Origin of the sequence: Bartonella vinsonii subsp. vinsonii, assembly GCF_902825235.1 — a bacterium.
In the GTDB taxonomy this organism is placed as follows: Bacteria; Pseudomonadota; Alphaproteobacteria; order Rhizobiales; family Rhizobiaceae; genus Bartonella; species Bartonella vinsonii.
The window spans coordinates 1-54,898 of sequence record NZ_CADEAJ010000002.1; the positions used below are offsets into that span (position 1 = coordinate 1).

Here is a 54,898-nt window from a genome sequence, read left to right on the forward strand (position 1 = left end):
TTCTGTTTCTAGAGATGTTTCTCCTAGAAAATGGGTATCGAATGGTGTGTCTTCAGGAATGCGGGTTTCCATGTTTTTATCTCCTTGAATGATGCTGAAGATAAAATGCTTCTTGACAGGTTATGTTCCCAAAGAGACAAATCAGTGCGAATGATGTACTCAAAATGGAGGAGAAAATCTGAATAACAGAAAGGAATGATCAGTTTTTTGGGGGGATATCAGGGATTTTTATGATGGGACCCTTATGGTGCAAGCTCTTCTTGCAAAATTCAGCTTTAGAGAGCTGTTGATGGAGCATTTGCTTTTTTTGCGAGACGAATGTTCTGAAGGAAAGAAGTGAAGGGGGAATTGGGGGGCTATTTTATGAAATGATCTTAGTGCTTATTTTCGGAAATAATATATTTTTACTTCTTGGAGAAAATCTTATAAAGGTTACACTTAGTCAGTTACATCTGGGAATGAAAAGCAAAATTCTGTAGCCATTGTTTTGATTTTTTTTACAGAGTTTTGAAGTGGGTATTTAGAGCAATTGAAAGTTCATTAAAGGGTGAAAGGTGGGGGGTGCAGTGTATTCCTATATCGCGTTGAGCTTGTGGTTATAAATTATAAGATTTTTTGTTATCAACAAGATGACAAAATATAAATTTTATTAAAAAAGCAAATCTTTTATATAAATCATCTATATATTACCTGTTTATAAGTATAAAATAAAACTGTATTTATAAAATAGTAATATTAAGATAAATAAATTTTTTACAACTTGTAAAGTGTACTTTTCAAATGAGTCATAAATATACATTGCCATTTATTATACTTATCGTCTTTTTATCAACAGGCGGTCTGATTTCTACAGATATTTTTCTTCCTGCACTTGGTGAAATGCGCCAATACTACCAAGTGAGTGAATCTCAGATACAGAGTGCTGTAGCGATTTTTCTGTTTGCATTAGCTCTTGGACAGCTCATTTATGGTCCACTGAGTGACAATTTTGGACGTAAAAAAACACTACTATTTGGCTTGTTTTTATGGCTATTCACCACGATCAGTGTGATTTATACGGTTAATATTCACGCTTTTCTTGCTTTACGTTTTTTACAAGGTCTTGGAGCTTGTGCGGGGATTGTTTTAAGCCGTGCTATTATCAATGATTTGTTGGATAAAAAAGCAGCGGGAAAACTTTATTTAATTGTGTTCCCCTTTATTGGGATGTCACCAGCACTTGCGCCGTTAGTGGGAGGGCTCTTATTACAAGCTTTTAATTGGCAAGCTACTTTTATCTTTTTAAGCTTTTTTATATTCTTAACCATTTTGCTCTGCTGTTTTATTCTAACGGAAACGTTGCCTTCTCAAAAGCGGCATCGTTTTTCTTTTATAGGATTTATGAAGGGTAGTTTAGGCGTTCTCAGAAACAAACAATTTATTTTTTATGCGCTCCTTCCGTGCTTTTCTTATGCAACCTATTTTGCTTACATTGTAGAGTCGCCTTTTTTACTCACCACTTTGGGTTTGCCACTGAAATATATTGGATATAGCTATATTGGTGTTTCTCTCCCCTATATTATAGGTAATCTCACAGCACGGTGGCTTTTTAAGCGAGAATCTATGGAGAGAACGGTATGGCGTGGGTATATTATTTTTGTTATAGGGGGAGGGCTCTTTGCTCTGCAAATGTATGTAAGCCCATGGCCACTTGTGACGAGTTTTGCGGCTATCGCTGTTCTTACCTTTGCTAATGGTTTTTTATTGCCGTTAGGAACAGCATTGGCTATTTCTTCGCATCCTCAAGCAGCTGGGGCAGCTTCTGGTGTTATGGGCGCTTTACAATTAGGGAGTGCGGCGTTGAGTGCGGCGGTTATCGGAAAGATATCTGCACATAGTCCACGGGCTGTGGCAACTTTGTTGGCTCTCTGTTGTCTGCTAGGGTTTATAATTTATATTCGAAAAGCCCATCATTTTATGACTTCGGAAATGGACTGAGTAGAATAGCAAGAGGGGGCATCATGCGTAAATGTTTTGGTATTATTTTTCTTGAATGTAAGTAACCTTAGTTGAAAATTAATTCTTATTAAGCTGGTTGCATTGAAGGTATCTAAAATCTGCCGTAGCTTAACTTAATTTTGGTACAATTGATTATTCTTAGCAGTTTTACGGGGGGAAGTTTATGCATGATAGAGATCTATATTTTTAGGTTTTCATAGCTATCCTCAGTGGGGATATTGCTGCTACAATCTGTATTTTGAAATAAAGTGGGGTGGAAATAAATAATGAGCCTTCGTGTTGTCATTCTTTCTCCTGTGATGCCAATTTGGGATCATGGCGTTTTTTGTTCTTCATTTACAAAGCGATGTTTAGCAAAAGGATTCCAAATTACTTTACTCGATACCCTATCCCTTTTCCCCACTCATTCTAGTTTTGGTAATAACTCTGCCTTGGGCATTTTACCTTTTATGATAGAGAAACTTGAAATATATTTTAGGGAGCCTTCAATTCTTGTCGGTTTTTCTATGGCTGGAATGTTAGTACAGATATTGGCTGCGCGACTTCCAAATATTCGAGCTGTGTTAGCCGTGAATGCACCAGGCTATCCAGATATGCTTTTGCAACGGCGCGTTGGGTATATTCTCAATTTCTTGAAAAATAAAGATTTATCAGGAGCTCTAGAAGCACTGAATGCTTTTATGCATCCTCGTGGAGTGATGAAGAAAAGAGCCTTATGGGAAATTCCCGAAGCGCAAAAAAGCATGGCCATTGAGCGTATGACAAAAGGATTTGAGTTCTTGTTGGGAATGGATGCTCGAAATGAGATTATCAAGTACACCGGAAAGTTTTTAGCTTTGGTCGGTGAAAAATCGCAACTTGCAACCGTAGATAATCAAACACGAAGTCATTGTGTGAATCATGAATATAAAATTGTTTCTGATGCGGGGACGCGTTTATGGGATGATAATCCTGCTATGACAAATGCAATCCTTGATGAATGGATAGAGAGATTATGAAAAAGAAAGTTCTTGTATTACCTGGTGATGGGGTAGGGCCAGAAGTTTGTGATACAGCACTGATGGTTTTAGAGCAATTTCAGTTACCGATTGAATTATCCTATGGCGCTATTGGTTGGGAATGTTGGAAACAGGAAGGGGATCCTGTTCCTCAAGCGACTTGGCAAAAAATAACGGAAAGTGATGCTGTTTTGCTTGGTGCTGTGACTTGTTCAGGGAAAGAAGCTGCTTTAAAGAAGCTTGCACCACATTTAAGGGAGAGGCAACTTCCCTACGTTTCTCCTGTTGTTCAGCTTCGCCAAAAGTTAGGCTTGTTTGCGAATATACGACCTGTAAGATATATTGTTGGTTCAAAAAGACCTTTTCATTTTTGTGTTATCAGGGAAAATAGCGAAGGTCTCTATGCGGGGCTTGATTTTTGCGGTGTCTCTCCTGAAACAGCGACATGGTTAAAGCATCCCAATTTGACAAAATATGGTCTTGAAGAGGCCGCATGGACAGTGCGGTTGCAGACACGTTTTGGTTTAGAGCGGTTGTTTGAATATGCTTTTTCTTATGCACAGAGACACGGTTTTAAGCGGGTTACTTTTGTTGATAAGCCAAATGTCATGAGAGAAAGTGGTCAATTTGCTCAAGAAATTTTTGAGAAAGTTGCTCAAAATTATTCCGAAATTGAAGCAGATATTCACAATGTTGATGCGGTTGCTTTATGGATTGTCACAAAACCAGAGCAGTTTGGTGTGATTGTTGCTGAAAATATGTTTGGTGATATTCTCTCTGATCTTGGTGCTGGAGTCATGGGTGGATTGGGATTGGCACCAAGTGCAAATGTGGGAAGCAAGATTGCCTATTTTGAGCCTGTTCATGGCAGTGCACCACGTATTGCTGGGCAGAATAAAGCTAATCCTTCTGCCATGCTTTATACGACAGCCTTACTCTTGGAACATTTAGGTTTTCAGGATGCAGCACAACAACTGTCTGAGAGTGTTGATCAGGTTATTCGCGCTGGGAAAACTGTAACTTATGATTTGGGAGGTTTAGCCACCACGCGTCAAATGGCTGAAGCTGTTCTTCATTCTCTTGTAAATCCTATCTCTGTTTGTCGAGCGGCCATTATTACGGTTGGTGATGAACTTCTTTCAGGACAATATCTGAATACGAATTTGCAGGATTTGAGTCAAAGCTTGAACAAGAGAAATATTCAAGTGACACGTCATTTTGTTTGCGCCGATCAATTACAGCAAATAAGTGAGACGGTGATTGCGTGTCTTGGACAAGAAGATCTCATTATTATCAGTGGGGGATTAGGACCAACATCTGACGATAAAACGCGTGATGCGATTGCTCAAGCTGTGCAAAAGCCTTTGGTTCATCATGAAGCGGTTTGGCAAACGATAAAAGGTCAATTGCAACGATTAGGAATTGCGCCGGATAGCAATAATGCGCGTCAAGCATTATTTCCTGAGACGGCAAAAGTCCTTGATAACCCTACTGGGACAGCACCTGGTTTTACCCTCTCCTGTAGTGGGAGTTCTCTTGTGGTTTTGCCTGGTCCTCCCACGCAGGCTCTTTCACTTTTAGAACATTATTTAGAACACGGTGAGAAGAAGTATCCTGCTGTATCACGCGCTCAATATGCGTGGACTTTGATTGGAGTTGATGAAAGTACAATTGCGCATTGGGTTGATGGTCATTTCGCCAATGAACCATTTGAACGGCATTTTTTATGGAAAAGTCCTTATGTTCTTGTGCAACTGGTTGGTCATTCATCAGCGCCTTTGGCACAGCATTTAATCGAAGAATTTGAAAATCATTTTCGTCCATATTTGGTTGGTGCAGAAATTACCACTGCTCGCCAACAATTAGCGATGCATGCAGAAGTTCATTGGTCGGCAAATGATCCCATGCTTTTAAAATATTTTCACCCCATAGAAAAAAGCGCAAAGATGATTCCGCAGCTTGAGGTTGAGGTTAGTTTATCACCTTCTTTGGAGGTCTTAGAAAACCAAAAAGAAAGCCTTGGACATGCTACAATGACTGTACGAATTGACGGGTATGGTGATGATCATATTACTTTTCCCTATACGCGACCGCTGTTGGGGGTGGTTTTACCGGAATATGCAGCTTGGTCGGTTTTAAAAAGATATTTGAAAGTAGAAGATTAAAACTGATATTCTGTGGGGGTGTGAAAGCACTAACTCAATCTTTGCTTTTACTTAAAGTTAAGACAGTGTTGTTTTGATGTTTGAGATCGGTTGTATTGACTAACTTGTTTTCTTTGATCTTAGATAATAGCAAAATGGGGTTGAATAAATAGAAAATATTTTATTCTGAACAGTTTGGCAGAACAATACGGATATTATTATTCAGATTTTGTTTGGGATATTGTTGATGCTAGCAATTCTATCTTACTTTTTTGCAACAAATATTTATACAGTTTAGGCTAAAAATCACATGCCTATATGCGTATGGGGAGAATTATTATTGCATGATAAAATTGCAATGCTTCATGGCGTTTGTTTTTAGTTCAGGGAAAAAATCTCGACACATATTGTTTGAGAGATGAAAAATATCTTTTCAGAGGATAGCAAAATATTGTTCATTTTTCTGACAATAAATTGCCATAAAATAACAGTATTTTCCAAGACTGTTATGATCGAGCATAATGGGTAGGCATTGCTTCTTATGAGTGGTGGTCTCTCACTGTTACTCAAGTGCATAAAAAGAATTGTTTTGTGTGCGAGATACAAAGGAATATTCTTTCAGCGGTTTTGCTATGTTCTTCTTGGTTTCTTGATGGGCAATTTTCAGGCATGTTTGAAAATGCATCATTCATTGTTAAGTAAGAGCTTTTTTACTGAGTGAATTTTTAAAGTATTATTCTTAGTATTTGAGTGTTTGAATATAAAAAATTTTCAAAAGTTGCTCAGCACTCGTTTTGTATACTGTCTCTTATAATGTGCGGTGGTACTTGTGAATGAAAAAAGGAAGGATTTCTATGTATCAGATTGATTACAACAGTTATCGTTCTGTTAAGAGCTTTAATCGTCGTGTTCGTTTTCTTGTAATGCATTATACTTCACTGAATTTTAAAGAGTCGGTTATGGCTCTTACAGGGGAAAAGGTTAGTGCACACTATCTTGTTCCTGATCCTTCAGAGCAGACGTATCTTGAGGCAGGATTTAGGGATATGCGTATCTTTAATCTGGTGGATGAAAATGAGCGTGCATGGCATGCAGGTGTCAGTTCATGGGCTGGGCATAGTAATTTAAATGATACATCTATTGGAATTGAAATAGTTAATTTAGCAACTGGTCCTTCTGTTTCTTCAGACAAGACCTATGTTGAAACATCTTTAAAGGATGGGCGCGTTTTAAATCCAGTTCCTAAAGATGAAAATGAATTACAGGTTGGTTCATGGACTGAAAACAGGCATGTGAGCAGTACAGTTTTGCCTCTTGAGAACGATCATTTTTTTACTTGTCAGAATGAGGGGTTGATATTTCCTCCTTATAATCCAACGCAAATTGATGCAGTTAAGGAGCTTGCGTTGAATATTCTTCAACGATATCCAGATATTACGCCAACCGATGTTGTTGGACACAGTGATATTGCCATTGGAAGAAAAATTGATCCAGGGGCTGCTTTCCCGTGGAAAGAACTTTATACGGCAGGGATAGGGGCATGGTATGATGATGAACAAAAGCATCACTATCAGGAGCAGTTTTGTAAGAGTTTGCCATCCAAAGAAGATGTTTTGGCTCAGTTGAAATGTTATGGGTACGACATTTCTATCGCATGTAGCGAAATTGGATATAAAAATTTGATCCGAGCTTTTCAGCTTCATTTTCGTCAAGAGAATTATGATGGAATTCTGGATGTTGAAACTGCAGCAATTCTCTATGCTTTGGTAGATAAGTATTTCCCATCGGAATTATCCAGTTTATCTTAATTTTAAAGAGAGGGAGTTATTGCAATATAGGTTTTCTTAACGGAGTTTTTTGGCTTTCTGCCGATTAAGCTCTTGTGAAAGAGAGAAATTGTGATTGTTTCGGCAATAAAATGATCTTGCAAAAGAATGAATGAAACAAGAAAAAAGTGATGCGGTTTTGAGGGATGAGCTAAAAAAATCTGCTTTCTCAATTCTTTACGCATTACTTACCTGTAAAATTGGCTTTAAGAAATATTGTTTGGAATTTAAAAACAAATGATACAGTGGCAGTGTGAATGTATGCACACAAGATAGGCAAGGAGCGTATAAAATTAGAGTATTGTGCGCAGGAAAATGTGCTACTCAAGAGCTTGTGTAGAAGAAGAGATGCTTGAGAATGAATTTATATCCACAATATCTGATGCAAAAAAAGTACGAATTATGTGTATTGTGCTTGTAGTGTGCAAGTAAAGCTTAACAATAATTGAAATAAAAGAGTAAGTGAAGCATACATAGGACTTTAAATATAAGTGGAATGTTTTTAGTTTTTTTAATGTATATTGTTTTTGCTCTTGGGGGAATGTTTTCTGCTTATCCAAAATTACTGAAATTCTCCAGAACCTTGTGATGCATTTTAGGTTAGCCATTTTTGTTGAGAGCATTGCTGCAATTCATTGTCTAACACGTTTAAGAGATATCTCACTCATTTTTAATTGCTTTTGAGGATATCTAGACAATTTGATAACAAATTACCTTGGATAAAAATCTGTGTTCTTTGAATTGAATGTGCAAGATTTGTGAAGGTACTTATCAGTCTTTATCTGATTTATTTGCTTGGAATATTAAGCAGCTTTTTGCGAGGGTAGTAGTCAATAAATATTATGAGATGGTGTTTTGAGCATCACAGAGAGCTTCAAAAACAAAAAAACTGGCAACACACGTTGCCAGTTTTTAAAAGTATCATCTAAGAAGATTAGAATGAGCGCTGGAAGCGAATCATACCTTGTAAAGCACTTTTTCCTTTCAGGGCATGTGTATGTGCAACGTCATTTGCGCCCTTAAGAGTGCGATCATCATTCCAAGAAACATAAGTCAATTCAGGCGTAATTACAAAGCCCGGAACCAACGTGTAGGCAATATTTACAGAAGTTGCAAAAGTTTTTACAGCGCTATAAGAAACTTGAGCGTTCAAATCTGCTTTTGGAGTAAGCTTGTAAGTTGCACCAGCCCAAGCGGCCCATTTGCCTCCCCAATTTGCATAAATCGTTGTGTTCTGTCGTGATAGAACGTTGTTTTCATCCTTTGTATAGTAATCGATGCTGTTTTTATAGCCACCCATTACCCATAGGTTCAAACGATCGTTGACATTGAAATCCATGCGCACTTTCGCTGCCCATTTTTTGTAATAAGCATCGTAAGCTGCTACTGTTGAAAAACCACCCCATTTTTGCATAAACTTCATACCCAAAACGATATTGGGAGTGTATTTTTTTATTCTTTTACTTGGAAGACCATCTACAGGAACATCAACGATTTTATCATCTTTATCTATGTAATAATATGTATTATTGTCGGAGTTTACCTTATCAGTATAAGGATCATCAGCATTGCCTATTTCAGCTCCGATAATAGCAGAAAATCCGGTGTCACCACTAAAGGTGTAAGAAATAAAATTGGTGCGTGTTACACCTGCTGGTGCGATACTGTCATCGTTCAGAACGTTTCCATAACCACCAGTCCAACTGTTAAAGATTGTATCATCAAGACCTACACGAAAACCACCAAGTTCAATGTAAGCAGCTGCAAGTTTTGCACCAGCATTGTCTCTCCCATTGTTCCAGTTAGAGAAAATACGTGCATAGGAACGAAGTGTTCCCAATTCGGTTTCAGAAGCAGCTTGGAAAACAAGGGTCAATCGTGATGACGCACCGTAGGTTTTTCTTTTTGCAGCTAATTCAGCGTCTGTTGTTGCATCTACGTTATCACCACCCACAAAATCAGCGCGAACATTTCCTGACAAACGCATGCATGTCTCTGTTCCAGGGATATAGAAATATCCTTTACCATATGCATCGCAAACGCGAATATATTCTACAGGCTCTGGTTCTGCAATTGGTTTTGGAGCTGCTTGTGCTCCAGAAATTGCTAAACAAGCTGCTGTAGAGCTCAAAAAGAGGGATTTAATATTCATACTGGATCTCCAATGAAAGGTCGTTTATTCTTCGTTAGGAATATTATTTGCTTAACTTATTAGAGGCAAAAATACGCGATACTTGAATTCTAGCTATACTGATCTTTTTTCAATATACAAATATGAAATCACCTTTTTGAAGGATATTCATGTACTATTCAGGGAAATGTGGTAAAAAAAGCACAATTTTTGTTTTGTTAACTTTTTGTCCTCTTGGATCAATAAACAAGAAAAATCTTAGATATTTTTGAAAAAAATAGAAAATGTCTTGAACTTTCTGTTGATACCCTTTATGCACTCCGTTGGAGAGGTGGCCGAGTGGTCGAAGGCGCTCCCCTGCTAAGGGAGTAGGGCTCAAAAGGCTCTCGAGAGTTCGAATCTCTTCCTCTCCGCCATTTTCAATAAAATTAATAGTTATATAAAAGTTCGGGAATTTTGATTCCTTTAACTTATTTTTTTGTCTACCTCGAACCTTTTTGAAGCTTTTGTATTGCTTCTATTGCTAGCTGTGTTGTATTTGCTGTTTTGGTATAAAGTGATGCCATTTTATCTTCTGTCTAGCCCAAAAGCGCTTTCATTTGTGAAACTGTAGCACCAGAATTGTCCTGCACGAGTTGCTGCTAACTTTCTCAATCCATAGGCTGTTTTTTTATATCCACTGTATTACATGCATCACAAAATAAGTTTTCAAAACTTTCTTTAACGAGCTTATTTTTGCTTTTCCGCAAATAAATGTTTCATCTCCAATAGGACCAATTTTAAAGTTTTCTACGCAAATGAAATCTCAAGAGGGGTATCTGGTTTAGATCTTGTGGGATGTCTCTCTGTAACTTTAAAAGTGTAGTTTTTTCGTAACAAACTTTTGCTACCCATAAGCCTTGTGTGTCTTATGCATTGGTTTATGACTGCTACATATATGCCATAGAATTTTACAGTGTTTCTTGATTTGCTCTCACAAAATAAGCTGGATGGAGGTCCGTGTTGCTTCATTTATGCGTGATGTCAAAGCTATAATGACATCATCTGGTAAAGCCAACCAATATGTCTGAACTTTTTACTGCTATTTGAGATATTCTAATGCCTATTTTATGATAGAGCTCTATTTCATTGTATTCCAAAAATAAAGGAGTACAAACATGGATTTTGCATTAATCTTCCTTTAGGCTGATAAATGCAGCGTGTTCAGGTGCGTTTTTTCTGATGATTTTTAAAAACGGTATATCTCTCTCAAAGGCAAGTTTGCTTTAAATCTGTATGATTGTAATGCGAGAGGCTTAAAGATTTTATTTTTTTGAAAATGCAAATATGTTAGACATCTTGAGTGCTTAGACAAATACCTTCATAAAAGATCGTGATGTAAAAGAGCTGATAGCAGTGTGTTTGAAGGTCCTCTTCTCTAACCTTTATTTACGCACCCCGCACCTTTAAAACATATGGAAAATCAATAAGTTATTTTGGATAAAAAAGGGCATGGTGCCCAAAAGAGGCGGAGCGGGCTTTATTAGCAAGAATCAAATTATATAAATATGTGCAAGAGCGTATTGATGTCTGTAGTTTTTTATGTTCCAATAAAAAAATTAAGAATTAAAGAAAAAATCTCAAATCAAAAATTAAAGGTGGTCTAAAAGGTGGACGAGAGGGGGCGTTAAGTGAGAGCGATTCATCGGTTATCAGCATCATTCGTAAAGACTTCTCCTCAGGGTAAATATTGTGACGGGGCAGGGCTATGGTTAAATGTCCGAAAAGATAATACGCGCTCTTGGTTTTTTCGCTATACGCACCACAATAAGCGTCGTGAAATGGGACTTGGTCCTGTTACGAAACTTTCTTTAAAAGAAGCACGCGAGCTTGCTAGATATTATAGTGATATTCTTAAAGAAGGCAATGATCCTATTGTCTTTAGAGAACAGACTATTTTGAAACAGCAAAGCAATATTTTTCAAGAAATTGCGCAAGCGGCTTTTGAAAGCAAGAAAGCAGAGTTGAAAAATGAAGGCAAAAACGGCCGCTGGTTTTCTCCACTCGAGTTGCACGTTATTCCACACATAGGCAAATTATCTATAGAAAAATTAACAGCTAATATCATTCGCAATGTTCTCGCACCCCTTTGGCATGAAAAAGCAGATACAGCGCGAAAGGCACTTAACCGTATCAATATTTGTTTGAAATATGCCGCGGCTCTTGGTTTAGATGTTGATCTACAGGCTTGTATGAAGGCACGCGCGCTTTTAGGAAAACCACGTGCGACATCAACAAATATTCCTGCTATGCCATGGCAAGAAGTGCCGGCTTTTTATCAAAAGTTACAGGATGATATCCTCTCAAATTTAGCACTGAAGTTACTGATTTTGACGGGAGCACGGTCATATCCATTGCGCTATTTGCGCCTTGAACAAATTGACAAAAATATATGGACGATACCCAAAGAAAACATGAAAGGTATTGTAGGGAAAGTTTCAGACTTTCGCGTGCCACTAAGTGATGAAGCTTTGAGAGTTATTGAAAAAACTCTCCCCTTTGAAAAGAATGGTTTTCTTTTTTCTGGTCTTAAAGGCAACCCCATTTCTGATGCCACCATGGCAAAGTATATGACAGTTTGTGGTTTGACTTATCGTCCCCATGGTTTCCGTTCAAGCTTACGGGACTGGATAGCAGAGACAACGTCAACACCATTTGAAATTGCAGAATCTGTTCTTGCGCATTCAGTTGGGAATTCAGTGACGAAAGCTTATATGCGAACAGACTTTTTGGAACAACGGCGTGTTCTTTTAGAGCAATGGGCGTCTTTTATATCAGGAAAGGCTTGACAATATGGCATCAATGTGTCTATTGTCGAATCAGGTGCCTGAAAAACGCCTTAAATACACAGCGGGTGGATTGCCGAAACAATCTCTTTTCCGCATTTAAAGACTTTGACTCATTATATGCTACATGCGTATAATAGATTTGTCGGGTGTAGTTGCGCTATACAATACTCTTTATGGGGAAAGCGTAACGACGGACTGTGTACCGTGTTTTTCAGCACCCGGCACTCTTTTTGAGTGTCAATGAAAAACGTCTATTACACAGGAGTTCATAATGAACACTTTTATAGAAATCAGAGAAAGTACTTCTCATAGTGCTACCACTCAAACTATGTCTAGTCGTGAGATTGCTGAGTTGTGTGGGAAAAGACATGACCATGTCATGCGTGATATTAAGAAAATACTTGAAGAACTTAACGCCCCCAAATTTGGGGTGGTTGATTTTAGTGGTTATTACCTTGACAGCAAAGGTGAAAGCCGCCCTTGTTATAACTTACCCAAGCGTGAATGTTTAATTCTCGTGTCTGGTTACAGCACTGCTTTACGTGCAAAAATCATTGACCGTTGGCAAGAATTGGAAAAACAAGTAGCTATACCGCAAATTGACTATTCAAGTCCTCAAGCAATGATAGGTTTCTTGAATCATCTACAAAGTCAAATCGAGCAGAAGGATAACACCATTGCAGAATTAGCACCAAAAGCAAAAGCACTTGATGGTTTAAAACGCTCTGATGGTTTATTCGGTCTTATTGAAGCAGCAAAAATGCTAGAGGTACGACCTAAGGATTTAACGGATTATTTGCGAAAACATGATTGGGTGTATCGACGGGCTCCAGGGGCTCCGTTGTTACCTTATCAGGACAAGATCAAAAAAGGATTTATGGATTGTCCCGCTATTACCATTCAAAGACCTGATGGTACAGAAAAGGTGCTACCCTCAACTAAAATTACACCAAAAGGATTGGCATGTTTGAGAGAACAAATCTTTGGGGGTGTGCAATGAATACCAGTATAGACTTCTTATGTGATTTGTGGATGGCGTTGTTTCAGTTTTCTGATCGTGATGATGTTGAAGATAAGGCTTTTAATGCTCTCATTGAAACCATGGATGCAATAGAAAAAGCTTTGATTTTAAAACTTCAAGATGAATCACCAAATGCACTTAGAATTCTAGCAATGATTACAAATTTTGGATCTTTAAAACCTCCTTCTATTATGGAGCCCTTGTTGAAAACTTACAATCCAAATTTGGAGAATCCCATTAAAAAGGTTGCTTAAGTAAAAAGCGAAACTCTTCTCCCCGTCTCAAAAGCGGGGAGGGGATAAAGCTTTCAGTTTTTGCTTAGCCACTGTTTTAAATGTGCAAATACATTGTCTATCGCATCTGCGAGACGCGCGAAATTGAGAATCCATTTGCTAAAGAATTTTGCGCGTCTCAGAATATGTTTAGAGTCGGATATTTGGTTTTTGTGTAAAAATACTTACTAATGCATCCATAATACGTGAAAAATCAAGCGCTAATAAGAGTATAATGAATACAATCCATTTCGTATAACGAGACATCACTTTTACACTTTTGTAGGTCATGATGATTTCTTGAAGTAGTTCTTTTTCTGCTTCTGTAAGCTCTATATTGTCTTGTGTTTTTTTTCTAGCCATGTTTCCACCCACACACGCGTTCACCTAGATTATTGTGCTTTAAGATCTCTCTTGCTAAGTTTGAACTGATGGCGTTCAGATCTTTCTTGTCTAAATAAATTGGCAACCAGCCAACACAAGAAGAAACAACTTTATTTGTTGCGCAACCAGTCAGAGAGAGCAGAACGCACATCAGCATCACTTTTTTGATTAACTTCACTTTCCACCTCCAGCCGTGTTTTTGCTGTCTTTAGAGTATTTTCTGTTTGTTTTTGCTGTTCAACCTTCTTTCCAAGGGTAAAAGCTCTTGCTAAAATCATAAAAAAAGCGGCTAAAGCCGCGCCTGTTAGCATCAGATTTCTTTTCATCCATAAGATCATAGGCGGTGTTCCTGAAAACGTTTAGCGACCAAGAAAAGTCCAGTACATGCCGCTAAAACCATGATGGTTGCCAAAGCCCATTGGAGTGGTCCATTGCCTGCTAAAAAGCCTCCAAGACCTGAGAAAGAGCCAATAATAGGTGCAAGCGCTTCTGCTTTGAAAAGCCCCGTTGGCTCTTGTGTTTCTACTGTTTGATAATTGGAGGAAACATAAGCCCCTTTTACCCATAAGCCTGCTTCTGCTGCACGTCGGTGTGCGAGACCTTGAAGACGCTTCCCGCCTGCTTTTGTCCATTTCTGTAGCTCGGCTGGCACTGCTTCATATTCACCTTGATTGAGCTTTTTTAACAGTGTCGAGTTACAAAAAGCTCCTGTTCCTACATTATAACAAAAAGACACTAACGCCGCGAATTGTTCATTCGTTAATGAAACCGTAACAGCGCGTTCAACAGCATTTTCAAATTGTCTTAAGTCTTGGCAAAGAAGTTCTTCTGCTTGCTTTTCAGTGATTGTCATGCCTTCATAAATAAAAGGTTTTCCGGCGGTGTTTGTATGTCCATAACCTATTGTCCACACTCCAATGGCATCTTTATAGGCGTTCAAACGCAAACCTTCCCATTGTTTGATAAGTGCTAGTCCTTCTGATGATATTGTTCGCATATGACTCTCCATAAAAAATCCCTACACAAGGTGGGGATGCGTGAAAATATAAAATTGTAATTATTGCGTATTATTAAAAATCTCGTTTCATGTAACTTTTTTCTGTGTTATACGTTACATGAAACATAATGGAGATTTTGTTATGGCTACAATGCATGTCAATGAACGGGTTCAAAAACATCGCAACGCACAAAGGAAAGCGGGATTACGCTTGATGCAAATTTGGGTGCCAGATACACGCCAACCAAATTTTGCAGAAGAGTGCCGTCGTCAATGTCGCTTAGTGGCAAAAAGAGATAAAACAGATACATCTATGCAGTTGTTTATGGATCAATCTTTAATGGATGTTGATGGCTGGACAGAATGATGCGTGGATCTCTTGTAACAATAGCTATGCAAGGGGATTTTGGTAAACCAAGACCTGCATTGATCATTCAAGCTAATCAATTTAGTGAACATACAAGTGTAACAGTTTTACCAATTACAAGTACACTTGTTTCGGCGCCATTACTTCGTATTACTCTTTATCCAGACAGCAAAAATGGTTTACAAAAGCCTTCGCAAGTAATGATTGATAAGATTATGACGGTAAGATGTGAAAAAGTTAGTTCCACTTTCGGCTCCATTCCGGTAGATAAAATGTTAGAAATTGAACGCTGTTTGGCTGTATTTTTAGGAATAGTGAAATAAAAATTAGATTTCTTTTCGGATAGGAATATGCTTTTTATCATCATCAGATAGTTTTGTTTATATATCCTTTTCATCCATATGGATGACGCCTTCGCCTTCATCGCATGCATTGGGTGGAGCGTTTGGATCAAGGGTATCATCCTTGTCTGGTGTTGTGTTTGCAACGTTTCCAGCCGCATCTTCTTGTGATTCGTCAAAAAGCTCACACTCTATTTTTGTGGTGTAACCACCCATTTTATCAAGTTTGTGTTTGACGCTTTTGATGCGCCATTCTGCCGGAATATAAGGTCGGAAAGGGGGATCTTGAACAAGTTTTGCTTCTGCTTGCACAAAGGGATCTCCACCAATATCACATGAGAAAGAAGACTTACCGCGTGATGACTTATTACGATAAGCAGCAATGGCCGCAACAGCTTCTGATTGATTATGGTAGGTATATTTGAGTTCATGAAATGGTGGTTTTCCAACTTTGACTTCTTTTTTTTCACCACTGCGGATATCATGATAGGTTGCGAGAACACCGCCTTTTTTCTCTTCTTCTTGCTTTTCCGTTTCTTTTTCTGTTTTTTCTCCTCTCTCTGCTTCAGATGGATTTGGTAGATCATTTTCATCCATATGGATGGAGTTTTCATCATCATCTATCTCTTCTGGTGCACGTGCATCAGCCGCGGCTTTTTGGTCATCACCACCATCCGTTTCTAAGCCATTTGCTGCACCTGCTTCATCCCGTGCGCTGTATTTAAAATCCCAAGAGGTGCAATGTTTTTCATGGATAACAACAACAGGGAGTGTTTCGCCGGTGATGGCTTTGCCTTCGCCCCGTTTGGCGAGCACAAGTTTTCCATCAACGGGCTTTGCTACCGCATCATATTCTTCTGCAAGGCGTGTGGCAAAAGCCATATCACTTTCAGCAGTTTGATCAATGTGACGCACAACGATTTTTGCAAGAGAAGGATCAACCTTTGCACTATAACCATTACGCTGTGCTATTTCTTGAACAATACTGCCAAGGGTTTGCTGGTGATAGGATTGGCTTTTTGGGGTTCTGTAAGACGTGTTCATGGAGGCGGCGCGCCCTGTCACACTTAAGCTTTGTGGTGGGCTGCTTACAGAGATTTCGTCTATCAGATAGGCTCCCATATCACGGTTTTTACCGCCTTCATAGCCAAGTGTCACGGAAAGAACTGTTCCGATTAAAGGAATGTCAAGAAAGCCATTATCACTGTCGCGTATACGGTCATCAAGCTCTATGGTGATACGGTCGCTTTTGTCTTCTGCCTCATCAGTAATTTCAATCGACAAAACATAATCCATGAGAGTTTTGGTAATGTCTTCTCCATTTGCCAGAACCATGCAAAAAGGTTTCATGATTTGCTACCCCAAATTCTGATCACGGGTGTGGCTTTGGGATAGGGGAGGGACGGCAAAACTATTGTGATGCCTGCTGTTAAAATGGGTCCATAGTCTGCAAGCCCCAAATTCGCCGCATAGACCCGTTCAACAGCAAGCGCTTGTTGACCTTTGGCATAGTATTTCCAGCAAATGGCATCGACCATATCACCTTCTTTGGTTCTGTAAAGATCACTCATAGGTCTTCACCATATTCTCTCAATTTTACTGTAAATTCTTGTTTTTTGGGGGTGCCATTATGATGAAAAACACTCTGCTTTTCCTCCACGGAAAGAATGACAAACTTACCTAAGATTTTGCCTTGACCGGTCACAAGGATGTGAGGTCCCATATGCGCTATTTGTCGCAAATATTCGAGCTGTTTGTGACCGCCTTTAAAATCTGGATAGATCACGCCTGCTAAAGAAAATTCCGCATTTGCAACAGCTGGCAATTGAAGAGCAGCCTTTCTCCCCAAACGCCCTTGCTCCACCCATGGCACCCCATAAGACATATCAAGTGTTTGGTAAGCTGCTGTTTCAATCGAAAAAATAAAACCGCCCAAAGCTAACATCATGGTATTTAATCCGAAAGGCTAGAGGCTATGGCTAAACGTTGCTGTTTTGCATAGCGTTCAAGTGCTTGATTGACTGCATCTCTAATTTCGTTCTTGAGACCATTTGGTACTGAAATATTGAGATTTGTAATGGTTACACGGGCGTCTACTTCAACAGCTTTATGAACTGTAATGGGCTTAGGAGCTTTAAAGGCACCCACTTTATTTGTTGCCTGCATTTGTCCTGTTTCAACGACACTTGTATTAAAACCACTCTTGCGTTTTTCAGGCGGGGTATTTGTAACCGCTACTGTGTCCAGCATTCTTTTTGCGCGTGCATTGGTTTCATCGGTAAAGGTTTTAATCGTTTCTGTTGAAGTTTTGTTGATTGAAACATTAAAGCCTAGCTTTTTTTTCATCCAATTAGGCATCCAGCTGGTTAATTTGCTTATCATGCCGCTAAACCATTCAGACAGAGCATTCCATTGGCTTTTGATGCCGTCCCACAAGCTACCAATGAGATGAGCACCAGCTTCCATTAAATCGACCCCAAACAACCATTCAATCAATGCATTGATTTTTTTTGCAATCCAAGCGAGTGGTGAAAAGTTTTTAAAGAGAGTAAAGAGTTTACCAAAAACGTTACTGCATAAGCTAGCAAAAGAATCCCATAACTTGCTTATGAAATTCACGACTGTATCCCAGTTTTTGTAGAGCAGATATCCAGCTCCAACAAGTGCTGCAATACCGCCAATGATCCAGCCGATAGGAGTGGTCATGATTGCGATACCAAGCGATATAAAAGCAGACGCTGCTGCAGTTAATGCTGAAAGCAGAGAGCTTATAAGAGTCGCGGCAAGCGAAAGAAGAGCTGAACTAACAGAGACTAAGGCTGAAAAGAGTGTTCTTGCAAGAGTTACAGCAAGCTTCATAAATGCTGAACAAACTGTTCTTGTTGCTGAAAGCAGTGATTGACCGAGAGTTCTGGCAAGCCCTATAAAAGCTTTGTCAGCTGCGACTATTTTTGAAAATAGGGATTTTCCAAGAGTTGCAATAAATCTCATAAGAGTTGCAATAAGTCTCATAAATGCTGAACAAACTGAGCCTATTGCTGAAAACAGCGGTCCAGCAAAAGCAACAGCAAGTCTGATAACAACTGCACCAACTACAGTTAAGGATGTAGCCAACCATCCATTGATTTTGTCCCAGTTTTTGTAGAGCAGATATCCAGCTCCGACAAGCAATGCAATGCCGCCAAGTATCCAGCCTATGGGAGTAGTCATAATAGTGTAGCCAAGCATGACAAAAGCTGCACTCATTGCGGCTAATGCGGCAATAAGTGGACCAAAAATGAACGAACCAAGGGCTACAAGTCCTACTTTTAAGAGGGTTATTTCACCGATTAGCGGCTCCATCCAGCAAACCCAGCCTTTAATTCTCTCTGTAAGATCACGGATTCCTTTTCTCAAATCGGAGGTAGGATTAAGCAAATCATTAAAGACTTTTCTTAAGGTTTTTGCCCAGCTCGCAACGGTTGTTTGGATGAGGTCACGGTTTTCATCAATCAGGCGAGAAAAAGCATCAATCATATCATTGATCACGGGCATAAAACGTGCGCCAATAAAGCTCGCGATACCGCCTATTTTTTTCTTAAAAGCTCCCATTTTGTCACTTAAGTCTGCTGCATAGCGTGCAACATCGGCACCGATAAGCCATTTTCCTTTTCGTGCCTTTGCAAACAGTTCTTTTATGGGTGCCATCCCTTGTGCAAGCATGGCTGCCATTTCCTTGCCATCACCACCAAACAGTAGAGCGGCAATATGCTGTCTTTGTGCTTGATTTTTCATCTTACTCATCTTGTCGGTAATTTCTTCCAACAAAACGGAATTTGATTTGAGTTTTCCAGAAGCGTTTTTGACAGAAATGCCAAGCGCCTCAAAGCCCATAATGCCTCTTTTTTGTCCGGCATATGCTTGTGCTGAACGCCTGTTTAAAGTTGCTAAGGATTGTTGAAAGAGTTCAGCAGAATATCCTGAATTGTCTGCTGCATCACCCCATAACTGAAGTGCTGTAACACTCATGCCTAAATGCCGTGAGGCATGGTGAAGACTATCCCCCAGATGCATGGTTTTCATGGTGATGGCGGTCACACTTGCGATAAGGCCACCACCAGCAAGCCCTAAGACACCGGTAAAGAGTGAAGCACGGCTTGCCGCCACACCAAGGGCACTTTGAACGCCATGAAGGCTTTTTGTCATGTTTTTGACAGCAGCAGAAAAGCGAGGAATACTCAATCTATGTGAGAGTGTTTTTGACAATGTATCAAATTTTTTTTGAAGATGTTTAAGAGGTGCGGTGAGTTTGTCTTCAAGAGACAATTTTACCTTTGCATCAGCAACTTTTTCACTCATTTTGTCTTATACCTTTCTGCTGCTTGTTTTCGCCAGAATATTAACTCTTGCGGTTCCATTTCCATCATGTCTGGAAGAGACCAATGAAAAACAATGGCAATATCGGCTATGAGTTTAGCGGCGGTTTCCCAGTCGAGGTTTCCCGCCGCTTGATAAAAGACTCTAAAATCTCCCCAATGCTCGACAAGTCATGAATATCGAGTTCTCCAACAGCTTCATGGGGCCATCCAGAAAGGCGTGCAACCATAGCGATTGTTTGTTCAACACCTTCTTTCTTATCGATTGCTTGCACATCTTTTGTTTTGGGACGCTGTAAGGTGATCGTGGTATGCTTTTCTCCTTCAAAGGTCACAGGGATAAGTAATTGATGTGTAATGCTTGTTTGTATTGTCATTTTTACATTCCTAAAAAGTTTTTATGATCTGCTAATTGATTGACGCTATTGAATTTTCTGACTAAGTTGAGGACGTCTATCTCAACAATTTCCACATCCTTCTGGACATATTTGAAATACTGCAATGTGAAGGTCGCAGTGGATGTTGCTTTGCTTCCTGGTTGCCATTCTGCCATTTCAAAGCCTTTGCAAAGTCCCCTCATAGTTATGACAACACCTTCTGCTGGTGTGCCTTGCGCTTGCATTGAACTGCGCAATGAAATGTTCACATCAGAGCGCCCTAACAGCGCCATCAACTCTGGAGAGCAATCAGAAATGGTCATGGAGAGGATGAGGGTTTCAAGACCAAGATCAACCTCAATGGACGAATCCATGCCTCCGCCGCGATAGTTTTCAACGACCAAGCTTAAATTTGGTAGTGTTACGCTTTCGCATTTTGCTTGATAGGGAATGCCGTCGACAAAAATGTTAAAATATTTCAAAACTCTTGGTAAAACGGGGATAGTCATTAAAAAATCTCCTCTAAGTAATCATTGACAATGCGTGAACGGAATGTGATGTGTTCTGCTGGTGTTGTTGGTGTGAATTCGACATTGAAATAGACTGTGCCGCTCTCAATGGCGCTTGCTGTATTCAATTCTGGATCAGGCGTGCATTGTCCACCAAGAATGGCGCCTTGTGCTTTTAAATCACGCAAATAGGCATTGACGCTTTCACTCACGTCATGCATGTAGGTTTTTTTGATATTGCGGTCGACCGCCCATAGATGCCCACGCAAAATAGCGTCATTGATCATATCTGCGGTTCTCACTACCGATAAGAAAGCAAACTTTGTATCGCTTGAAAGGGTGCGATTGCCCCAAAGACGATAACCATTTTCACGAATAATTGTTGTGATGTTTTGTTCATTGAGAAGGTTGGCACGGCTTGATCTATCACCAATGGAAAAATCAATGGGACGCGCAGTGCCAACAATGCCATTGATCACTTTGTTTGAAGGAGAATGCCAAAAACCATTTGCAAAATCTGTTTTGGCAATGACACCTGCAACTGCCGCACTTGCTGGTTCTTCTAGGATTTTTCCACCACGATTCACCTTTACAAAAGGGTCAACTATAATGGCGCGCTTGGAGTCAAAATCCTTTGCTGTGCTAAGTGCTGCTTCATCGGTTGTATTGGGTGCATCAATCACCACAATAGCGCGTAGACGCTCTGCAATGCCAATCAACTCTGCTGCTACAGGATTAGAGGTTGTACTGATTTCGGCTTTTGCTGTTGCACCAGTTCCATCACCTTCAATCGTTACAGTGGGGGCGGTTTGATAATCAAAGCCATTTTCTTTAATGACAACAGAAGTTACTTTTCCATCTTTCAGGATTGCTTCTGCTTGTGCACCGCCAGCAATTTTAACAGTTGCTTGAGTGTAACCGCTTCCTTGGTTGATCACATCAATCTTGCTAAGACTAACAGGGCGTTGATGTGTAAAGCCTGGAGCAATCAGAATGCGTGGTGTTTGTCCCACAATGGATTGTGCTCCAATCAAAGCATGGACGCCTTCATAAGCGCCATTTACGTTCACACCGCCTAGAATATTGGTGAGTGTTGCATTTTCATTGTCACCCTCGTTCACGCGCACGACGATAACAATGGCACCCACTTGCTTGAAAATGAGATCAAGGGCATTGGGTAGGGTGCCTTGACGCTTGCCTGTTTTATCCAGTTTAGCGGCTTGTGAAAGTGAACCGGTAACCAAAACCGGTGTGTTAAGAGGAAAGGCTTGTTCATCCGCATCGGGTGCCGTGCCAACAATCCCGATAACGGCCGATTGAACCGCGCGAAGGGGACGGGTGCCGTCGTCAACTTCAATGACTTCAACACCGTGTAGAAAACCTGTTGCCATACTTTATGCTCCTTAAAATTAAGTGGTGAATGAAAATGAATGGGAAAAATGAGAGGCGAAATGCCGCTTTTGAAAAAGCTTCGTTTTTAATCAGTACTTTTTAAAGGTTCTTCAAAGATCTTTTTAGAACCCGTTTAATGAGTATTGTTTCTTTTTTAGAAATCACAATTTGAGATGATCAATTCTTTAGCTGGAATCGCATTATTTGAGGCGTTACACGAATAAAGTGTTCTCATCTCTTTTATTTTAAATTGGTTAAAGGTTTTTCGGATTTCAGGCACATCATTGAGAGAGAGAAGGAACTTTCCCTTTAATTGTGCAAGCAGTGTGGACATTGTCTGATAATCCTCTCGCTTAAACAAATCCTTTCCATAGTAGTCCTCAACACCCCAATAAGGTGGATCAAGGTAAAACAAGGTGTTTGGCCGGTCATAGCGAAGGATAAAATCAGACCAATCTAAATGTTCAATGGTGACACCTGCTAAACGCCGGTAAATAAGCTTTAATAACGCTTCAAGTTTGAATGTATTAAACCGTGCACTGCAACTTACTTCAACCCCAATCGTACGATTGGCAACCTGACCACTAAAACTCAATTTCTGCAGATATAAAAATCGCAAAGCTCGCTCTAAATCTGTGAGGGTCTTTGGGTCTTGCAAAGTGAAACGTTCAAACGCTTCACGGCTGCTAATCTGGAACTGCAACAAATCCATAAAAGGATGATAATGGCGTTGCAAAACCCGAAAAAAATTCACCACATCACCCAAACGATCATTGATAATTTCAGTAGGTGGAATCAATTTCCTTCTAAAGAATATTCCTCCCATGCCAACAAAAGGTTCAGCATAAATGCTATGAGGAATGCCTTCTATGATTTTGGTAATGGTTTTTGCTAACCTTCTTTTCCCACCAATATAAGCAGCAGCTGGTGCGATAGGATCAACAGATTTTAATTTTTCTTTACAAAGTGTATCCATCATTTTTTAACACTCTTTCATCTATAATAGCCATCTTCTCACTGTTTCCAAGTGATAAGAAGTGGCTGCGATGTTGAGTTGAGTTGCATCGGACGGGTTGGTCGCTAAACTTCTCCCGTTGGCTGGGGAACCAGCCCAGCCTCTATTTTTGTGTTTTGTTTTCTCTTGTTTGGTGTTTCTAGGATAATTTCTGCGGTATATCCGCTTGATTTTTTTATAGTGATGGATAATTAGAGTTGCTTGCCTATAAGCTATTAATCTCTGCACGAAATCTTTGGAGTAAAAAATGGGGTGACCAGCTATGATTTCGGGACACCCCTCTAAAGACAAAGAATGACTTCGCTATAGCTTAGACTTGGTCGTCTTTCTCTTGTGGTTTTTTTATAACCATTTATTCTTTCCACAATCTTATAAGAACAGCACCATCCGCTCCAGCACCGCTGTCATATTCATCCCTACTAGCACCGGCACCTCCGCCCCCAAAACCACGCCCTGCTTTTCCTGAAGGAAAGCCACCTTTTGCCGTTCCTCCACCACCTCCTCTTGATGTATCGCCTCCAGCATCACCTCCGTTACCACTTTTTTTTCTACAATTCCTTCAATTCCATTCGTTCCAGCATAACCATTTCCTCCTTTAGCAAGTCCTAGGAGATCATCTGTTGCCCAACCAAAATTTCCACCAATGCCCCCAGTTCCACCAGTGCCTGAATAGTAATAAGTATTTCCCCTTGACATACTATAATAAGCACCCCCACCACCATGTCCTCCTGTAGCGGTAATAAAATTCTTTCCAATGGTTGTTGTTCCTCCAGAGTTTCCTGTCGCACCGTGTGATGCAACAGAAGTTCCTCCTTTACCAATGATGATATCCTCATGCCCGTTTAAACTGGATTTATAGCCATACCACACGGAACAACCGCCGCCGCCGCCACCACCGCCACCGCCATAAGACCAAGAGGAACCACCACTACCTCCGCCGCCCCAGGCTGTAATCTCAACTTTGGTTTTATCCGTTACCCAATCTGGCCATTGAATTTTCCCATCCTGTGTATAAAGTAACTCAGCATCAACAAGCGCAGACCAATTAATGACTTTATTACTCAAAGCTTTTTTTAAGATCTTTTTTGTTTCTGCTAAGATAGCTGCATCCACTTGTGATTTGGTATAAATAAGGTCACCATCAACTTTAAGCGGTCCTTTCAACTTGCTTCCCGTTGCGCTTAAACTTGTAACCACTTCACCATTATGTCTGATACTCAATGACGAATTATCATTATCCATGATACTCAATGACACATAAGCATTACCCATGAAACCCAATACTGAATGATCATGGTGCGTGAAGTTTTCAGACGAATTGCTTATGAGTTCCAAGCCATCACTCATAGTGACTTTTTTTGTAAACTTGTTATAATCCTGCCATTCATTGGCTTGTTTCAAGCGTCCATAGGCTGTGAGGTCTTCATTAAGCTTGGCTCTAAATGTATCAAGACCTACAATATCTTCGGTTTTATGTTGGTGTGCGCCTAACAGAGAAACAGCACTGCCAAAAGTGAAGTTATTATTGCTTGATTTATAGAGAACATAATTGTTGGCTGCATCTTGTGCTCCCTCGATATCGCTTAAATCGGCAAAAGTGAAGGTTTTATCGGCTGCCATTTTGCCTTTGAGGGCTGCTTCAAGATCTGCAACATCACTTATTGTGTGCGTGTGTTTTAAAGGCGCTTTTTCGTCTATTTTTTCCTCAACATCTGCTATTGCCTGATCAATTTTGGTCAAGTTTTCCCGCAAGATTGGGAATTCAGAACTGATAAAACGTCCTTCTTTAGGCAATTCCATGTCGAGTTTTTTGGTTTTTGTCATCTCTGTTTTTCCCTCATAATATGCCAGCGCCAAAATCACTCACCATGGACCGCGCGGAAGGTCCACCGGTAAGCGTGAGTTTGAGGCGCGCTTGTTTGGCTGTTTTGTCGTGGCTTACAAATTTTCGCTCTGTCCAAAGCGGCTCGGATAACTGCTCTGTTTCCTCTAATGTGAGAGGAGTAAAAGCACCATCATCCAGCTGCATCTCGAGTGTAAAGGTTGCTCCACCAGGCAAAAAGGTTTTGATATAGCTGGTCAACCTTGCCTTTTCGCCAAAGGCAAAAGCACGGGTGACATAAGTGGCTGTTTTATGAATTTTTCCTGCAATCAATTGCACTGGAGCGAACAAAACCGGTGAGAGTTTTTCTGTGCCTTTGAGAATGGCGCGGAGCTTAACTTTTTCACTGATATATTCGGTAAGGCTTAGCAATTGAAAGGGAAGGAGTTGATAAATCGCGCCGTTGTTTCGTTCAATTTCAAAGATGACAGAACAATCGCTTGAAGGCAATTCAATGGCTGCACGCACTTGCAAATCAGAGCAGTCAACAAGATCAAAAGTGCCAAGATCAATGGTTTTTTCTGTTTGTGTATAGCGTGCCGCCAGCACTCGAAAGGCTAAGGCCTCATCTTGATGCGCGGTCCATGTCTGTGCATTGACAGAAGAAAAGCGTGGACCCGTCACATAAGGATGGCTTGAGACATATCTCTGATGTTCTGCATCAAAATCCCCAAGCTTTGCTAAGGAGACAGAATGATCACTATCATCTGTCTTGATGACAAAAGCCGTTAAGCGGTCATCCATCACAAGGAGTGGTACATCATAGCGTGCCTCTGCCCAACCTAGTTTTGCACCCTTCATGGAGTAAAAACTTTGTGCTTGAATATCGGCGGTCGGATAACCGTTTTCTGTGGTGACCAAATCAATCACCAGATCATGGTTTTGATTGCCAATTTTGCAAAGATGAAAGTCAACACCGGTGATTTGCCGTGTTTCATCGGGGGTAAAGACTTGTGCTTGCGGGTCCACTTGTGTCCAGATTTTCACCGTGGTGGTGCGCCGCATCACTTTCACATCAATCACACCTTGACCGGTAAAAAGCCCTGTTGCAATTGTTCCACCTTTTCCTTGTGCGATAACATTTTTGGTGCCAGCAGTAATATTTTTAGGAATGGTAAAAGCTCCTTCGAGCATACCTTTGGCGTCGGCAACAAGGCGGTTCTTTGGCAAGACATTTACACCATCAAAGGTAAGGATTTCTAAGATTTCTCCTTTGGCAAAACCTTCAATTTTAAAGTAAAGTTCAATTTGCCTTAAAAAGTCGATTTGCTCTCTGGTCGCACTCACCAAATCATCACTGATTTCTGTTTTACGGATGCTTCTCCCACGGTTCCATCCCATATTGAGTTGATTGGTCACGCTTGAGAGCCAATCGGTGCGCTGTTCGTGCCAAAAGTCTGTCGCGGGTGTGAGGGTTACTGTACCAGGTAAGGGGGCAAAATTTTGATAAGGGTTGATTTTTTCGCAAGCCGTTGTCAATTCTTGCGCAATGATCACTGCATTTGTCCAGTCAAGGGTGACAGGGGCTTTTAAAGGTGCCGTATAGAATGTTGGGTCAATGGCAAGCTGCAAAATGCCGTTGCCTACGGCACCTGTTTGTTGAAAGCCTTCATCTCTGTAAGAGTCATCAAGAAAAGGATCAGCAAACATGCCTTTTTTGGCAACAGGCTCTTTAGAGTCGACATTGCTTTTAATGCGCTCTAACTGCATTAACCGGTCAAGAGAAAGCACCCGTTGAAAATAACGCCACATCTCATCATAAGGCGCAACCCGTGTGCCATCATTGACCACAACCGGCGTTTCAAGCCAATTGTTGGTGATCGTTGCAAGGGACAACACATCATCAGGGACACTGGGTGCCATAGGTTGGTCTGCGGAAATCCCCTTGATGTAAACCACATTACCTTGTGTGTTCAGTCCTATACGGTCAATACGGGGCAATTTGTAAGTGTAACTGACGATAATATCACCACCTTGCGCCCCATCTGAGACGGTAATTTCCTGCGCTGTTACTTTATCAGCCGTGATTTTTGAACGGTAACGATAAGTCACCTTATAGCTGCTCCCCGGTAAAGGTTCATCCCCCACAGGCGCCCAATCAATGGTGTCTCCTGTCTTTTTAAAATCCGTCCCTTCTTTAAATTCCTTACTTCCTTGAACGACTTTGATAAAAGAAGTGATGCTTTTATCGGGAACACCATCACGCCCTGCAGCAACTGCACCACGGGTGACGTTAACGGTTTTTTCTTTTGTCAACAAAAGAGACTGAATATCGGCAATGGGGGCATAATAGCTTTTAAAGGTAAAGCTTGTTTTGCCTTTTTGGGGCGCAAAAATATGCGTTTCACTAGGAACAACGCTTGTCGAAAAGTCCTCGCGTTCTTCATGGCGCAAAGCAGCAAGGCGTTTGCGTTTAAAGCCGTTGATATTGGCTTCTCCTTCTTGAATACTAAAGACTTGGCAACCATTGTTTGCTCCTAATGCGCTCACACGGCAGCCACTCACGATATAATGTCCATGCGCACGGTCATAAGTAGCAATGGCTTGCATGGCCGGTTCAAGTAATGAGGGGGATTTTTGATCAATCAGAACACCATCTTGCAAAATATAAACCGGAAAGAAAGTACCTTGCTGTGCATCCTCTTTCAGTGCCCAAACAAGCTTAGCACTCTCGCGTGCAGCACCGGGCTCTCCTTCTGCCAAAGTGCCAGGGACTTGCCCCAATAGCTCTGGATCATCTTCGTGTGTTATCCATTTTTTTTGCAGCTTCACACCAATTTCCAAGCGCCCAATCATGGCAACATTGTTGAGTACAGCGGATGCTACGGGGAAAATATCGCCTGCGATATAAATCTTGCCCTCTGTTAAAGTGACGGTCTTTGTCTCTTTGTTGACAAAAGCATCAGCTCGTTCAACGCGGTCTCCTTCTTGTGCCACAAGGCGCCCCAAACGGTCATGCCTTCCCCTTATAATGGTTTGAACTTCATTCAGTTCACCACTTTGAATAAAGGGACGCGTGCCATAAAAGACAACGCTTTGTTGTTCCTCTTTGCCACGAGATCTGTCAATTGCAAAGGGTAAACCACTTTCATGCTTCATATTAAAACCTCAATAAAATCTTGAATTGTTCGCGAACATCGGCACGCAAAGGAATATTGACAGGCGTTTTGAGTATCTCGACACCGCCATTGAGTTCATCAGGCTCCAACCAAAGCTTGCCAAGGGCTATGTTTTCTGCGGGGGTAGCATGAACGAGAACAGAAACAAATGCGGCTTGCTTGCCATCAACATCCTGAAAATCTGTTCTTGCTGCTAGAAAAAGCGCTGTGCCCCTCGGGGAGGGCTGATAGTGATTGCCTGCATGGCTGTACACACCCTCCAAAGCCTGTTCGACAGGTGCTACAGCATAGCATCTGCGATACCCAATCACGCCATCTTGGCTGTCTCGTAACACGAGATAAAGCGTGCGGTTGCAAAACCACTCTGCCATGAGTATATCGCGTTCATGTTTTTTGACCGAACACCACGGAAAATTTGCCATGTCCCATGGGTAATCAATCTGGTCGAAGCTTAATTCTTCATCCCCATCATCGATCCAATTGCCAATAAGCCTGCCTTCTTCTTTACTAAGAAGATGGGTGCTCTCTGTGGTGCGCCCGAAGGAAAACAAAGTGCCCCCAGCTGTTATGCACACACCGCTTTCATACTCCAACATGCTGTCATCAAGCTGTGACATATTGCATTCAACAGCTTGCACATCATAGCCATTGACACCACGGCGAAAATCAGAGCGCAAACTCTTGGAAAGATCTGTGATGGCTTCAATGGCTTCGAGCTGTGTTCGTTCAGGCAATTGATCAAAGTAAAGTTGAAAGGAATTCCACCACGCACGTCCCGTCCAGGCTCCTTGAAAGCGTGCTGTAATTTGAAGCCATTCAAGCCCTCTATCAATGGCGGCAAGAGAACCACGCAAACGCTGCCATTCAAGCCCTTGATCAATCAAATCATAAAGGTTTGGGACATAAGGTGTAAGTTCTCCAAGCCCGTATTCTTCAATCAGCCACGGCAAGAAGCGGGGAGGGCGGGTGATAAGTTTAGAGCGTGCAATCCCCAAAACAGAACCATCAATATCTTGATGAAAGTCGCAAGCATCGGCAAGGCGTTTTTCAAATTCTGTTGCATTGCTTGGGAGTAGGGAGCCAACCATTAGCGGGCGCGCCCTTTGAAGTTTAAGGTGATTTTTCCAATCGATAAAACTTCTTCATCACAAACCGCACTGTCTTGTGTTGGTGTAATGGCGATAACTTTCTGGACACCAGCAATCATTAATTTTGAAATCCACCACGAGAGGCTTAATTCACGACCAATGGCTTGTTCTTGTTGCCATGCGGCTCTTAAATTTGCTTCCATTGTCGTGAGAATTTTCAAAGATGTTTCCGGTAACAGCCAAACATCTGCCTCTAAATCCAGCACTTTTTTGACAGCAGCGTGAACAATGATTGTATCATTGGTCATGATGATATTTTTTCTGTGAAGGGCTTGTGAGACTGTTTGTATGAGATCTTCAGAGGCTGTTCCTTCTTCATTGTTGCCAAAAAGAGCAACATAGATAGTTGGATCTTTGCCTTTACGGTAAACAATCGCATCCTTAACACGATTATCTGCTGTTAAGGCTATAAGCTTGTAATAGGGCTCTGTCCCGCTACCGTTGCCACCACGCGCATGAAGTTGAATACGTTCCCGATATCTCTCATCACTTTCACCCTCCATGCGGGCAAGACCATGCCAGTTTCCCAAAGCATCAAGAGATTCACCGGTTGCAAAATCAAGAATGTTGTTGCGTGCCGCTTCGTTAATACGCTGTCTTAAAAGCAACTCTCGATAGCTAAAAGCCTCAATGACTTTGACTGCCGGATCACTTTCAAGAATGGTATATTCAGGCAAAAGCTCTTTTAAATGGGCAAGAGCAGCAGCCCGTATTTCCTCAAAAGAAATTTCTGTGATGATTTCTGGTTTTGCAAGCGCCCCATTCATTGTATCAATAGTCCTTCCATGGTAATGGGCTTGCCTGAAGGCAAATAAATGCCTTCAAAGGACAATAAAACTTGTCCAGCCTCATTCCATTTAAAATCAATTGTTTTCAGTTTAAAACGCGGTTCCCATTTGTCTAAAGCCTCAGCAATAGCGGCATAAAGGGTAACAGCAAAAGCCTCATTCACCGGTGCATCAATGAGCTCAGCAATGCGTGAACCATAGTCACGCCGCATCACCCGTGTACCAATCCGCGTTGACAAAATATCAAGGATTGATTGGCGCAAATGCGCAATGCCGGTCAATGGCTTTCCTGTTGTGCGGTCCATTCCACTGTTCAATTGGGGCCTCCTGTCATAGAACCACCAGGGGAAACACCACCATGAACATGGCTGTTTCCAATATTGGTGCCGTTATGCTTTAGTCCACTTGAATGAATGGAAACATTATTCCCAGAATGAAGAGAGAGACTATCATTCGAATTCAGTGAAACGCCACCATCCGCTTTCAAAGAAATGCTGCCCTTTGCATTCAAACTTAAGTCACGTTCTGAAGAAATTTTTATACCTTCTGGTGCGTTAAGCTCTAGCTTGCCACCATCACCTTTAAGAGACACGCCATCCGCAATGGTGAGGATAAATTTTCCACCTGATTTGATGTGAATGCTATAGCGGTTTTGTTCATCATCATATTCAAGGCTGGTTCCATCAGGGTATATAGTTCGGTGAATGTTGCCTTTATCGGCCGCTTGATGAGCATCTGTATGAATGGAGCCAACAATCACCCCTTGTGATAAATCCCCCGATGATGAAACAACCACCACTTGCTCTCCAACATCGCGCCCTTCATAAGAGCGTGTTTTACCGGCGCGGGCTTGGGTGTCTGGAATCCAGTCACTGAGAAGATTGCCACTTTTTATCCGATAGCGTGCGTTTTTATGGTCGACATGGCTAATCTTACCCACCACAACCATATTTGCCACACGTCTCTTTAGATCGGTGATTTCTTTATCGCGCCGCTCTAACATGTCCACCTTCAATTTTATGGTATTTATCTTTATTTCTCGCGCCTGTTTCTGGTTCAAAGCTTAAGAAAGGTTCAACGATTCTTGCTATTACACTGCCTTCTTCTTCATCCATGTTGGGGATATTTGTCACATAAGTGACCTCAAAGGTTAAAATTGCACCATGGAGTGCTAGAGCACCATTATCCCCAAAGGCAAAAGCAATATTTTGCAGGCGGCATGTTTCAACTGTATTGTTAAGATTGGGATTAGCATAGAAAATTTCCTCAACCTCCCATGCTAATTGGTCAACAAAACGTGCTCCATCTTCACATGTCGCATAACATTCAACATCCACCGTTAAGACACGCCGTCTTACTCCATAATCATAGCCATCTTCAATTGTTTCGCTTTGTGTTGAGATATTAATGGCTGACATTTTCTCAACGGAAAAGTTGAAATCACGCATATTGAAAACATTGTCATCAGCTGCTGTTTTTGCGGCTTTAATCAACGCAACAAAACTTTCCCTGATCGTCTCTCTGGGATGCATGGGGGCTCCTGTCCAATTAAGTGTATAAAATGATTGACTAGGATTAATAATGATACTATTATTGGTTATGAGCAATAAAGTTGAAAAAATAATCAGCTTGATGAAAGCATCACCAAAGAACATCAAGTTTTCAGATTTGTTGGCTGTATGTGTACATTTTTTTGGAGAACCGCGGAACAATGGTACAAGCCACTTTGTTTTTAAAACCCCGTGGCTTGGTGATCCCCGTGTGAATATTCAAAAAGATTCTGGTAACAAAGCAAAAGCTTATCAGGTCAAACAAGTCTTACAAGCGATAGAAAGGATGAAACATGAACAATAATCATTATACATATCGTGTTTTGTGGTCGCAAGAAGATGAGGAATATGTCGGATTGTGTGCAGAATTCCCATCCCTTTCATGGTTAGATGCTCAAGCAGAGAAAGCTTTAAAAGGCATTATGGACCTTGTTTCAGAAGTTGTTGAGGACATGCAACACAACGGAGAAGAAGTTCCTGTGCCTTTGTCACATGGTAAATACAGTGGTAAGTTTCAATTAAGAATACCACCAGAACTCCATAGAAAACTTGCAATACAAGCTGCTGAAAATGGTGTGAGTTTAAACAGATACATTTCTTCTAAACTATAATTTCCCTTTTGATAAATATTCGTTTTTAACCACCTCCCCACGTTTGAAGGTAGGGAGGGAAGGCATGTTTTTAAGTTAAGCAACCTTTTTAATGGGAGGCTCCAAATTTGGTTCATAAGTTTTCAAGAAAGGGTCCATAGCCATGGGAAATTCTGAAGCTCCGAAATCTGTAAGAACTGCCAGAATCTTTGTAATATTCGGCACTTCATCTTGAAGTTCTAAAATCAAAGCTTTTTCTACCATGCGCATGACCTGCACTAGCGTGTTACAATCCTCATCTCCAACGCTTTGATGATTGGAAAATTGAGACAACTCTATCCATAAATCACATAAGAAATCGACACTGCACTTCATTGTACACCCCCAAAGATTTGTTCTCTCAAACATGCCAATCCTCTAGATGTGATTTTCGTTGAAGGCAGGACCTTTTCTGTACCATCCGGTCTTTGAATGGTAATAGCAGGACAATCCATAAATCCTTTCTTGATCTTGTCCTGATAAGGTAACAGAGGCGCCCCTGGAGCCCGTCGATACACCCAATCATGTTTACGCAAGTAATCCGTTAAATCCTTTGGTCGCACCTCTAACATCTTTGCTGCTTCTATCAAACCGAACAGCCCATCAGAACGTTTTAAACCATCAAGTGCTTTTGCTTTGGGTGTTAACTCAGCAATCACATGATCTTTCTGCTCGATTTGATTTTGTAAGTGATTCAAAACGCCAAGTAATGCTTCGGGTTTGGAGTAGTCAATTTGCGGTGTCACTACTTGTTTCAAAAGCCGTTCACATTTGATAAAGTATAAACGCGCTTCTCTACCTTTCTTATTATTCTCAAGCATCGAAAGCTCTTTAGCTACATTTAGTGTAAGGTAATATTCCTTTAACACTACATTTTGACGTTCGCCAGTTTTGGCGAGCGTTAAAATATAATCTATTCCCTCTTCTAAATTGTATTTGATAATACGGTCTTTAATCCAATTGGAAAAGTCTCGTTTTGCCTCTAAGAATGCGTGCAAATCACGTGCATTAACAGTTTGAACAGTATCGCCATCAATAACCTGTTCTCTAATTTCTATAAGAGTATTCATAATGAATTCCTTATGGTTAGACGTTTGTTAATGACACTCAAAAAGAGTGCCGGGCGCTAACAAACACGGCCATAAGTCCGTCGTTATGCTTTTCCCCAAAGGGTATTTTATGGCATAACCACACCCGACAAGATTATTATATGCGTGTAACATATAATGAGTCAAAGTCTTTAATGTATAGAAGACTGATTATTTCGGTAACCAATCCGCTTATGGTTCTAAGGTGTTTGTTAGGCACCTGATTCGATTATTCATATTGTTGCTACAATGTCAAGTGGTAATATCATTATTTTAAAAATAACTAGAAGGTATGTAACAACACACCAAATAAAGATGTCTCATTGTTTTACTTCTCGCAAGATAAGTTTATACATACCGGATTCAGAGGCTTGGACATCTGTAACAATGAAGTGTTCCTGAGTGGTATCTTCAGTGTTTTCAGGAGCCATCACAACAACACTATCTTCAGGCTTTGGAGGTAAGCCTCCAATGTCTTTAATACAAAGATCAAGTTCCTTTCTTGCAATTGTCGTGGGGATTCTACCACCGGCGTCCGATTCCGAATGCTTGATGCCGTAAATCGCTGTAATCCGAAAAGATTGCTGGTTGTCCTTTCGCCTGTAGATGATGGGCTGCCCAAAAGTGTTGCGCACATCTTTGACCATTTTGTTGAGCAGCCCGTGCCATCGCATGTTATTTCGCTCCAATGACTGCTTTAAACAGCATTTCAGGGCGTGTGCAAATGTAAAGCGGATAGCTGTACACTTCAGGTTTCACCCATGCATTACGGTCGTGGTCGACGATTAGCATCGTGTAGAGAGGTTTTCCAACCGTGTTGGCAAAATCCAAGCTTTCGCCAGGGGCAAAGGTTTTCTGAAATACACCAGGCGCATCAACAGGAAAGAATTGACATTCATCAGGCTTAATTCCTATAGCGCGCTTTGTCCCAGCTTTTGCACTCACATTATAGTTGTGAATGCTTCGATAATTGATAAAAGTCACACCCGCAAAATCAAAACTGCCAAAGCTCCCCGAGCCAAGAGCACTTGGTGTTGCAACACCTCCTGCGCTATTGAGGGTCTGTGCTAAGGCTGTGTTTAAATAGGTCTCACGAATTGTTTTATGGTTTTTCAACTTGGAAAAGAATTCATTTCCACAAAGCCCAATAATCCGTGAACGATCAGAAAATGCTCCTTTTGAAGCTTCAATCATTCGCATAATGACTTGGTCAACATGGTCAGCAACATTGGTTGTTTCTGTATTCAGTTTAAAGTCAATGGGCTTTGGTGGTGTGATTTCCCATTCTTTGTACCAATCGACAATCACCGAACCATCAGCATCAAGGACAACACCTTGAACAGCGCCAAGCTGCATGTTTTCCCATGTCAATTCGATTTCAGAAATCAGTTTCTTTTGTTTTCTGGCAATATATTTCATTGCCGTCTCTAACTGATCTTCTGTGCCAAATTCACGCCGATTTTGGATTTCTTCTGATTTCACGGTATCACTTTTGGCAATACGTGTTGTTTTGAAAAACCGAAGGTTTCTGCCATCTCTATCGCCTTCTGCTAAAGGTACCCCGCGTTCACTGGTTTGAATAAGCGAAAATGTATTGTCACGTCGTTCAATCCCCACCACTGTGGTGCTGGTTTCAACTTCTTCAAAGAGATTGAGAGAACTCACAAGACCAGGTTGAAACTCATAGTTTTCAATGGCTTTCATCATTGTAATGCTTGAGAAAGCATCATGTTTAAAAAAATTCATATCCATGTGCGCATTCTCCTATCGCAATAGAATGTTGTTGTGGTCTTCTAAAGACTGAATGGCTGCTTTCTTCTGCTTGTCTGTGATGGCATCTGGCCATAGCAGTTCAGAAGCTTTTACAGTGCATAAGCGTGCTGTAATGACGGCACGTTGATCTGCTTCAGATGCATCAACAGTGGCAAAAGAAATCCCTGCCGGTGTTTGACTGCCATCTGATGCTGCTGGATTAAGGGGGACATAGTATTCTGTTGCGGTTATCTTCCCCATGACAGTTCCCGCTTCAATGAATGCTCCTGATGCAAACACCACTTCTTCGTTTGACATATCAGGGTCGTAGGGTCCAAGATAAGCGCCATTGCGTACGTCTTCATAAACAATATTATTCATTTCACTGCCCTCCAAGCTGCTTCCCATTTTGCATGAATCTTTGCCTTGTTTGTCCCATCACTATGAGGAGCATAAGGCGATACTTTTAAAGAGGCGCTTTGAGAGCTAGCAGCCGTCAACACACATTGGCGTGCTTTCTCGAGACTCATACCATTTTGAATAGCTTTTGCTGCATCAAAAGAAACGCCTAGGCGCTTTGCTTGCCTTTCAAGGGTTGTTAGAGCTTTTGCGCGCTTTCTTTCTTTTTCAAGCACGGCTTTCATGCCTTCGCGCTTGTCGTCATGGTCCTCATTGTCTTCATCCTCATTTTCGTTTTCTTCGTCGTCAAAGATTTTGGCATTTTTGTCGATGTCACTATCGTCTTCATCCTCTTCGTCTTCGTTGATGATGTCGACGATCTTTTCATCTTCCTCTTCTGCCGCGCGGTATTTTGTGCGTGCCATGTGTTTTGTCCTTCTTTTGTTGTTGATGTTGGGTTTTGTGATATGGAATCCGTTAAGGCTTCCAAAGCTTGCGCAAGTGTGCCTTGCGCATCTGCTAATCCAAGCGTAAGAGCTTGGGTGCCTATAAAAGTTTCTGCTTTTGTGTCACGAATTGCATCAGCATTTAAGCGTCTGTTTTGCGCCACCAAATCGACAAACATCTCGTAGAGCAGGGCGCAATCGGCTTGCATTTTTATCTGTGCTGTCTCGTTCAAGGGTTCATGAGGATTGCCATGAACTTTGTGATCACCTTCAAAGACAAAGGTCCATTTATGCCCATGTTTCTCATCTGCACGGGATTGGTCAAGATGGGCGCAAACGACACCAATCGAGCCCACAACCCCTGTGCGAGCAACCCATATTTGCGAAGCCGCACAGGCAATGGCATAAGCTGCTGAACATGCAAACTCATTGGCATGAGCCCAAATGGGCTTGTTGTATTGTTTTGAGAGTGTTTGAAACTCTTCAACTAAATCAAACACACCGCCGGCTTCTCCACCGCCGCTGTCAATATCAAGTAAGACAGCACGAACATCAGGTTGTGCAATGGCTTCACGAAAAGAAGCACTTAAGCCTTCATAAGAGGTTAACCCTGAAAGGGCACCAAGCCATGCACCGCGGCGCACAAGCGTGCCATGAACTGGTAGGATAGCAACATTGTTTTGCACCACATAAGTTTCAGGGGGTCTTAAAGCTTCCATATCCCTTTGTGCAAAAGCCTTAGGGGCAAACTTTTCTCCGGCAAAAAGACGCGGAGCAAGAGCATTAAGGATAACATCAAGCTTTGTCGATGCAAGCATATGAGGAACACCAAAAAGCCGTGATACTAAGAACGGCATATCGAGATTATTCGCCATTTTTGTGTGCCTCACTGCCTTGGTTACTTTCATAAGTGTCAGAAGGTTCTGAATCTGCGGAATCAATTACTTGATTGCTACTAGAGGGCGCTGCCATATCGGTATCAAAAGATAAACCACGTGCACGAGCGTCTGTGTGTTCTTCCTCAAGTTCGGCATGAATGCTATCGATATCAAAGCCGCGCTCGGCAAGTGCCATGCGTCGTGTTTTCAAGCCTGCACGAATTTCTTCTTTTTCCGCTGAGATATCCTTGTTTGGATCAATCATTTCAAGCGGGGGCGCAAAGCTTTCACATTGAAGCCATGGCAAGGGATTTTCCTCCCATCTCGGTAATTTTACGCATTTGCCAAGCACTGCCATTTCAACAAAACGCTCCCAAATAATGCGGTTAAACTGAAAAGCAATGATATGTTCACGCCATTGTTTGACGTGCCGTCTAAACTGAATGATAGAGGTACGCACATTGGAAAAATTACCCCGCGTAACATCCCCTGTCACAACGGCATAAGGCATATTAAGTGCTGCACAAATTCTCAAAATATTGCGAAATTGAAAAGCCTCATAAGAGCCACCAACCTCAACAGGATTTGAGAATGTAACCTCTTTATTCTCTCCTAAATAAAGAGATGCACCGGGCGCAATGACAGGTGCTTTGTATTCTTCTTCAACGTTGTTTTTATCACGATTATCGGATAATTTTTCGACGTTTGGTGAATTGTCCTTGACAAACGCCGCGAAAAGAGCCGCCGTCCTTTTTCTATCGAGTTCTGCGTCGTCATAGGATTCCAGTTGAAAGATTTTTGTCATACAGCGCGTTATTTTGGGAGAACCGCGCAATTGTCCGGCAATACGGCGCTCTTTGATATGAATGACCATTTTTGCGGGCACGCGCACGCGCTCTTGGCTCTTAAATGCACTGTTTACAGGGCAATCATCATAGGGGTGATGTTCCCAGAAGTGATAAGCAACGCGCTTACCACTGGCATCGAATTCAATTCCCATACGAATGTAATTGCCTTCAATCTCAGCAGGTCCATTATAAGTGAGATCCAGCATTTCAGTGGGATAAACTTGCAACTGAAGAGGCACACCAGAGCGCCCGTAGAGGTCAACATAATGTAATCTTACAAAGCATTCTCCGGTTAAAAAGACCTCTCGTGCAATGGTTGCTTGAAGTCCATAAAAATTGGCATCTTCATCATAGTCCGCCTCATCAACCCATTGCCACCATAAGTCTAAAAGCTTTTTCTTTTCTTCTTGAAATCCTTCAATACGAGGATAAGGTTTAATACCGTCACTAACAGCAGCCGAGACCCATTCTTCTGTTGCAGAGCCATAAAGAGATTCATTGTCATAAAGCCATCTTGAACGGGCAACAATGGTCTCTCCGCATTCTTCAATCGCTTTATTGATATGTTTTTTTGCGGGGTCAAAACCACCCATGCGACGGCTTTTACTTGCAGCCTCAAAAGGCGGATTGTGTTGACGAGAAATTTTAAAAAAGTCTGTGAGTTTATTGAACAAGCCAGCCATTAATAGCCTCGTGATATATTAAAATAGAAAACACGTGAACGCTTGCGTCCTTCAAGGTTGGCTATTTGTGTGTTCAGCATTTCAAGCGCTCTACGCAGTTCCTCAACAGAACGATTGCTTACTTGCTTATCGCCATGGCGCACCGATTGTGCCCCTGAATAAAGAGCCTCTTCAATTTGTTCACGCCGCTTTTTTAAACTTTCAAGTCTCTCAATGGTGCTGTTAATTGGTTCTAAAGTTTTATCCACAAATTACCTCCAATCCCCTTGCATATAAGGATTCATTACCGTTCTGGATTGTTTCCTTTGAGGTTGTGCTATCTGAGATCTTCTTGGAGCAGGAGAGGGGGCATGTCTTGGTGTTGGCTGCTCTAAAGAGCCTTCAACTTTAAGTTTTTCCAAACGCTCTTCTAAGATATCGACTTCTCGATTAAGGTTTATTCCTGCCGAAATCAGACCTTGTAAAGCGGCATAAGCATAGACCCTACAATCCAAAGCCTCGTTTCTTGCCTTCTCATTTTTCTGCCATTCAATGCGCTTAAAGCCTTTAAAATATTTGATGACTTTTCTTTCAGCGGTTAGCTGGTCAAAATATTCCCGATCAAGGTTTTTGTGAAAGTGTGTTGCACCAGCACCCGATGCTTCAGGACCGGATTTTTTAAACCGTGCCGTGATAATGTCTTTTGCTGCATCAACACCAACAATATAGAGATTAATCTGTCCTTTGTTGTTTCTACTTGGACGGCGTGGCCATACTGCTCGCCATCCCGCTTGCCCCTTAATTCCCCAGATGCGCCGTCCTTCACGCGGGCGCACATAATTATAAACCGCTTGTGTGTGTCCACCACCGGTATCAATACAAGCAGCTGTTATCCTGATGCCATCTTTGTAACCAGGGTGCGGCCAGCGTCTTGTAAGATATTCATCCAGCTGGTCCCATACTTCAAAAGAAGAGGGATCACCAGGGATGACCTGATAATCAATATGCCAGCTTTCTTCACCACGCCCCCATCCTACAACTTCAAGCTCTAATCGGTCATTTTGCACATCAATACCTGCTGTCAACAACACGGCTTGTTCTGGTGCAATGGGATAATCTTCGCGTTTTGCATAAAGACTATCGGTATCGATGACTTCGCCTGTTCTGTCTTCCCATGGCTCTCCAAGAACTGTATTAATAAAAACTTGCAAAAGAGCAGGGTCTTCTTTGGCTCTTAAAAATTCGCGCGCACAATCGCCCCAAGTCAGCCATGGCGAATAAAGCGCTGAAATATGGTAAGAACGCAAACGAGGCTTACTTGGCTCCTGTGTTGCGATCCAGCAAGCACCGTTTTCTTCCGCCATTAAGGTCGCTTTGCGATGCTCGGCATGTTCATGACCACAATGCGCACAAACAAAAACAGCTTTTTCGGGGGCGCCTTTTGGCCACTTGATTTGTGACCAAACAATCGGTTGTAGCGTACCACACGCATCGCAAGGAACATTGTAATATCTCTGATCACCAAGCATAAAATCCTTGGCTATACGGCTTGTGTCACGGTGTGTTGGCGTGGACAATTTAAAAATTTTACGTTGAATAAAAGCAGAGGTTCGTTTTTCAGCAATTGTTACAGGATCGCCTTCATTATCCACATTCAATGGGTAAGCATCGACTTCATCCAAAACCAAATAGCGAATAGGAGAAGAACGCAAACCAGCAGCACTATTTGCTCCTGTAATCATCAATGTTCCCCCATAAAATTCCTTTGAAAACATTGTATTTCCACTGTCCCGTGCACGAGCAGGGGCAATGCGTTCACTTAAAGCAGGGCTCGCTGAAATCATCGGATCAAGACGAGACTTTGACAGTTTCTTAGCGGTCTCAACTGTCGGCATCACATACAGTGCCGGTCCTGGACTATGTTGAATGGCATAACCACAAAAGTTCAACGCTGCTTCCGACATTCCAACCTGAGCTCCCTTCATCACAACGGTTGTTTCAGTCGGATCATAAACAGAAAGATTATCCATGATTTCACGCAAATAGGGGGTACGCATCGTCCTCCACAGACCAGGCTCTGCACTTGTGACTGTGCTCAAATAACGATTTTTATCAGCCCACTGAGAAACAGTATAAGGCGGGTCAGGACGGCGTCCTTCATTCGCATAGGAAAAAAAGAGCCCAGCACCAGATGATGGGGGAGAAGCATCATTTGTCATGTTCTGTTTTCTCTTCTAAAATATCAGGATCGTGAAAAGAAACAGGGACAACATTTTCCATTAAAGCTTTGCGTATATGATGATCGATAGCTCCAATAAGGCTAGCAGCATCACATCCCACTTGTGCGGCAATTTCAGCACCAAAGCGATAGGCAAAATTGAGCATTGTATCTCGATGCGCTCTTCCAAAGTTCCATGCTTCTTTTCTCACTTCTTCACGATCAACAGTTGTTTCTCGTAACTTTTCCAGAGCAATCTTTTCTTTTGCTAGCGCAACCTGCATTCGCTCCAATTTGATCTCAAATTCATTGGCTGCTTTCACGGAATCCTGTTTAATTCGTGTAGATTTCTGATGAGCTTTCTTGGTAGGATTTTGGTTCCATATCGCTGTTGCAAGAGCTTCATCAATTGAACCATCTGGAAAAACAGCTTCATTAAATTTGCCTGTTTTTATTCGAGAAACAACCGCATTATGCGACACACGCATCTTCTTCGCAAAGGCTCGAACCGAGAGACCATCACGATGCTTCTTATTCATTTCCATCTCTTTTGCTAAATATTTTTCAACATCCATCCTTTTCTTTAGGTTAGTATCGTGATATGATACATAAAAGAACGAATGAAGGTGATTTGGTGATTGAATCTTTTGCGGATAAGCGATGTAAAGATCTTTTAGAAGGCAATCCGCCCAGAGGCTTTCCTTCAACTCTAGTCCGTATAGCCCAAAGAAAATTGTTTATGCTTGATAAAGCAGTTGATCTTAAAGATTTGCGCAGTCCCCCAGGAAATCGTTTAGAAGCATTGAAAGGAGAGCGTAAAGGTCAATATTCTATTCGTATTAATGACCAGTTTCGTATTTGTTTTGAGTGGCGTTCTAATGGCGCCTATGAAGTTGAAATCGTAGATTATCATTGATCTGTAGGAGGTCGAGATGAAAAATTATATTGCTATTCATCCCGGAGAAATTTTACGGGAGGAATATTTAAAAGAATACGCTCTCTCCGCTTATGCTCTTGCAAAAGCATTGAATGTTCCACGCACGAGGATAGAACGGATTGTTGCTGAAAACAGTCCAATAACTCCCGATACAGCACTAAGATTAGCCTATTTTTTTGATACCACTGCTGAATTTTGGCTTAACATGCAAGCTGCTTACGACGTTAGTATATTACAAACTGAAAAAGCAGACGAATTTGCCAAAATCAATAAATTTGAATGTAGGGTTTAACCACTCCCCATTTTAAGAACGGGGAGGGGAGTTTTGTTTTTTAACTTAAGCAACCTTTTTAATGGGGTTCTCCAAAGTAGGAGCATAAGCCTGCAATAACGGATTCATGCTATGTGGTAGTTCTGAAGTTCCAAAACCTGTAAGAACTGCAAGAATCTTTGTAATATTTGGCACCTCATCTTGAAGTTTTAAAATCAAAGCTCTTTCCACCACACCCATGATGTCAACCAGAGCACTACAATTTTTGTCATCTACATATTCACAATTTACAAACTGAAACAACGTTATCCACAAATCACATAAGAAGTTGGTATCTACCTTCATTGCACACCCCCATGGATTTCTTCTCTCAAACATGCCAATCCTTTTGGTGTAATTTTAGTTGAGGGTAGCACCTTTTCTGTACCATCCGGTCTTTGGATGGTGATAGCAGGACAATCCATGAATCCTTTTTTGATCTTATCTTGATAAGGTAACAGAGGCGCCCCTGGAGCACGCCGATACACCCAATCATGTTTTCGCAAATAATCCGTTAAATCCTTAGGTCGCACTTCAAGCATCTTTGCTGCTTCAATAAGACCAAACAGCCCATCTGATCGTTTTAAGCCTTCCAAAGCCTTTGCTTTTGGTGCTAACTCAGAAATAACATGATCCTTTTGCTCGATTTGATTTTGTAGATGATTTAAAAAGCCTATCATTGCTTGAGGACTTGAATAGTCAATTTGCGGTATTGCTACTTGTTTTTCCAATTCTTGCCAACGGTCAATGATTTTAGCTCGTAAAGCAGTGCTGTAACCTGAAACAAGAATTAAACATTCGCGCTTGGGGAGATTATAACAAGGGAGAGTCCGACCTGTTGAATCTTTGTATAACCCAGTAAATTTACTCAGTCCAAATTTGGATTCAGTATTTTCAGAATATAATTCTCCTAACATTTTTCGAATATCACGCATAATATGCGTGTGTTGTTTTTTACACAAATCAGCAATCTCACGACTAGACATAGTCTGAGTGGTAGCACTATTAGCAGTGCTTTCTTTAATTTCTATAAGTGTGTTCATAATGAATTCCTTATGGTTAGACGTTTCTTAATGACACTCTAGAAAAGTGCCGGGCGCTAAGAAACACGGCCATAAGTCCGTCGTTACACTTTCCCCGCAAGGGTATTGTATAGCGTAACCACACCCGACAGATATTATTATACGCATGTAGCATATAATGAGTCAAAGTCTTTAATGTATAGAAGACTGATTATTTCGGTAACCAATCCGCTTATGGTTCTAAGGTGTTTGTTAGGCACCTGATTCAACAGTAGACACATTGTTGCCATATTGTCAAGCAGTAAAAACTATGTTTGTGAAAAAATAGTTTCCACCTGTAAACTCATTTTTTTTACTATAGCGTAGAGGAAAATAATATCTAAAGTATTTGCAGGGGTAGCAGCACACGTAAATTTATATTGACGTTATTCTAGAGTAATGCCTAACACAGCTTTCGATTCAACGTAACCGCTCATAAATGTTACTTTTGCTGGCTTATTCAGAATGTGAGCTATTTTAGCCAAATCAAACATGGCTTTTCCAGCAATGTTATTACAGTACCAATTCCCTAACTGTTCATTAATTCGTAAAGTACAGTAATATGTATTCATATCCATTTTAACCAAATCTATATGACCCTCTTCTACATAAGGTCCAGCGATGGAGGGTTTTATCATTAATATTATCATTATCAAGGGTAGAAATATTTTTTCTTTAATTTTCATAATTGTTTTCTCCTTTAAAATTTAAATTAGTAGAATTTAATATTATCCTTACCCTAAAGGATAAAGATTTCTGGGATTTTTAATATATAAGTAGATTGGCTTTTTTCGGTGAGTTCCTACTGCTGATTGCTTATGTAATCCACTTTATAGGCGGTTCTATAGGCAGCAAGTCCTACATCCAATGGTTTATAGTATTTGTTTTTATATTTACGCTCTAAAGAACGAGGCTTTACAATATGAATAATAAGATTATTCTTTTTATTTATGTGTTATTATAAAATAAAATATATAATTTACGGTATAAGTAGATATGTTTGTAATCTTATTTTAATCAAGATAAATAAATGGTGTTGCAAGTATAGCGTAATAAGATTTCCAAAACCACTCCGTTCCAAAAATCTGTGCTGATTTTATGGGGGAACAGAATGATCTTAATTGGCAGTGAGCATATGTAACCCATGGCGCTAGATTCCAAGCTTGATGTTCAACAGGGAAAGCGGCTAGCTGCGGTTGAGCTCCTCCTGATGTAAGGCCCGCATATAATTGCTCTCTGTAATCCGGATTCCGAACAAATGGACCAATAACTCCCCCGCTCGATCTTTGCCACCCAATAATTTGTTCCCAGTGAATTATACCCAATGCAGCGACTTCTCGCTCATGTTCATATGGAGAAAATCTCCCTAACGATGCATTAACATCAATGAAATTAGGGGTAACTCTGATATGATAAATATAACCATCATGATTAAGGTAATCATATATCCAATTAGCTGCAATAGAGTAGTATCTTGTTGTAGATACATAGCCAGAATTATAGCGTGACATTCCTGTTGCAGTTCCATGTACATGATTCCATAAACTTATATCTGGTGGAGGTTGATTAGGCCGTGTTCCATCCATCCCTCGTGGTAGGAAACCGCCATCACGTTTTACTTCTTCAGGAGACTGCATAGCCGCTCGATAAACTTTATTATTATCATTGTCATCGGCAAAGACATGCTGTGAAAACACAACAATTATTATAGTAATAAATAATTTAAACATTTTTTTCTAATCTCATTACTTAAATTAACATCTTTTCTGTGCTGAAAATGGAGAAGATAAGATCATGTTTTAAACTAAGCAGCTTTTACTATAGATCTTGTTAAAAACTGCTTTGCTTCTTCAATTAAGGCTTTATATTTCCTGTTTTCTTCGTTTACTCTGGAAGGATAGATTAAGACGAACATGGATAGGACCTAAAAGATATAAAGCTTTTTCAGTAGGATTCATGCCATTTCCAATGGCTTGGTAAATCAAAGCGTATGTCATTATCATAATCAACAAATTGGCTTCTTAATTTTTTTTCACACTCAATGAAATAATGACGATCTTGGGTCTTTATTTCACTGCGTTCAATCAGGGAAGGCTGTCTAGAGTGAGACTTGATGATTAATTGCTGTAACAGCTCTAGATTTTGCGCTCCCCAATTTTGAGGACCGCAAATCTTGTGTTTTTATAAAATCATTTATCTCTTCAAATTCATATTGCCGCCATATTGTCAAACGGCAATGTAATCTTTTTCTAAAAAATAATCCTATATTGAACAGTGTGTATATGAGTACATATTAATTTTGTTATTTATCAATAAGTTAAATGTACAATGTACAGTCAATTTGAAAAGTTCTAACGCTAGCGATAGTTCGCGCTGTCCTGCCCCGCAACAGACCAAACCCGCTTGGAAGTACCTTTTGCATTGATTTTATTGAATTTTTTCTGGAAAAAGCGAAGTATAAGCGATAATTTGCTTTCAAAATTAACATCGTAGTATGTAATACATAGGCATAGCATAAGAACATTATTTAGCTTTCTTATTGGCGGCATATTCTTGACGAGCAAGTTGGTACTGTATATTTTTGATTAATCTTTCATTGGCATATTCTGCGATATCATTTGCAATGTCTGGTTTGGACATCACCCCAGCAATTGAGGGGCCCTCTTGTTTTGCAATGGGGAATTGATCTCCATCCACTCTTTGAAAGACATTACCATTCAGCTTTTTTAATTCAACACGCTTTGGAAAACTCCCACCTTTGATAAAAGCATGAGGTAAGATTTCTTTCTTTCCAAACATTTTGTAAGTTACACCGCGTTTTGTTTCTCTTGCTTGAAAAAATTTAAGAGGTATCGGTGTTCCAGAACCAATGATATTTGTCTCGAGAAGTTTTGCTGTAGCCTTTTCTTTAATATAAACGCCTCGCTTGATACGCTTTGATTTGGCTGATGTAACATCGGCAATTTGTTTTTCTGCAAAGCGTTCGACTTGCTTTGCTGCTGTGTTTAGAGCATTCCGCAAAGCCCAATTAAGGCGTGGTGCTTGAAGACTTGTAAAGGTATCCTTCAGTTGTTGAAGATACCATTTTTGGCGGATGATTAATTTCAACTTCTAAGCTTTTTTGGGAGTAGGTGTTGATGGCTTGGAAGCTTTAGATGCTTTTGGCTGTTCTGGTGCGATTTCCTCTACCACTGGTTCAGTTGATGTTTGTACAATTTCTTTTTCTACTTTCTCAACTTGTTTAACTGGTTTTTCAAGCTTTGCTGTTGTCTTAACCTCAACAAAAGGTTTTACAGCATTGGCACGTTTGAGACGTGCATAGACCTGATTGGAAATTTCAACAAATGGATTATTGGGTGTTGATGGTTCAAAGCGAACAGTGCTTTTATTGTCTCCAACAACACACATTGGCTTAGTGATGACAGCTTTCATCATTGCTCCTTTTGAGTCATAATTAATGACATCATTAGTCAAATATTGATTTTTATTCTGTGAAAAATTGATTAGCCAGAATTAGCAAGAAAACAGGGCTTTCTAGGCACGTTTCAAGTTCACATTTTACTGAATTTTTAGGGAATATTTTGAATTTTAGACACAATACAACTAGTGCAGTGACGTCATTAAATATGATTTTTCACATCATGTCAACAAAAAAACATGATCTTGTATTTTTTTTATTTTTTTACCTAAATATGGTGTTTTAAAAGATGTTCTTTATTTTTCTTCAACACAACGTTTATGTTGTGTTGAAACATTTTAGATGTTATATTATTATAATGAACAGTCAAGAATTGAAAAGATATCTTATAAAGCATGGTTGCAGTTTTACTTCAGGGAAGGGAGGGCATTTGCTTGTAAAGCGTGGTTCTAAAAAGTCCGTTTTACCTATGCATGGTACGCGAAAAGAATTAGGAACAGGATTAGTCCAGAAAATTCTTAAAGATCTTGACCTAAAATAAGCCTGAATATGGAGGTGTAAATGAAATATGCAATCAAATTTATCAAAGATGACAATGATACTCTTCTGGTCGTCTCTAAAGACTTTCAGGAATTTATTACCTATGGTAACGATGAAAAAGAGGCTTTGGAACAGGCTAAAAATGCACTTTTAACAGTCATTATGGGGCGTTTTCAAGATCGTGAACCTATTCCCTTTGGACATCGTGATATTGCCTATCCTTTTGTTGAAGTATCTTCATTGGTGACTTTAAAAATTGCAATACATAACGCTATGATTGAAAAAAACTTACGCAAAGCTGATCTGGTACGTCTTTTAAAACTTCATCCAATACAAATTGACCGATTGTTGGATTTAAACCACGCAACCAAATTAGATGCCTTAGAATCCACACTCATTGCTCTTGGAAAAGAGATTGCCATTAATATCCAAGACGCTGCTTGAAAACTACCGGTTTTGCATAAAGTGTTTATGAAGCGCGTTAAGCACAATACGCAGAGAATTAACAAGATATGGTAGTGATTGATCTTCTATCACAAGATACTGTAATGCGGCATGAAGGTTATATTGACGGTATAAACATTGTGCTTCTTGAACAACATCTTTTACAGCTAAAAGATGTTTTGTTGCCATTTGTACCCATTTCTCTCTTGCTTTGTCATCAGAAGTTGTAGGCATTTCATCATAAACAGCATTAGGTAACGCTTTTGCACAGAGGTAATTGTTTCTCACTTCAAGATATTTTTGCGCAGCATCATATTGATCTTGATTGATTTCGCCTTGCAAATAAAGCCGCCCGATATAAGTACCGGAAAGCGGATTTTTAGCCTCTTCTATGGTCAAGCCAAAGCGTTTGGCACGCATTTCAAGTGCCAATTTATCCATGGGTTCATGCGGTGTTTTGGCTCGTGAGATGCGTCCGTTTGGTTCTCTGATACATCCTTTAATCCGTGGACGACCACGTTTTGCACGTTTTTTTCTTTTTGTCATATTTTTTTCAATCAGAATGGTATGCTATCATTATTAGTGAGTGCGCTATAATCTTTAGCTCCTGAAGCAACAGCATAATTTTGAGAAGTAATAGGTGAAGGGGTAGGGGGTGCCGATTGTTCTTTCTTTGCATCAAGCAAATACAATTCGCCTTTGAATTGTGGTAAGACAATCTCTGTTGAGTAACGATCATGACCGTTTTTATCTTGCCATTTGCGTGTCTGTAATTTGCCTTCTACATAAACCTTTGAACCTTTATTCAAATATTGAAGCGCTATTTTTGCCAAATGTGGATTGAAAACTACAACGGAATGCCATTCTGTCTTTTCTATTTTTTGATTGGTTTTTTTATCTGTATAGCTCTCAGAAGTCGCTATACTAAAATTGACTATTTCCGCTCCAGAATTCATTGTTTTGCTTTCGGGATTAGCACCAAGGCGTCCGATTAACGTCACTTTATTTAGCATATTTATAGCCCCATTAGATTTGCAAATTATACATGAAAAATCTTAGCATAATTTGCGTATTTTATCAAATAATTCAGTAAATTAATAACAGTTTTTTAAAGTATTACATTATAATATTATTTGACAAATTATTCATCAAAAAACCATGTCACACAAATGGCACGGCTTTCTTATTTCTGCTTTTAACTTTTCAATTCATTAAGAGTCTGTATCAAACTTTTTTGTTCGATTTATTGTTGACTATCGAACCTTTTTGTGCGATCTTCATTTTATGAAGAAAGGGGGAAGCTAAATGAAACGAGAAGCGCTGCTTAGAGAATTACGTAAAGAAGCCAGAAAAAGAGGCATTCATTACAGTGAAGCTCCTGATGCAGGTAAAGGGTCACATTATTTGGTAACTTTTGGAGATAAAACAACCGTTATAAAATCTGGTGAATTGACTCCACTTTACGTGAAGATAATAAAAAAGCAGTTGGGGATATGAGTTACTCTCTCGACGGCTTTAATTTTTCGTTTCAAAAACATTTCGATCATGGCGAGGAGACCAAAACATGGAATATACTTATCAAGCAAAACTGGAATCTGATCCAGATGGTGGTTTTATTGTAACCTTTCCAGATGTACCAGAAGCAATAACAGCTGGAGAAAATAGAACTGAGGCATTAGAGAATGCTGTTGAAGCTTTAGGGTTAGCATTACGGAGCTATCCTATGCGCGGTTTACCTTTACCAGTACCACAGCAATATAAAGACCTTATAGAGGTTACGGTAGATGCGTGGAATGCTCTTAAACTTGCAGTGGTAGAAGCCTTTAATGAAGCGAATATCACAAAAACAGAATTGGCTAATCGTTTGGGTAAAAAAGAAACAGAAGCAAGACGCATTCTTGATCCCAATTATCCAACTAAGCTTCAAACACTAGAGCAAACACTGAGTGCTCTTGGCAAGCAAGTCGTTATTACAATCAAAAACGCGGCTTAACTTCCTTCCCACGTTTGAAGGCAGGGAGGGGAGTCATGTTTTAAGTCTAAGCAGCTTTTACTACAGACCTTGCTAGAATGCGCTTAGCTTCTTTTGTAACTGATTTATAATGATCAAGTTCTTTTTCGATTTCATCTATTTTTAAAAGACGACCAAAGATTATACCCATGATTTTAGGATAATTTGTCAAAACATATTGACGAAGATAATTAAAATCATCAAAGCGCGTATCATTATCATAATCAACAGCTTGGTTTCTTAGTTTCTTTTCACATTCAATAAAGTAGCGTCGAGCCTGTCTACCTTTCTCATTGCGTTCAACCATTGAGAGCTCTTTCGCCATGTCTAGAGTGAGATGATATTCTATTGCTGTAACAGCTCTAGATTTTGCGCTTCCCAATTTTGGGAACCGCAAATCTTGTGTTTTTATGAAATCTTTACCTTCTTCAAATGTATATTGATTAATACGATCTGTAATCCAAGTAGCGAAACGTTTTCCTATTTCCATGAATGCGTGTAACTCACGCGCATTGACCGTTTGCACAATTTCTTGTTCAATAATTTTTTCTGATATTTTAATGAGTGTGTTCATAATATTGGTTCCTTTGTTTTAAAAGTTTAAGTATCCAGGGCTAAAACAACCGAACCAATTCAGTCCTTCACATCTTTAGGTTACCCTTGGACATACACGTGAAGACCCTGGAATAATAAAATGAAGGGCAACAGATCTTTCGGGATACTGTTGAACCGATTGGTTACAGGTGTTTTAAGCCTGCCTCATAACCTAATGGCTTTTAAAAATTTGTCAAGTTGTTCCTGATATGAGTTAGCATCTAATCATCGTTTTTTCAGAAGTTTCTGTTAATTTTTTTATCTCTCTGTTGATCTCGTCTATGAGAGGTTCGATATTCAGAACGCTTTTAGGGACATCACCCCCATAAACCCATGCTTTCACTTGCGCTTTGGTACTAAAATCCGCATTTTCTGGTGTGGTATAATACTGCCCACCATCAAACTTTTCACACTCTCTTGTGCCATCTTCATATTCGTAGAGATTGTAAAAATACTCAGCTGCTCCGTCCCCCCAAGGAACATAACCAACAGCTGTTGCAACAAACTCTTTTTTCATTGGCTGTTTACGTTTTTTTAAGAACAGATCTTTTAATATTCCCATGCTTTTAGTCCATAATTTTACCAATTGGTCTATTTGCCTCAAATTTGATCGTACAAAGCGTTTTTAATTCCTTATGTTGTTTGTATCAAAAAATTACTAAATCGCTTTGTACGGTACCTTTTTATCGATTTAAATGCATATATAATCCCAAAACAATCACCACTTTTCACTATTTTGCTGTCTCAAGCTGCTTTGCCATGCTGTTCTTCAAAAGCATCGGAATCGAGCTTGCCTATTCTCATGAATGAAATACGCTTACCTCCCAATGCCTTGTTGCGTGTATTTTCAACAGCTAGGAATATCTTCTCAGCAGCACCATAGAGAACAGACTCCATATCACGACAATACTTCGCAAGATCAGCAGAAGATGGTACAAATGTTGTTGACATACCTTCCGCTTCACCACGCACGAGATTTTTAACAGCTTGCAACAAAGACCATAGCGAAACACCGTCAAGAGCTACAACATAGGCGCGAGCGCGAGCATTTCCATTAGCAACTTTTTGCATTGTCAAACCACCTTCAAGCACATCAAGAGCCTCTGCAATGTCTTCAACAGATGCTTTCAAGGCGAGTAAGTTCTGAACCGTCTGATAAGCTTCTAAAGCTTGTTTCTCTAGGGCTGGTGTCAATTGAATGCCATTTTTCAAGGTCCATGGGTACTCCCGAGTTACAGATTGTACCATCTGTTGCACGGTATCTTGTAGAGGTATCACTAAGCTGTGTTGCACCGATAAGATTACGGATTGCTTCTCCGGTACCACCACTAGTTCTTTGATTTTTTGAAAATCTTTCATTGTTTGCACCTGCCTGTTTTTCCTTTTCTTTTTTCTTGGCTAAAGTTCCATTTCGGCTTGTAACCCAATTGTACCAAGTCCTTTGCCAATCCGTTTTTGTTGCATCTTTTCCTGATCTTGCTAGCCAAAAATTTTTGAACCGTTCGGTTTCTAACAGCGCCTCATCATGCGTTAAGCCTTTATCGATTGCGTATTGCAAATTAGGTTCAAAATCCTCTGGCAATCGACAACCGCGATTAGCTTTCGCTCGTTTTGCTTTTTGGGAAACGTTCTCTTGCTCGTGAATGGGAGGTTGGTTTTCAAATACCGTTGTGATTTGCTCTGGTTGGTTTTCGCAAGCAGCAACCTCTGTTGGCTCGTCAACCTGTTCGTTTGTTTCTAAATTTTCAGAACCAATTTCTTTTTTTGCTAACACGATAGTGTTAGTTTTTTTATATATATTCTTATTCTGGTTCTTTATAGCTTGATTTTGCTTAGCGTTTGCTTCAGCAAAAAAAGCGTTTTGCTTATTATTTGCTTCAGCAAAATTATTAACATGTTGTTTTGTATTGTTTTTTGCTTGTGCACCTTTTTTACCAGCCTCACTACGAACTTGCGATATGTGCTCTTTTTTATCAGAAAAATCTTTTAACTCTTCCTCAACACGACAATTCCACAAACCATCATCTGTTTGGATAAGTTTATTATTCCTCATTAAGTATTCGACAATAGCTGCAAATTTTTTCTGCGAACAATGACAAACGCGTGCAAGCGTTTGAAAATCTGTTTTAAGTGGTTCTTTTTTTTCATACATGCAAACGAGAAGGGTTATATAAACCCCCCGTTGTTCAGATGTCATTCCACTTGTACCACTTATCCAGTCATACAAATGGAATCTTATCCATGGCATTGCATTAGACATGCGCGCCCCCTTCTTTCATTAAATATAAATTAGTGATCATAATCCCCCCTTAAGGCTGTTGCGTATTTATGCGTGCGCTGTGACAGAGTGCTTAGAAATTGCCTGTCTTGAAAAAATATTTTTGAAAAAGTACTCTCCCAACGATTCTAAAAAATTGGGGGGAGCTATGATGCAAGAATGGATAGTTGATAAGGTTATATTCTTATTGCAACCGATAAATGATAGTGCTGCATTTTTGCTGCACTGGATAAGAGATAATCTTACGATTGCTCCTATAATTGCTACGATAGTTACTGGAATGGTGACACTTTTTGTGCAACAACTAAGCTTAAAAAAACAACTTAAAATCTTCCAACGACAAACTATAGCATCAGAAACCCAGACAGCTATTCTATTAGAAGATAAAAAAGCACGGGATTTGGGACCATATTTGAAATTGAAGGCAGTATTCTTCCCACAAAAATATGAAGGCACTTCACGTGTTAGGGTGAAATTGTGCATTAAAAATCTTACTAGAGAAGATATAATGATAAGGAATATACGCATATCGAAAAAAAGTCCCTTTAAGTTTGTTGAAAATGCTTGCCCTTTCGTTAGATGGCCATCTAAAACTTCAGGTGAACACCTTGTCATTAAAAGAACAACTCCAAAACTCATTGCTTTATGTCCCCAAAATATAAAATCAAATGCTTCATCAGAGTTCGCTTTGAACTTTTTTATTATACGTGCTAAATGCTATACTTTTTTAGATTTCATAATTAGCTGCCGTAAGCCTAATTCTCGCAACATTGCAAATTTTACACTTGACCACACTTCGATTGTTAACCCAGAGGAAACATTCACTGTTCATTTTTGGGCCTCATATCCACGCTCAAAAGATACATATGATGAATTTGGCCCTGAATATTCCTTTTTGGCTGATAATCCTCATTTGTGGTTTTTTTGATGCCAAAATTAAAAGCATTCTCCTGCGAAAGCAAAATCCAGCAATCCAGGTTCTTCTTTTTTGTTAATTAACTCAATGATTTTATTATTTAATTCATCAATAACTTTCATCTGTGAAGCTAACTTTAGCCTTTGGCTGTATAGCGTTTCATTTTTTTGCTTAATTAAAGAGGATAGGTTTTCAAGTACTACTTGCTGTTGTTCAATTGACTTATCTCGCTCTGCAAGAGTTGCTTCATGCCATCTCATCCAATTATCAAATTGTGACTTATGCCATTCTTCTCGTTTTGCAAGAATTGTTGTGTGAGTTCTATGTCGTTTTATAAGATCTTCTATGCTACAATCACGATCCGGTATTTGTATAAATTCTTTCACAAACTTATCTCCATTCTCAATTTTCGTATTACAACCTATTAATCTACAGATCCGTGCGTAGAGTTTCTTCAATATCCCGTTTCTCATGATCTTTCTTCTTTAAGAGTGTGAATGGTGCTGTGGGTGTTTGTTATCAGCTGTAGTCAGTGGCACGCCTACCTCTTCAAGAGAGGGGCGTGGGTATAAATCGACATACCAGTCAACGGGACGAACAATACCATTGGTTGTCTTTTCAATCTTTAAGACAATTTCAGGCTCAGGAAACCGCAAGCCGCGTAAATACCTGTTAATCGTACTCTGTGCTACGCCAACTTGCTTCCCAAATTCGGCTTGAGATAGTTTATTTCGTGTGAGATATGATTTCAATTTTTCCATAATTCAAATAAATACCATAAAGGACTGCTTTAGTCAATAAAAAATACCTTTATGGATTTTGTTAAATAAGCAGTCTTGGTGTAAGGTTTAGAGCATGCATATAATTAAAAAATTGAGGAAAGATTTGGGACTCACACAGGTGAAATTGGCTGAAAAAGCTGGTACCACGCAACCTCAAATAAAACGGCTTGAAAAAGGTGAGCGAAAATTAACCAAAGAGTGGGCGGAAAAGTTAGCACCACATCTTGGTGTAAAGCCATTTAATCTTCTTTTCCCAGAAAACGAGGAAATACATCCCATATCTAATGCTATTGGAATGATACCGGTGATAGGAAAAGTTGCTGCTAGCTCGTGGATGTCGGTCGAAGATATGGATTTTGGATTTGATGACATAGAATATGTACCCAGCACCTCGAAATACCCAGCTCACTTTCAATTTGCTTTAAAAATCGAGGGCAACTGCCTTAACAAAATTGCTCGTGATGGTGATCAACTTATTTGCGTAGACATAATAAAAGCCGGCATTAATGTGGAACCTAACGATCTCGTGATAGTTGAACGCAGCCGATTCAATGGTCAAATGATTGAGCGTACAGCTAAACGTATACGTCAAACTATTAGTGGATTTGAACTATGGCCTGAAAGTACTGAACCCAATCATCAAGAACCTATCAAAATAAATGGGGCAACTGATGGAGAGGAGATTCGTGTAGTTGGGAAAGTTCTTTGGATTTTAAGAAAACCCTGAAAACAAAGGAGAAGCGGGAATGGGGACAGTAGACGAGAGCTTAAAAATAATAGCTGATAAAGTCAAAAATCATTCAGATACTATGTTAACTGAAGAAGCGGTCAAAACAGCGGTCGTTTTACCCTTTCTGCGCGCACTTGGGTATGATATTTTCGATCCACTTGAAGTCATTCCCGAGTTTACTGCTGATGCCGTTGGTAAAAAAGGTGAAAAAGTTGACTATGCTATCCGTATAGACGGTGAGATACGTATTCTTTTTGAGTGCAAACCGATATCTTGCGAATTGAGTTCAAAGCATTTAAGTCAATTATATCGATACTTTAGTGTAACGAATGCTAAATTCGCGATTTTGACAAATGGTCGATTTTTTCATTTTTACACAGATCTTGATGCTGCAAACAAGCTCGATAATAGGCCATTCCTTACTTTTGATGTAATAGAATACAATACTGTGGTACTTACAGAGCTTAAAAAGTTTGAACGCTCAGCATTTAATATTGAAAATATATTGGTGACAG

General features: G+C 40.2%; 64 protein-coding genes, 1 tRNA gene and 3 pseudogenes (1 of these 68 cut by a window edge). 21 read left to right on the forward strand and 47 right to left on the reverse strand.

The genetic code is table 11. From position 1 onward, the window contains the following. Positions 1 to 780 precede the first annotated feature (780 nt). The 4 genes from J7R12_RS02385 to J7R12_RS02400 all read left to right on the forward strand — a co-directional run bounded on the left by J7R12_RS02385 (position 781) and on the right by J7R12_RS02400 (position 6,948). Positions 781 to 1,977 carry a multidrug effflux MFS transporter gene (locus tag J7R12_RS02385; protein ID WP_126603735.1) on the forward strand — a complete coding sequence of 399 codons (1,197 nt, stop codon included), beginning with the start codon at positions 781 to 783 and terminating at the stop codon, positions 1,975 to 1,977. Positions 1,978 to 2,264: 287 nt separating this feature from the next. Further along, positions 2,265 to 2,996, forward strand: a complete 732-nt coding sequence (locus tag J7R12_RS02390) for an alpha/beta fold hydrolase (RefSeq protein WP_126603734.1) — start codon at positions 2,265 to 2,267, stop codon at positions 2,994 to 2,996. Beyond that, on the forward strand, positions 2,993 to 5,161 hold the full coding sequence (locus J7R12_RS02395) for an isocitrate/isopropylmalate dehydrogenase family protein (protein ID WP_126603733.1): 2,169 nt from the start codon (positions 2,993 to 2,995) through the stop codon (positions 5,159 to 5,161). The genes J7R12_RS02390 and J7R12_RS02395 overlap by 4 nt, the downstream gene beginning before the upstream one ends. Positions 5,162 to 5,994: 833 nt before the next feature. Further along, positions 5,995 to 6,948, forward strand: coding sequence for an N-acetylmuramoyl-L-alanine amidase (locus tag J7R12_RS02400; protein WP_126603732.1), 954 nt, complete (start codon positions 5,995 to 5,997; stop codon positions 6,946 to 6,948). Positions 6,949 to 7,900: 952 nt separating this feature from the next. Here J7R12_RS02400 and J7R12_RS02405 read toward each other — a convergent pair. Continuing rightward, a complete protein-coding gene (locus tag J7R12_RS02405) occupies positions 7,901 to 9,118 on the reverse strand; it encodes a porin (RefSeq protein ID WP_126603731.1) in 1,218 nt (405 codons plus the stop codon). A gap of 304 nt (positions 9,119 to 9,422) precedes the next feature. Here J7R12_RS02405 and J7R12_RS02410 point away from each other — a divergent pair. Further along, a tRNA-Ser gene (locus J7R12_RS02410) sits at positions 9,423 to 9,513 on the forward strand. 66 nt (positions 9,514 to 9,579) lie between these two features. Here J7R12_RS02410 and J7R12_RS08900 read toward each other — a convergent pair. Then, positions 9,580 to 9,887, reverse strand: a pseudogene (locus tag J7R12_RS08900) (tyrosine-type recombinase/integrase); the annotation flags it as partial. A gap of 880 nt (positions 9,888 to 10,767) precedes the next feature. On the opposite strand from J7R12_RS08900, the gene J7R12_RS02415 reads away from it, so the two are divergent. The 3 genes from J7R12_RS02415 to J7R12_RS02425 all read left to right on the forward strand — a co-directional run bounded on the left by J7R12_RS02415 (position 10,768) and on the right by J7R12_RS02425 (position 13,200). Next, positions 10,768 to 11,925, forward strand: coding sequence for a tyrosine-type recombinase/integrase (locus tag J7R12_RS02415; protein WP_126603730.1), 1,158 nt, complete (start codon positions 10,768 to 10,770; stop codon positions 11,923 to 11,925). A gap of 271 nt (positions 11,926 to 12,196) precedes the next feature. Further along, positions 12,197 to 12,925 carry a Rha family transcriptional regulator gene (locus J7R12_RS02420; protein ID WP_126603729.1) on the forward strand — a complete coding sequence of 243 codons (729 nt, stop codon included), beginning with the start codon at positions 12,197 to 12,199 and terminating at the stop codon, positions 12,923 to 12,925. Next, positions 12,922 to 13,200 (forward strand): hypothetical protein, encoded by a 279-nt coding sequence (locus J7R12_RS02425; protein ID WP_126603728.1) that lies wholly within the window; start codon positions 12,922 to 12,924, stop codon positions 13,198 to 13,200. Before J7R12_RS02420 ends, J7R12_RS02425 begins: the two co-directional genes overlap by 4 nt. A gap of 168 nt (positions 13,201 to 13,368) precedes the next feature. Here the strand turns inward: J7R12_RS02425 and J7R12_RS02430 are convergent, their stop codons facing one another. The 3 genes from J7R12_RS02430 to J7R12_RS02440 all read right to left on the reverse strand — a co-directional run bounded on the left by J7R12_RS02430 (position 13,369) and on the right by J7R12_RS02440 (position 14,599). Beyond that, entirely contained in the window at positions 13,369 to 13,581 is a 213-nt protein-coding gene (locus tag J7R12_RS02430) for a hypothetical protein (protein WP_126602609.1), read from the reverse strand. 131 nt (positions 13,582 to 13,712) lie between these two features. Continuing rightward, positions 13,713 to 13,940, reverse strand: coding sequence for a hypothetical protein (locus J7R12_RS02435; protein ID WP_126603726.1), 228 nt, complete (start codon positions 13,938 to 13,940; stop codon positions 13,713 to 13,715). Beyond that, positions 13,937 to 14,599 carry a lysozyme gene (locus J7R12_RS02440; protein ID WP_126603725.1) on the reverse strand — a complete coding sequence of 221 codons (663 nt, stop codon included), beginning with the start codon at positions 14,597 to 14,599 and terminating at the stop codon, positions 13,937 to 13,939. Before J7R12_RS02440 ends, J7R12_RS02435 begins: the two co-directional genes overlap by 4 nt. A gap of 142 nt (positions 14,600 to 14,741) precedes the next feature. Between J7R12_RS02440 and J7R12_RS02445 the strand changes: the two genes are divergently transcribed. After that, positions 14,742 to 14,966: an antitoxin MazE family protein gene (locus J7R12_RS02445; protein WP_126603724.1), complete on the forward strand. Its 225-nt coding sequence runs from the start codon at positions 14,742 to 14,744 to the stop codon at positions 14,964 to 14,966. After that, positions 14,966 to 15,289 carry a type II toxin-antitoxin system PemK/MazF family toxin gene (locus J7R12_RS02450; RefSeq protein ID WP_126604056.1) on the forward strand — a complete coding sequence of 108 codons (324 nt, stop codon included), beginning with the start codon at positions 14,966 to 14,968 and terminating at the stop codon, positions 15,287 to 15,289. Before J7R12_RS02445 ends, J7R12_RS02450 begins: the two co-directional genes overlap by 1 nt. Before the next feature lie 57 nt (positions 15,290 to 15,346). On the opposite strand, the gene J7R12_RS02455 is transcribed toward J7R12_RS02450, so the two are convergent. From J7R12_RS02455 to J7R12_RS02530, 16 genes and pseudogenes are all read right to left on the reverse strand, one after another. Then, on the reverse strand, positions 15,347 to 16,657 hold the full coding sequence (locus J7R12_RS02455; RefSeq protein WP_126603723.1) for a contractile injection system protein, VgrG/Pvc8 family: 1,311 nt from the start codon (positions 16,655 to 16,657) through the stop codon (positions 15,347 to 15,349). After that, on the reverse strand, positions 16,654 to 16,878 hold the full coding sequence (locus tag J7R12_RS02460; RefSeq protein WP_126602619.1) for a tail protein X: 225 nt from the start codon (positions 16,876 to 16,878) through the stop codon (positions 16,654 to 16,656). The genes J7R12_RS02455 and J7R12_RS02460 overlap by 4 nt, the downstream gene beginning before the upstream one ends. Next, a complete protein-coding gene (locus tag J7R12_RS02465; protein WP_126603722.1) occupies positions 16,875 to 17,255 on the reverse strand; it encodes a phage tail protein in 381 nt (126 codons plus the stop codon). Before J7R12_RS02465 ends, J7R12_RS02460 begins: the two co-directional genes overlap by 4 nt. Positions 17,256 to 17,260: 5 nt before the next feature. Continuing rightward, a complete protein-coding gene (locus J7R12_RS02470) occupies positions 17,261 to 19,645 on the reverse strand; it encodes a phage tail tape measure protein (RefSeq protein WP_126603721.1) in 2,385 nt (794 codons plus the stop codon). Beyond that, entirely contained in the window at positions 19,642 to 19,713 is a 72-nt protein-coding gene (locus J7R12_RS08910; RefSeq protein ID WP_081485993.1) for a GpE family phage tail protein, read from the reverse strand. Before J7R12_RS08910 ends, J7R12_RS02470 begins: the two co-directional genes overlap by 4 nt. 38 nt (positions 19,714 to 19,751) lie before the next feature. Further along, positions 19,752 to 20,039 (reverse strand): phage tail assembly protein, encoded by a 288-nt coding sequence (locus J7R12_RS02480; protein ID WP_126603720.1) that lies wholly within the window; start codon positions 20,037 to 20,039, stop codon positions 19,752 to 19,754. Between the two features lie 2 nt (positions 20,040 to 20,041). Then, the gene (locus J7R12_RS02485; RefSeq protein WP_126603719.1) at positions 20,042 to 20,548 is read right to left on the reverse strand and encodes a phage major tail tube protein; all 507 of its coding nucleotides are present in this window, start codon (positions 20,546 to 20,548) and stop codon (positions 20,042 to 20,044) included. Then, positions 20,548 to 21,939: a phage tail sheath subtilisin-like domain-containing protein gene (locus J7R12_RS02490; RefSeq protein WP_126603718.1), complete on the reverse strand. Its 1,392-nt coding sequence runs from the start codon at positions 21,937 to 21,939 to the stop codon at positions 20,548 to 20,550. Before J7R12_RS02490 ends, J7R12_RS02485 begins: the two co-directional genes overlap by 1 nt. A 155-nt stretch (positions 21,940 to 22,094) precedes the next feature. Further along, complete coding sequence (locus J7R12_RS02495; protein ID WP_126604054.1) at positions 22,095 to 22,916, reverse strand: DNA adenine methylase; 822 nt, start codon at positions 22,914 to 22,916, stop codon at positions 22,095 to 22,097. A 391-nt stretch (positions 22,917 to 23,307) separates the two neighbouring features. Further along, positions 23,308 to 24,779, reverse strand: a pseudogene (locus J7R12_RS02500) (Bgr_08870 family protein). 13 nt (positions 24,780 to 24,792) lie between these two features. After that, positions 24,793 to 27,936 (reverse strand): DUF4815 domain-containing protein, encoded by a 3,144-nt coding sequence (locus tag J7R12_RS02505; RefSeq protein WP_126603717.1) that lies wholly within the window; start codon positions 27,934 to 27,936, stop codon positions 24,793 to 24,795. Position 27,937: 1 nt separating this feature from the next. After that, on the reverse strand, positions 27,938 to 29,044 hold the full coding sequence (locus tag J7R12_RS02510; RefSeq protein ID WP_126603716.1) for a phage tail protein: 1,107 nt from the start codon (positions 29,042 to 29,044) through the stop codon (positions 27,938 to 27,940). Next, positions 29,044 to 29,871 carry a baseplate J/gp47 family protein gene (locus tag J7R12_RS02515; protein WP_126603715.1) on the reverse strand — a complete coding sequence of 276 codons (828 nt, stop codon included), beginning with the start codon at positions 29,869 to 29,871 and terminating at the stop codon, positions 29,044 to 29,046. The genes J7R12_RS02510 and J7R12_RS02515 overlap by 1 nt, the downstream gene beginning before the upstream one ends. Further along, positions 29,868 to 30,209 carry a GPW/gp25 family protein gene (locus tag J7R12_RS02520; RefSeq protein ID WP_126603714.1) on the reverse strand — a complete coding sequence of 114 codons (342 nt, stop codon included), beginning with the start codon at positions 30,207 to 30,209 and terminating at the stop codon, positions 29,868 to 29,870. Before J7R12_RS02520 ends, J7R12_RS02515 begins: the two co-directional genes overlap by 4 nt. Then, a complete protein-coding gene (locus J7R12_RS02525) occupies positions 30,206 to 30,895 on the reverse strand; it encodes a phage baseplate assembly protein V (RefSeq protein WP_126603713.1) in 690 nt (229 codons plus the stop codon). The genes J7R12_RS02520 and J7R12_RS02525 overlap by 4 nt, the downstream gene beginning before the upstream one ends. After that, positions 30,876 to 31,424, reverse strand: coding sequence for a hypothetical protein (locus J7R12_RS02530; protein WP_126603712.1), 549 nt, complete (start codon positions 31,422 to 31,424; stop codon positions 30,876 to 30,878). The genes J7R12_RS02525 and J7R12_RS02530 overlap by 20 nt, the downstream gene beginning before the upstream one ends. Before the next feature lie 49 nt (positions 31,425 to 31,473). On the opposite strand from J7R12_RS02530, the gene J7R12_RS02535 reads away from it, so the two are divergent. Together J7R12_RS02535 and J7R12_RS02540 are read left to right on the forward strand one after the other, a co-directional pair. Next, positions 31,474 to 31,746, forward strand: coding sequence for a toxin HicA (locus J7R12_RS02535; protein WP_126603711.1), 273 nt, complete (start codon positions 31,474 to 31,476; stop codon positions 31,744 to 31,746). Next, complete coding sequence (locus tag J7R12_RS02540) at positions 31,736 to 32,053, forward strand: type II toxin-antitoxin system HicB family antitoxin (RefSeq protein ID WP_004856761.1); 318 nt, start codon at positions 31,736 to 31,738, stop codon at positions 32,051 to 32,053. The genes J7R12_RS02535 and J7R12_RS02540 overlap by 11 nt, the downstream gene beginning before the upstream one ends. A gap of 75 nt (positions 32,054 to 32,128) precedes the next feature. Here J7R12_RS02540 and J7R12_RS02545 read toward each other — a convergent pair whose 3' ends face one another. From J7R12_RS02545 to J7R12_RS02595, 11 genes are all read right to left on the reverse strand, one after another. Continuing rightward, positions 32,129 to 32,407, reverse strand: coding sequence for a hypothetical protein (locus J7R12_RS02545; protein ID WP_126603710.1), 279 nt, complete (start codon positions 32,405 to 32,407; stop codon positions 32,129 to 32,131). Then, positions 32,404 to 33,141: an antA/AntB antirepressor family protein gene (locus J7R12_RS02550; protein WP_126603709.1), complete on the reverse strand. Its 738-nt coding sequence runs from the start codon at positions 33,139 to 33,141 to the stop codon at positions 32,404 to 32,406. The genes J7R12_RS02545 and J7R12_RS02550 overlap by 4 nt, the downstream gene beginning before the upstream one ends. 338 nt (positions 33,142 to 33,479) lie before the next feature. Beyond that, positions 33,480 to 33,833: a head-tail joining protein gene (locus J7R12_RS02555; RefSeq protein ID WP_126603708.1), complete on the reverse strand. Its 354-nt coding sequence runs from the start codon at positions 33,831 to 33,833 to the stop codon at positions 33,480 to 33,482. 1 nt (position 33,834) lies between these two features. Further along, positions 33,835 to 34,911: a major capsid protein gene (locus J7R12_RS02560; protein ID WP_126603707.1), complete on the reverse strand. Its 1,077-nt coding sequence runs from the start codon at positions 34,909 to 34,911 to the stop codon at positions 33,835 to 33,837. A gap of 12 nt (positions 34,912 to 34,923) precedes the next feature. Continuing rightward, positions 34,924 to 35,292 carry a head decoration protein gene (locus J7R12_RS02565; RefSeq protein ID WP_126603706.1) on the reverse strand — a complete coding sequence of 123 codons (369 nt, stop codon included), beginning with the start codon at positions 35,290 to 35,292 and terminating at the stop codon, positions 34,924 to 34,926. Then, positions 35,289 to 35,555: a hypothetical protein gene (locus tag J7R12_RS02570; protein WP_126603705.1), complete on the reverse strand. Its 267-nt coding sequence runs from the start codon at positions 35,553 to 35,555 to the stop codon at positions 35,289 to 35,291. The genes J7R12_RS02565 and J7R12_RS02570 overlap by 4 nt, the downstream gene beginning before the upstream one ends. Beyond that, positions 35,552 to 36,631, reverse strand: coding sequence for a S49 family peptidase (locus J7R12_RS02575; RefSeq protein WP_126603704.1), 1,080 nt, complete (start codon positions 36,629 to 36,631; stop codon positions 35,552 to 35,554). Before J7R12_RS02575 ends, J7R12_RS02570 begins: the two co-directional genes overlap by 4 nt. Next, positions 36,621 to 38,165 (reverse strand): phage portal protein, encoded by a 1,545-nt coding sequence (locus J7R12_RS02580; RefSeq protein WP_126603703.1) that lies wholly within the window; start codon positions 38,163 to 38,165, stop codon positions 36,621 to 36,623. The genes J7R12_RS02575 and J7R12_RS02580 overlap by 11 nt, the downstream gene beginning before the upstream one ends. Continuing rightward, on the reverse strand, positions 38,165 to 38,413 hold the full coding sequence (locus J7R12_RS02585) for a phage head-tail joining protein (protein ID WP_126603702.1): 249 nt from the start codon (positions 38,411 to 38,413) through the stop codon (positions 38,165 to 38,167). The genes J7R12_RS02580 and J7R12_RS02585 overlap by 1 nt, the downstream gene beginning before the upstream one ends. A gap of 3 nt (positions 38,414 to 38,416) precedes the next feature. After that, positions 38,417 to 40,363, reverse strand: a complete 1,947-nt coding sequence (locus J7R12_RS02590) for a phage terminase large subunit family protein (protein ID WP_126603701.1) — start codon at positions 40,361 to 40,363, stop codon at positions 38,417 to 38,419. Then, positions 40,353 to 40,901, reverse strand: coding sequence for a hypothetical protein (locus J7R12_RS02595; protein WP_126603700.1), 549 nt, complete (start codon positions 40,899 to 40,901; stop codon positions 40,353 to 40,355). The genes J7R12_RS02590 and J7R12_RS02595 overlap by 11 nt, the downstream gene beginning before the upstream one ends. A gap of 62 nt (positions 40,902 to 40,963) precedes the next feature. Between J7R12_RS02595 and J7R12_RS02600 the strand changes: the two genes are divergently transcribed. Together J7R12_RS02600 and J7R12_RS02605 are read left to right on the forward strand one after the other, a co-directional pair. Further along, entirely contained in the window at positions 40,964 to 41,278 is a 315-nt protein-coding gene (locus J7R12_RS02600) for a type II toxin-antitoxin system RelE/ParE family toxin (protein WP_126603699.1), read from the forward strand. Between the two features lie 16 nt (positions 41,279 to 41,294). Further along, a complete protein-coding gene (locus J7R12_RS02605; RefSeq protein ID WP_019220222.1) occupies positions 41,295 to 41,591 on the forward strand; it encodes a HigA family addiction module antitoxin in 297 nt (98 codons plus the stop codon). Between the two features lie 45 nt (positions 41,592 to 41,636). On the opposite strand, the gene J7R12_RS02610 is transcribed toward J7R12_RS02605, so the two are convergent. The 7 genes and pseudogenes from J7R12_RS02610 to J7R12_RS02635 all read right to left on the reverse strand — a co-directional run bounded on the left by J7R12_RS02610 (position 41,637) and on the right by J7R12_RS02635 (position 46,102). After that, a complete protein-coding gene (locus tag J7R12_RS02610; protein ID WP_126603698.1) occupies positions 41,637 to 41,915 on the reverse strand; it encodes a hypothetical protein in 279 nt (92 codons plus the stop codon). After that, positions 41,912 to 42,652, reverse strand: coding sequence for a phage regulatory protein/antirepressor Ant (locus J7R12_RS02615; RefSeq protein WP_126603697.1), 741 nt, complete (start codon positions 42,650 to 42,652; stop codon positions 41,912 to 41,914). The genes J7R12_RS02610 and J7R12_RS02615 overlap by 4 nt, the downstream gene beginning before the upstream one ends. A 404-nt stretch (positions 42,653 to 43,056) precedes the next feature. Further along, positions 43,057 to 43,356 (reverse strand): hypothetical protein, encoded by a 300-nt coding sequence (locus J7R12_RS02620; protein WP_126603696.1) that lies wholly within the window; start codon positions 43,354 to 43,356, stop codon positions 43,057 to 43,059. 327 nt (positions 43,357 to 43,683) lie between these two features. Next, a complete protein-coding gene (locus tag J7R12_RS02625; RefSeq protein WP_126603695.1) occupies positions 43,684 to 44,400 on the reverse strand; it encodes an enterotoxin A family protein in 717 nt (238 codons plus the stop codon). A 74-nt stretch (positions 44,401 to 44,474) separates the two neighbouring features. After that, positions 44,475 to 44,761: pseudogene (locus tag J7R12_RS08915) on the reverse strand (phage antirepressor Ant); the annotation flags it as partial. 432 nt (positions 44,762 to 45,193) lie between these two features. After that, positions 45,194 to 45,778 carry a hypothetical protein gene (locus tag J7R12_RS02630; RefSeq protein ID WP_197721505.1) on the reverse strand — a complete coding sequence of 195 codons (585 nt, stop codon included), beginning with the start codon at positions 45,776 to 45,778 and terminating at the stop codon, positions 45,194 to 45,196. Positions 45,779 to 45,781: 3 nt separating this feature from the next. Next, positions 45,782 to 46,102, reverse strand: coding sequence for a hypothetical protein (locus J7R12_RS02635; RefSeq protein ID WP_126604052.1), 321 nt, complete (start codon positions 46,100 to 46,102; stop codon positions 45,782 to 45,784). A gap of 344 nt (positions 46,103 to 46,446) precedes the next feature. Here J7R12_RS02635 and J7R12_RS02640 point away from each other — a divergent pair, with 344 nt between their 5' ends. Beyond that, the gene (locus J7R12_RS02640) at positions 46,447 to 46,629 is read left to right on the forward strand and encodes a type II toxin-antitoxin system HicA family toxin (RefSeq protein ID WP_006589116.1); all 183 of its coding nucleotides are present in this window, start codon (positions 46,447 to 46,449) and stop codon (positions 46,627 to 46,629) included. 20 nt (positions 46,630 to 46,649) lie between these two features. Continuing rightward, positions 46,650 to 47,072, forward strand: coding sequence for a type II toxin-antitoxin system HicB family antitoxin (locus tag J7R12_RS02645; protein ID WP_126603693.1), 423 nt, complete (start codon positions 46,650 to 46,652; stop codon positions 47,070 to 47,072). Between the two features lie 3 nt (positions 47,073 to 47,075). On the opposite strand, the gene J7R12_RS02650 is transcribed toward J7R12_RS02645, so the two are convergent. Together J7R12_RS02650 and ssb are read right to left on the reverse strand one after the other, a co-directional pair. Continuing rightward, on the reverse strand, positions 47,076 to 47,618 hold the full coding sequence (locus J7R12_RS02650) for a hypothetical protein (protein WP_126603692.1): 543 nt from the start codon (positions 47,616 to 47,618) through the stop codon (positions 47,076 to 47,078). An 11-nt stretch (positions 47,619 to 47,629) separates the two neighbouring features. Continuing rightward, positions 47,630 to 48,085: a single-stranded DNA-binding protein gene (ssb, locus tag J7R12_RS02655; RefSeq protein ID WP_126603691.1), complete on the reverse strand. Its 456-nt coding sequence runs from the start codon at positions 48,083 to 48,085 to the stop codon at positions 47,630 to 47,632. 292 nt (positions 48,086 to 48,377) lie between these two features. Here ssb and J7R12_RS02660 point away from each other — a divergent pair, with 292 nt between their 5' ends. Further along, a complete protein-coding gene (locus tag J7R12_RS02660) occupies positions 48,378 to 48,569 on the forward strand; it encodes a hypothetical protein (RefSeq protein WP_126603690.1) in 192 nt (63 codons plus the stop codon). A gap of 67 nt (positions 48,570 to 48,636) precedes the next feature. After that, a complete protein-coding gene (locus J7R12_RS02665; RefSeq protein WP_126603689.1) occupies positions 48,637 to 49,065 on the forward strand; it encodes a type II toxin-antitoxin system HicB family antitoxin in 429 nt (142 codons plus the stop codon). A 46-nt stretch (positions 49,066 to 49,111) separates the two neighbouring features. Here the strand turns inward: J7R12_RS02665 and J7R12_RS02670 are convergent, their stop codons facing one another. The 4 genes from J7R12_RS02670 to J7R12_RS02685 all read right to left on the reverse strand — a co-directional run bounded on the left by J7R12_RS02670 (position 49,112) and on the right by J7R12_RS02685 (position 51,937). Further along, positions 49,112 to 49,657, reverse strand: coding sequence for an antA/AntB antirepressor family protein (locus J7R12_RS02670; RefSeq protein WP_126603688.1), 546 nt, complete (start codon positions 49,655 to 49,657; stop codon positions 49,112 to 49,114). Between the two features lie 234 nt (positions 49,658 to 49,891). Next, positions 49,892 to 50,239: a hypothetical protein gene (locus J7R12_RS02675; protein ID WP_126603687.1), complete on the reverse strand. Its 348-nt coding sequence runs from the start codon at positions 50,237 to 50,239 to the stop codon at positions 49,892 to 49,894. Positions 50,240 to 50,421: 182 nt separating this feature from the next. Further along, entirely contained in the window at positions 50,422 to 50,808 is a 387-nt protein-coding gene (locus J7R12_RS02680; RefSeq protein ID WP_197721504.1) for a hypothetical protein, read from the reverse strand. After that, positions 50,792 to 51,937, reverse strand: a complete 1,146-nt coding sequence (locus tag J7R12_RS02685) for a YdaU family protein (protein ID WP_126603686.1) — start codon at positions 51,935 to 51,937, stop codon at positions 50,792 to 50,794. Before J7R12_RS02685 ends, J7R12_RS02680 begins: the two co-directional genes overlap by 17 nt. A 79-nt stretch (positions 51,938 to 52,016) precedes the next feature. Here J7R12_RS02685 and J7R12_RS02690 point away from each other — a divergent pair, with 79 nt between their 5' ends. Further along, a complete protein-coding gene (locus J7R12_RS02690) occupies positions 52,017 to 52,883 on the forward strand; it encodes a hypothetical protein (protein WP_234924825.1) in 867 nt (288 codons plus the stop codon). An 8-nt stretch (positions 52,884 to 52,891) separates the two neighbouring features. On the opposite strand, the gene J7R12_RS02695 is transcribed toward J7R12_RS02690, so the two are convergent. Then, the gene (locus J7R12_RS02695) at positions 52,892 to 53,257 is read right to left on the reverse strand and encodes a hypothetical protein (RefSeq protein WP_126603685.1); all 366 of its coding nucleotides are present in this window, start codon (positions 53,255 to 53,257) and stop codon (positions 52,892 to 52,894) included. 99 nt (positions 53,258 to 53,356) lie between these two features. Next, positions 53,357 to 53,632 (reverse strand): helix-turn-helix domain-containing protein, encoded by a 276-nt coding sequence (locus J7R12_RS02700; protein WP_126603684.1) that lies wholly within the window; start codon positions 53,630 to 53,632, stop codon positions 53,357 to 53,359. A 94-nt stretch (positions 53,633 to 53,726) separates the two neighbouring features. Between J7R12_RS02700 and J7R12_RS02705 the strand changes: the two genes are divergently transcribed. Together J7R12_RS02705 and J7R12_RS02710 are read left to right on the forward strand one after the other, a co-directional pair. Then, the gene (locus J7R12_RS02705) at positions 53,727 to 54,380 is read left to right on the forward strand and encodes a LexA family protein (protein WP_004856665.1); all 654 of its coding nucleotides are present in this window, start codon (positions 53,727 to 53,729) and stop codon (positions 54,378 to 54,380) included. Positions 54,381 to 54,399: 19 nt separating this feature from the next. Further along, positions 54,400 to 54,898, forward strand: partial view of a type I restriction endonuclease gene (locus J7R12_RS02710; protein WP_126603683.1) — the beginning only. Its footprint extends 557 nt past the window's final position; 499 of the gene's 1,056 nt are visible here — the first part of the coding sequence; the start codon lies at positions 54,400 to 54,402; its stop codon lies beyond the right edge, outside the window.

What these genes read in the sequence shown, in the direction of transcription:
- J7R12_RS02385 (WP_126603735.1), top strand. Translation starts at nt 781, where the DNA reads ATGAGTCATAAATATACATTGCCATTTATTATACTTATCGTCTTTTTA.
- J7R12_RS02390 (WP_126603734.1), top strand. Translation starts at nt 2,265, where the DNA reads ATGAGCCTTCGTGTTGTCATTCTTTCTCCTGTGATGCCAATTTGGGAT.
- J7R12_RS02395 (WP_126603733.1), top strand. Translation starts at nt 2,993, where the DNA reads ATGAAAAAGAAAGTTCTTGTATTACCTGGTGATGGGGTAGGGCCAGAA.
- J7R12_RS02400 (WP_126603732.1), top strand. Translation starts at nt 5,995, where the DNA reads ATGTATCAGATTGATTACAACAGTTATCGTTCTGTTAAGAGCTTTAAT.
- J7R12_RS02405 (WP_126603731.1), bottom strand. Translation starts at nt 9,118, where the DNA reads ATGAATATTAAATCCCTCTTTTTGAGCTCTACAGCAGCTTGTTTAGCA.
- J7R12_RS02420 (WP_126603729.1), top strand. Translation starts at nt 12,197, where the DNA reads ATGAACACTTTTATAGAAATCAGAGAAAGTACTTCTCATAGTGCTACC.
- J7R12_RS02425 (WP_126603728.1), top strand. Translation starts at nt 12,922, where the DNA reads ATGAATACCAGTATAGACTTCTTATGTGATTTGTGGATGGCGTTGTTT.
- J7R12_RS02430 (WP_126602609.1), bottom strand. Translation starts at nt 13,581, where the DNA reads ATGGCTAGAAAAAAAACACAAGACAATATAGAGCTTACAGAAGCAGAA.
- J7R12_RS02435 (WP_126603726.1), bottom strand. Translation starts at nt 13,940, where the DNA reads ATGATCTTATGGATGAAAAGAAATCTGATGCTAACAGGCGCGGCTTTA.
- J7R12_RS02440 (WP_126603725.1), bottom strand. Translation starts at nt 14,599, where the DNA reads ATGCGAACAATATCATCAGAAGGACTAGCACTTATCAAACAATGGGAA.
- J7R12_RS02445 (WP_126603724.1), top strand. Translation starts at nt 14,742, where the DNA reads ATGGCTACAATGCATGTCAATGAACGGGTTCAAAAACATCGCAACGCA.
- J7R12_RS02450 (WP_126604056.1), top strand. Translation starts at nt 14,966, where the DNA reads ATGCGTGGATCTCTTGTAACAATAGCTATGCAAGGGGATTTTGGTAAA.
- J7R12_RS02455 (WP_126603723.1), bottom strand. Translation starts at nt 16,657, where the DNA reads ATGAAACCTTTTTGCATGGTTCTGGCAAATGGAGAAGACATTACCAAA.
- J7R12_RS02460 (WP_126602619.1), bottom strand. Translation starts at nt 16,878, where the DNA reads ATGAGTGATCTTTACAGAACCAAAGAAGGTGATATGGTCGATGCCATT.
- J7R12_RS02465 (WP_126603722.1), bottom strand. Translation starts at nt 17,255, where the DNA reads ATGATGTTAGCTTTGGGCGGTTTTATTTTTTCGATTGAAACAGCAGCT.
- J7R12_RS02470 (WP_126603721.1), bottom strand. Translation starts at nt 19,645, where the DNA reads ATGAGTGAAAAAGTTGCTGATGCAAAGGTAAAATTGTCTCTTGAAGAC.
- J7R12_RS02480 (WP_126603720.1), bottom strand. Translation starts at nt 20,039, where the DNA reads ATGACAATACAAACAAGCATTACACATCAATTACTTATCCCTGTGACC.
- J7R12_RS02485 (WP_126603719.1), bottom strand. Translation starts at nt 20,548, where the DNA reads ATGACTATCCCCGTTTTACCAAGAGTTTTGAAATATTTTAACATTTTT.
- J7R12_RS02490 (WP_126603718.1), bottom strand. Translation starts at nt 21,939, where the DNA reads ATGGCAACAGGTTTTCTACACGGTGTTGAAGTCATTGAAGTTGACGAC.
- J7R12_RS02495 (WP_126604054.1), bottom strand. Translation starts at nt 22,916, where the DNA reads ATGGATACACTTTGTAAAGAAAAATTAAAATCTGTTGATCCTATCGCA.
- J7R12_RS02505 (WP_126603717.1), bottom strand. Translation starts at nt 27,936, where the DNA reads ATGAAGCATGAAAGTGGTTTACCCTTTGCAATTGACAGATCTCGTGGC.
- J7R12_RS02510 (WP_126603716.1), bottom strand. Translation starts at nt 29,044, where the DNA reads ATGGTTGGCTCCCTACTCCCAAGCAATGCAACAGAATTTGAAAAACGC.
- J7R12_RS02515 (WP_126603715.1), bottom strand. Translation starts at nt 29,871, where the DNA reads ATGAATGGGGCGCTTGCAAAACCAGAAATCATCACAGAAATTTCTTTT.
- J7R12_RS02525 (WP_126603713.1), bottom strand. Translation starts at nt 30,895, where the DNA reads ATGTTAGAGCGGCGCGATAAAGAAATCACCGATCTAAAGAGACGTGTG.
- J7R12_RS02530 (WP_126603712.1), bottom strand. Translation starts at nt 31,424, where the DNA reads ATGCATCCCAGAGAGACGATCAGGGAAAGTTTTGTTGCGTTGATTAAA.
- J7R12_RS02535 (WP_126603711.1), top strand. Translation starts at nt 31,474, where the DNA reads ATGATACTATTATTGGTTATGAGCAATAAAGTTGAAAAAATAATCAGC.
- J7R12_RS02540 (WP_004856761.1), top strand. Translation starts at nt 31,736, where the DNA reads ATGAACAATAATCATTATACATATCGTGTTTTGTGGTCGCAAGAAGAT.
- J7R12_RS02545 (WP_126603710.1), bottom strand. Translation starts at nt 32,407, where the DNA reads ATGAAGTGCAGTGTCGATTTCTTATGTGATTTATGGATAGAGTTGTCT.
- J7R12_RS02550 (WP_126603709.1), bottom strand. Translation starts at nt 33,141, where the DNA reads ATGAATACTCTTATAGAAATTAGAGAACAGGTTATTGATGGCGATACT.
- J7R12_RS02555 (WP_126603708.1), bottom strand. Translation starts at nt 33,833, where the DNA reads ATGCGATGGCACGGGCTGCTCAACAAAATGGTCAAAGATGTGCGCAAC.
- J7R12_RS02560 (WP_126603707.1), bottom strand. Translation starts at nt 34,911, where the DNA reads ATGGATATGAATTTTTTTAAACATGATGCTTTCTCAAGCATTACAATG.
- J7R12_RS02565 (WP_126603706.1), bottom strand. Translation starts at nt 35,292, where the DNA reads ATGAATAATATTGTTTATGAAGACGTACGCAATGGCGCTTATCTTGGA.
- J7R12_RS02570 (WP_126603705.1), bottom strand. Translation starts at nt 35,555, where the DNA reads ATGAAAGCCGTGCTTGAAAAAGAAAGAAAGCGCGCAAAAGCTCTAACA.
- J7R12_RS02575 (WP_126603704.1), bottom strand. Translation starts at nt 36,631, where the DNA reads ATGGCGAATAATCTCGATATGCCGTTCTTAGTATCACGGCTTTTTGGT.
- J7R12_RS02580 (WP_126603703.1), bottom strand. Translation starts at nt 38,165, where the DNA reads ATGGCTGGCTTGTTCAATAAACTCACAGACTTTTTTAAAATTTCTCGT.
- J7R12_RS02590 (WP_126603701.1), bottom strand. Translation starts at nt 40,363, where the DNA reads ATGACAAATGATGCTTCTCCCCCATCATCTGGTGCTGGGCTCTTTTTT.
- J7R12_RS02595 (WP_126603700.1), bottom strand. Translation starts at nt 40,901, where the DNA reads ATGAATAAGAAGCATCGTGATGGTCTCTCGGTTCGAGCCTTTGCGAAG.
- J7R12_RS02600 (WP_126603699.1), top strand. Translation starts at nt 40,964, where the DNA reads ATGATACATAAAAGAACGAATGAAGGTGATTTGGTGATTGAATCTTTT.
- J7R12_RS02605 (WP_019220222.1), top strand. Translation starts at nt 41,295, where the DNA reads ATGAAAAATTATATTGCTATTCATCCCGGAGAAATTTTACGGGAGGAA.
- J7R12_RS02610 (WP_126603698.1), bottom strand. Translation starts at nt 41,915, where the DNA reads ATGAAGGTAGATACCAACTTCTTATGTGATTTGTGGATAACGTTGTTT.
- J7R12_RS02615 (WP_126603697.1), bottom strand. Translation starts at nt 42,652, where the DNA reads ATGAACACACTTATAGAAATTAAAGAAAGCACTGCTAATAGTGCTACC.
- J7R12_RS02620 (WP_126603696.1), bottom strand. Translation starts at nt 43,356, where the DNA reads ATGAAAATTAAAGAAAAAATATTTCTACCCTTGATAATGATAATATTA.
- J7R12_RS02625 (WP_126603695.1), bottom strand. Translation starts at nt 44,400, where the DNA reads ATGTTTAAATTATTTATTACTATAATAATTGTTGTGTTTTCACAGCAT.
- J7R12_RS02635 (WP_126604052.1), bottom strand. Translation starts at nt 46,102, where the DNA reads ATGAAAGCTGTCATCACTAAGCCAATGTGTGTTGTTGGAGACAATAAA.
- J7R12_RS02640 (WP_006589116.1), top strand. Translation starts at nt 46,447, where the DNA reads ATGAACAGTCAAGAATTGAAAAGATATCTTATAAAGCATGGTTGCAGT.
- J7R12_RS02645 (WP_126603693.1), top strand. Translation starts at nt 46,650, where the DNA reads ATGAAATATGCAATCAAATTTATCAAAGATGACAATGATACTCTTCTG.
- J7R12_RS02650 (WP_126603692.1), bottom strand. Translation starts at nt 47,618, where the DNA reads ATGACAAAAAGAAAAAAACGTGCAAAACGTGGTCGTCCACGGATTAAA.
- ssb (WP_126603691.1), bottom strand. Translation starts at nt 48,085, where the DNA reads ATGCTAAATAAAGTGACGTTAATCGGACGCCTTGGTGCTAATCCCGAA.
- J7R12_RS02660 (WP_126603690.1), top strand. Translation starts at nt 48,378, where the DNA reads ATGAAACGAGAAGCGCTGCTTAGAGAATTACGTAAAGAAGCCAGAAAA.
- J7R12_RS02665 (WP_126603689.1), top strand. Translation starts at nt 48,637, where the DNA reads ATGGAATATACTTATCAAGCAAAACTGGAATCTGATCCAGATGGTGGT.
- J7R12_RS02670 (WP_126603688.1), bottom strand. Translation starts at nt 49,657, where the DNA reads ATGAACACACTCATTAAAATATCAGAAAAAATTATTGAACAAGAAATT.
- J7R12_RS02675 (WP_126603687.1), bottom strand. Translation starts at nt 50,239, where the DNA reads ATGGGAATATTAAAAGATCTGTTCTTAAAAAAACGTAAACAGCCAATG.
- J7R12_RS02685 (WP_126603686.1), bottom strand. Translation starts at nt 51,937, where the DNA reads ATGTCTAATGCAATGCCATGGATAAGATTCCATTTGTATGACTGGATA.
- J7R12_RS02700 (WP_126603684.1), bottom strand. Translation starts at nt 53,632, where the DNA reads ATGGAAAAATTGAAATCATATCTCACACGAAATAAACTATCTCAAGCC.
- J7R12_RS02705 (WP_004856665.1), top strand. Translation starts at nt 53,727, where the DNA reads ATGCATATAATTAAAAAATTGAGGAAAGATTTGGGACTCACACAGGTG.